This window comes from Geobacillus sp. CAMR5420 (genome assembly GCF_000691465.1).
GTDB lineage: Bacteria > Bacillota > Bacilli > Bacillales > Anoxybacillaceae > Geobacillus > Geobacillus thermoleovorans.
The window spans coordinates 1-52,995 of record NZ_JHUS01000001.1; the positions used below are offsets into that span (position 1 = coordinate 1).

Annotated in this window: 53 protein-coding genes, 10 tRNA genes and 2 rRNA genes; 64 read left to right on the forward strand and 1 reads right to left on the reverse strand. The window is 52.1% G+C overall.

All coding sequences use genetic code 11. The features are described from left to right. The first annotated feature begins 72 nt into the window (after nt 1-72). The 9 genes from rrf (DI44_RS16815) to rsmI all read left to right on the forward strand — a co-directional run bounded on the left by rrf (DI44_RS16815) (nt 73) and on the right by rsmI (nt 6,840). Nucleotides 73-189, forward strand: a 5S ribosomal RNA gene (gene rrf, locus DI44_RS16815). Nucleotides 190-341: 152 nt separating this feature from the next. Then, a complete protein-coding gene (locus DI44_RS16810; RefSeq protein ID WP_011229538.1) occupies nt 342-548 on the forward strand; it encodes a sigma factor G inhibitor Gin in 207 nt (68 codons plus the stop codon). 170 nt (nt 549-718) lie between these two features. Continuing rightward, nucleotides 719-2,152 (forward strand): aminotransferase class I/II-fold pyridoxal phosphate-dependent enzyme, encoded by a 1,434-nt coding sequence (locus DI44_RS16805; protein WP_025039043.1) that lies wholly within the window; start codon nt 719-721, stop codon nt 2,150-2,152. 26 nt (nt 2,153-2,178) lie between these two features. Beyond that, complete coding sequence (tmk, locus tag DI44_RS16800) at nt 2,179-2,811, forward strand: dTMP kinase (protein WP_014194560.1); 633 nt, start codon at nt 2,179-2,181, stop codon at nt 2,809-2,811. 79 nt (nt 2,812-2,890) lie between these two features. Next, complete coding sequence (holB, locus tag DI44_RS16795) at nt 2,891-3,883, forward strand: DNA polymerase III subunit delta' (protein ID WP_021322628.1); 993 nt, start codon at nt 2,891-2,893, stop codon at nt 3,881-3,883. A 14-nt stretch (nt 3,884-3,897) separates the two neighbouring features. Continuing rightward, nucleotides 3,898-4,725 carry a stage 0 sporulation family protein gene (locus tag DI44_RS16790; RefSeq protein ID WP_012820432.1) on the forward strand — a complete coding sequence of 276 codons (828 nt, stop codon included), beginning with the start codon at nt 3,898-3,900 and terminating at the stop codon, nt 4,723-4,725. 15 nt (nt 4,726-4,740) lie between these two features. Continuing rightward, nucleotides 4,741-5,103: a DNA replication initiation control protein YabA gene (gene yabA / locus DI44_RS16785; protein WP_011229543.1), complete on the forward strand. Its 363-nt coding sequence runs from the start codon at nt 4,741-4,743 to the stop codon at nt 5,101-5,103. A 60-nt stretch (nt 5,104-5,163) separates the two neighbouring features. Further along, nucleotides 5,164-5,913 carry a tRNA1(Val) (adenine(37)-N6)-methyltransferase gene (locus tag DI44_RS16780; RefSeq protein ID WP_014194562.1) on the forward strand — a complete coding sequence of 250 codons (750 nt, stop codon included), beginning with the start codon at nt 5,164-5,166 and terminating at the stop codon, nt 5,911-5,913. A gap of 15 nt (nt 5,914-5,928) precedes the next feature. After that, nucleotides 5,929-6,840: a 16S rRNA (cytidine(1402)-2'-O)-methyltransferase gene (rsmI, locus tag DI44_RS16775; protein ID WP_033024461.1), complete on the forward strand. Its 912-nt coding sequence runs from the start codon at nt 5,929-5,931 to the stop codon at nt 6,838-6,840. Nucleotides 6,841-6,856: 16 nt separating this feature from the next. On the opposite strand, the gene DI44_RS16770 is transcribed toward rsmI, so the two are convergent. Beyond that, nucleotides 6,857-7,156, reverse strand: coding sequence for an AbrB/MazE/SpoVT family DNA-binding domain-containing protein (locus DI44_RS16770; protein ID WP_011229546.1), 300 nt, complete (start codon nt 7,154-7,156; stop codon nt 6,857-6,859). A gap of 395 nt (nt 7,157-7,551) precedes the next feature. Here DI44_RS16770 and metG point away from each other — a divergent pair, with 395 nt between their 5' ends. From metG to DI44_RS16495, 55 genes are all read left to right on the forward strand, one after another. Then, nucleotides 7,552-9,504 carry a methionine--tRNA ligase gene (metG, locus tag DI44_RS16765; protein WP_014194565.1) on the forward strand — a complete coding sequence of 651 codons (1,953 nt, stop codon included), beginning with the start codon at nt 7,552-7,554 and terminating at the stop codon, nt 9,502-9,504. A gap of 136 nt (nt 9,505-9,640) precedes the next feature. After that, the gene (locus DI44_RS16760; RefSeq protein ID WP_013143959.1) at nt 9,641-10,411 is read left to right on the forward strand and encodes a TatD family hydrolase; all 771 of its coding nucleotides are present in this window, start codon (nt 9,641-9,643) and stop codon (nt 10,409-10,411) included. 200 nt (nt 10,412-10,611) lie between these two features. After that, the gene (locus DI44_RS16755) at nt 10,612-11,817 is read left to right on the forward strand and encodes a G5 and 3D domain-containing protein (RefSeq protein ID WP_033024462.1); all 1,206 of its coding nucleotides are present in this window, start codon (nt 10,612-10,614) and stop codon (nt 11,815-11,817) included. A 257-nt stretch (nt 11,818-12,074) separates the two neighbouring features. Next, a complete protein-coding gene (rnmV, locus tag DI44_RS16750; RefSeq protein ID WP_014194568.1) occupies nt 12,075-12,638 on the forward strand; it encodes a ribonuclease M5 in 564 nt (187 codons plus the stop codon). Beyond that, nucleotides 12,631-13,512 carry a 16S rRNA (adenine(1518)-N(6)/adenine(1519)-N(6))-dimethyltransferase RsmA gene (gene rsmA / locus DI44_RS16745; protein WP_033024464.1) on the forward strand — a complete coding sequence of 294 codons (882 nt, stop codon included), beginning with the start codon at nt 12,631-12,633 and terminating at the stop codon, nt 13,510-13,512. The genes rnmV and rsmA overlap by 8 nt, the downstream gene beginning before the upstream one ends. Nucleotides 13,513-13,651: 139 nt before the next feature. Next, entirely contained in the window at nt 13,652-14,551 is a 900-nt protein-coding gene (gene yabG, locus DI44_RS16740; RefSeq protein ID WP_014194570.1) for a sporulation peptidase YabG, read from the forward strand. A gap of 182 nt (nt 14,552-14,733) precedes the next feature. Beyond that, complete coding sequence (locus DI44_RS16735; RefSeq protein ID WP_011229553.1) at nt 14,734-14,991, forward strand: Veg family protein; 258 nt, start codon at nt 14,734-14,736, stop codon at nt 14,989-14,991. A 250-nt stretch (nt 14,992-15,241) separates the two neighbouring features. Beyond that, entirely contained in the window at nt 15,242-15,421 is a 180-nt protein-coding gene (locus DI44_RS16730; RefSeq protein ID WP_013143961.1) for a small, acid-soluble spore protein, alpha/beta type, read from the forward strand. A gap of 219 nt (nt 15,422-15,640) precedes the next feature. Beyond that, the gene (gene ispE, locus DI44_RS16725; protein ID WP_023634489.1) at nt 15,641-16,513 is read left to right on the forward strand and encodes a 4-(cytidine 5'-diphospho)-2-C-methyl-D-erythritol kinase; all 873 of its coding nucleotides are present in this window, start codon (nt 15,641-15,643) and stop codon (nt 16,511-16,513) included. Nucleotides 16,514-16,568: 55 nt separating this feature from the next. Further along, nucleotides 16,569-17,390 (forward strand): pur operon repressor, encoded by an 822-nt coding sequence (gene purR, locus DI44_RS16720; protein WP_014194574.1) that lies wholly within the window; start codon nt 16,569-16,571, stop codon nt 17,388-17,390. A 42-nt stretch (nt 17,391-17,432) separates the two neighbouring features. Next, on the forward strand, nt 17,433-17,807 hold the full coding sequence (locus DI44_RS16715; RefSeq protein WP_011229557.1) for a RidA family protein: 375 nt from the start codon (nt 17,433-17,435) through the stop codon (nt 17,805-17,807). Between the two features lie 125 nt (nt 17,808-17,932). Continuing rightward, nucleotides 17,933-18,223, forward strand: coding sequence for a septation regulator SpoVG (gene spoVG / locus DI44_RS16710; RefSeq protein ID WP_003247437.1), 291 nt, complete (start codon nt 17,933-17,935; stop codon nt 18,221-18,223). Nucleotides 18,224-18,355: 132 nt separating this feature from the next. Beyond that, complete coding sequence (gene glmU, locus DI44_RS16705) at nt 18,356-19,732, forward strand: bifunctional UDP-N-acetylglucosamine diphosphorylase/glucosamine-1-phosphate N-acetyltransferase GlmU (protein ID WP_023634490.1); 1,377 nt, start codon at nt 18,356-18,358, stop codon at nt 19,730-19,732. A gap of 12 nt (nt 19,733-19,744) precedes the next feature. Beyond that, entirely contained in the window at nt 19,745-20,692 is a 948-nt protein-coding gene (locus tag DI44_RS16700; RefSeq protein ID WP_012820445.1) for a ribose-phosphate diphosphokinase, read from the forward strand. A gap of 77 nt (nt 20,693-20,769) precedes the next feature. Then, nucleotides 20,770-21,402, forward strand: coding sequence for a 50S ribosomal protein L25/general stress protein Ctc (locus tag DI44_RS16695; protein ID WP_012820446.1), 633 nt, complete (start codon nt 20,770-20,772; stop codon nt 21,400-21,402). A 60-nt stretch (nt 21,403-21,462) separates the two neighbouring features. Then, complete coding sequence (pth, locus tag DI44_RS16690) at nt 21,463-22,023, forward strand: aminoacyl-tRNA hydrolase (RefSeq protein WP_021322636.1); 561 nt, start codon at nt 21,463-21,465, stop codon at nt 22,021-22,023. 111 nt (nt 22,024-22,134) lie between these two features. Continuing rightward, entirely contained in the window at nt 22,135-22,365 is a 231-nt protein-coding gene (locus tag DI44_RS16685; protein ID WP_011229562.1) for an anti-sigma-F factor Fin family protein, read from the forward strand. 89 nt (nt 22,366-22,454) lie between these two features. Next, on the forward strand, nt 22,455-25,988 hold the full coding sequence (mfd, locus tag DI44_RS16680) for a transcription-repair coupling factor (RefSeq protein WP_021322637.1): 3,534 nt from the start codon (nt 22,455-22,457) through the stop codon (nt 25,986-25,988). A gap of 208 nt (nt 25,989-26,196) precedes the next feature. Continuing rightward, on the forward strand, nt 26,197-26,733 hold the full coding sequence (gene spoVT, locus DI44_RS16675) for a stage V sporulation protein T (RefSeq protein WP_011229564.1): 537 nt from the start codon (nt 26,197-26,199) through the stop codon (nt 26,731-26,733). Between the two features lie 273 nt (nt 26,734-27,006). Further along, nucleotides 27,007-28,557 carry an oligosaccharide flippase family protein gene (locus DI44_RS16670; protein ID WP_014194578.1) on the forward strand — a complete coding sequence of 517 codons (1,551 nt, stop codon included), beginning with the start codon at nt 27,007-27,009 and terminating at the stop codon, nt 28,555-28,557. 6 nt (nt 28,558-28,563) lie between these two features. Then, nucleotides 28,564-30,024: a nucleoside triphosphate pyrophosphohydrolase gene (gene mazG / locus DI44_RS16665; protein ID WP_033024465.1), complete on the forward strand. Its 1,461-nt coding sequence runs from the start codon at nt 28,564-28,566 to the stop codon at nt 30,022-30,024. A gap of 13 nt (nt 30,025-30,037) precedes the next feature. Continuing rightward, complete coding sequence (locus tag DI44_RS16660) at nt 30,038-30,319, forward strand: RNA-binding S4 domain-containing protein (protein ID WP_012820451.1); 282 nt, start codon at nt 30,038-30,040, stop codon at nt 30,317-30,319. A 122-nt stretch (nt 30,320-30,441) separates the two neighbouring features. Beyond that, nucleotides 30,442-30,747 (forward strand): sporulation protein YabP, encoded by a 306-nt coding sequence (yabP, locus tag DI44_RS16655; protein WP_012820452.1) that lies wholly within the window; start codon nt 30,442-30,444, stop codon nt 30,745-30,747. Further along, complete coding sequence (gene yabQ, locus DI44_RS16650; RefSeq protein WP_012820453.1) at nt 30,744-31,376, forward strand: spore cortex biosynthesis protein YabQ; 633 nt, start codon at nt 30,744-30,746, stop codon at nt 31,374-31,376. The genes yabP and yabQ overlap by 4 nt, the downstream gene beginning before the upstream one ends. Nucleotides 31,377-31,392: 16 nt before the next feature. Next, complete coding sequence (locus DI44_RS16645; RefSeq protein ID WP_012820454.1) at nt 31,393-31,764, forward strand: septum formation initiator family protein; 372 nt, start codon at nt 31,393-31,395, stop codon at nt 31,762-31,764. 118 nt (nt 31,765-31,882) lie between these two features. Then, the gene (locus tag DI44_RS16640) at nt 31,883-32,281 is read left to right on the forward strand and encodes a S1 domain-containing RNA-binding protein (RefSeq protein WP_011229571.1); all 399 of its coding nucleotides are present in this window, start codon (nt 31,883-31,885) and stop codon (nt 32,279-32,281) included. Between the two features lie 173 nt (nt 32,282-32,454). Beyond that, nucleotides 32,455-32,531 (forward strand) — tRNA-Met (locus tag DI44_RS16635). A 12-nt stretch (nt 32,532-32,543) separates the two neighbouring features. Beyond that, nucleotides 32,544-32,615: transfer RNA gene (locus DI44_RS16630), tRNA-Glu, on the forward strand. A gap of 197 nt (nt 32,616-32,812) precedes the next feature. Further along, entirely contained in the window at nt 32,813-35,293 is a 2,481-nt protein-coding gene (gene spoIIE, locus DI44_RS16625; RefSeq protein ID WP_033024466.1) for a stage II sporulation protein E, read from the forward strand. A gap of 32 nt (nt 35,294-35,325) precedes the next feature. Then, nucleotides 35,326-36,099, forward strand: coding sequence for a VWA domain-containing protein (locus DI44_RS16620; protein ID WP_255782100.1), 774 nt, complete (start codon nt 35,326-35,328; stop codon nt 36,097-36,099). After that, complete coding sequence (locus tag DI44_RS16615) at nt 36,062-37,036, forward strand: serine/threonine protein kinase (protein WP_015373707.1); 975 nt, start codon at nt 36,062-36,064, stop codon at nt 37,034-37,036. The genes DI44_RS16620 and DI44_RS16615 overlap by 38 nt, the downstream gene beginning before the upstream one ends. A 67-nt stretch (nt 37,037-37,103) precedes the next feature. Further along, nucleotides 37,104-38,498: a tRNA lysidine(34) synthetase TilS gene (tilS, locus tag DI44_RS16610; RefSeq protein ID WP_015373708.1), complete on the forward strand. Its 1,395-nt coding sequence runs from the start codon at nt 37,104-37,106 to the stop codon at nt 38,496-38,498. An 11-nt stretch (nt 38,499-38,509) separates the two neighbouring features. Beyond that, complete coding sequence (gene hpt, locus DI44_RS16605; RefSeq protein WP_012820458.1) at nt 38,510-39,055, forward strand: hypoxanthine phosphoribosyltransferase; 546 nt, start codon at nt 38,510-38,512, stop codon at nt 39,053-39,055. 94 nt (nt 39,056-39,149) lie between these two features. After that, nucleotides 39,150-41,048 (forward strand): ATP-dependent zinc metalloprotease FtsH, encoded by a 1,899-nt coding sequence (gene ftsH, locus DI44_RS16600; protein ID WP_011229577.1) that lies wholly within the window; start codon nt 39,150-39,152, stop codon nt 41,046-41,048. A gap of 126 nt (nt 41,049-41,174) precedes the next feature. Continuing rightward, the gene (locus tag DI44_RS16595) at nt 41,175-41,951 is read left to right on the forward strand and encodes a type III pantothenate kinase (protein ID WP_011229578.1); all 777 of its coding nucleotides are present in this window, start codon (nt 41,175-41,177) and stop codon (nt 41,949-41,951) included. 8 nt (nt 41,952-41,959) lie between these two features. Then, nucleotides 41,960-42,850: an Hsp33 family molecular chaperone HslO gene (gene hslO / locus DI44_RS16590; protein ID WP_015373710.1), complete on the forward strand. Its 891-nt coding sequence runs from the start codon at nt 41,960-41,962 to the stop codon at nt 42,848-42,850. 86 nt (nt 42,851-42,936) lie between these two features. Beyond that, a complete protein-coding gene (cysK, locus tag DI44_RS16585) occupies nt 42,937-43,863 on the forward strand; it encodes a cysteine synthase A (protein WP_011229580.1) in 927 nt (308 codons plus the stop codon). 115 nt (nt 43,864-43,978) lie between these two features. Beyond that, nucleotides 43,979-45,400 (forward strand): aminodeoxychorismate synthase component I, encoded by a 1,422-nt coding sequence (pabB, locus tag DI44_RS16580; protein WP_015373711.1) that lies wholly within the window; start codon nt 43,979-43,981, stop codon nt 45,398-45,400. 5 nt (nt 45,401-45,405) lie between these two features. Beyond that, complete coding sequence (pabA, locus tag DI44_RS16575) at nt 45,406-45,981, forward strand: aminodeoxychorismate/anthranilate synthase component II (RefSeq protein ID WP_015373712.1); 576 nt, start codon at nt 45,406-45,408, stop codon at nt 45,979-45,981. Nucleotides 45,982-45,986: 5 nt separating this feature from the next. Beyond that, entirely contained in the window at nt 45,987-46,862 is an 876-nt protein-coding gene (pabC, locus tag DI44_RS16570; RefSeq protein WP_013143970.1) for an aminodeoxychorismate lyase, read from the forward strand. Beyond that, on the forward strand, nt 46,862-47,713 hold the full coding sequence (gene folP, locus DI44_RS16565) for a dihydropteroate synthase (RefSeq protein ID WP_015373714.1): 852 nt from the start codon (nt 46,862-46,864) through the stop codon (nt 47,711-47,713). The genes pabC and folP overlap by 1 nt, the downstream gene beginning before the upstream one ends. Next, nucleotides 47,676-48,065: a dihydroneopterin aldolase gene (gene folB, locus DI44_RS16560; RefSeq protein WP_014194586.1), complete on the forward strand. Its 390-nt coding sequence runs from the start codon at nt 47,676-47,678 to the stop codon at nt 48,063-48,065. Before folP ends, folB begins: the two co-directional genes overlap by 38 nt. Further along, the gene (gene folK, locus DI44_RS16555; RefSeq protein WP_025950929.1) at nt 48,066-48,593 is read left to right on the forward strand and encodes a 2-amino-4-hydroxy-6-hydroxymethyldihydropteridine diphosphokinase; all 528 of its coding nucleotides are present in this window, start codon (nt 48,066-48,068) and stop codon (nt 48,591-48,593) included. After that, complete coding sequence (locus DI44_RS16550; protein ID WP_011229587.1) at nt 48,545-48,766, forward strand: helix-turn-helix transcriptional regulator; 222 nt, start codon at nt 48,545-48,547, stop codon at nt 48,764-48,766. Before folK ends, DI44_RS16550 begins: the two co-directional genes overlap by 49 nt. Nucleotides 48,767-48,782: 16 nt before the next feature. Then, nucleotides 48,783-49,784, forward strand: coding sequence for a tRNA dihydrouridine synthase DusB (gene dusB, locus DI44_RS16545; protein ID WP_011229588.1), 1,002 nt, complete (start codon nt 48,783-48,785; stop codon nt 49,782-49,784). Between the two features lie 329 nt (nt 49,785-50,113). Next, complete coding sequence (lysS, locus tag DI44_RS16540; protein WP_015373717.1) at nt 50,114-51,598, forward strand: lysine--tRNA ligase; 1,485 nt, start codon at nt 50,114-50,116, stop codon at nt 51,596-51,598. A gap of 220 nt (nt 51,599-51,818) precedes the next feature. Beyond that, nucleotides 51,819-51,935, forward strand: a 5S ribosomal RNA gene (gene rrf / locus DI44_RS16535). A gap of 8 nt (nt 51,936-51,943) precedes the next feature. Beyond that, nucleotides 51,944-52,019, forward strand: a tRNA-Val gene (locus DI44_RS16530). A 138-nt stretch (nt 52,020-52,157) separates the two neighbouring features. Further along, nucleotides 52,158-52,233: transfer RNA gene (locus DI44_RS16525), tRNA-Lys, on the forward strand. Between the two features lie 10 nt (nt 52,234-52,243). Further along, nucleotides 52,244-52,328, forward strand: a tRNA-Leu gene (locus DI44_RS16520). Between the two features lie 11 nt (nt 52,329-52,339). Next, nucleotides 52,340-52,414 (forward strand) — tRNA-Gly (locus DI44_RS16515). 16 nt (nt 52,415-52,430) lie between these two features. Continuing rightward, a tRNA-Leu gene (locus DI44_RS16510) sits at nt 52,431-52,516 on the forward strand. A gap of 3 nt (nt 52,517-52,519) precedes the next feature. Beyond that, nucleotides 52,520-52,593, forward strand: a tRNA-Arg gene (locus DI44_RS16505). Nucleotides 52,594-52,597: 4 nt separating this feature from the next. Then, nucleotides 52,598-52,671, forward strand: a tRNA-Pro gene (locus DI44_RS16500). A gap of 12 nt (nt 52,672-52,683) precedes the next feature. Next, a tRNA-Ala gene (locus DI44_RS16495) sits at nt 52,684-52,756 on the forward strand. The last annotated feature ends 239 nt before the right edge of the window (nt 52,757-52,995 follow it).

Here is a 52,995-nt window from a genome sequence, read left to right on the forward strand (position 1 = left end):
TCTAGTTTTGAGGGAATGAAAAAGTCTTGACAACAGGTCAACTTTCCTTATAACAAGACTTGTCCATTGTTGCCTAGTGGCTATGGCGGAGGGGAAACACCCGTTCCCATCCCGAACACGGAAGTTAAGCCCTCCAGCGCCGATGGTAGTTGGGGCCAGCGCCCCTGCAAGAGTAGGTCGCTGCTAGGCAATAAACGAGCAGCCAGTTGCATTGGTGCAATTGGCTGTTTTCGTTTTTTGAGGAAAAAACGATAAGGACCCGCTCAATGTCTCTCTTCCTTTCATCTACTAGTATAGAATGTTAGCAATGTGGGAAACATAGAGGATGGGAGGTGGAGAGCGTGAGGACATCAATAGCAGACCGGAATCAACGCGAACATGTATGCATCGTTTGTGAACAGGAAAAAAAGGAAGGGATTTTCCTTTTTGGCCATTTTCTTTGTTTGGACTGCAACCGGGCGATTGTGCAAACGAATACGGACGACCCGAACTACTCGTTTTATGTGCGGCAGCTGCGCAAAATGTTTACATCGAAAATTCACTCGTAATCAGGGCCTGCATTTGGGCCTGTTTTTATTTGCGATTGACGCGACTCGTGCGTTTTTTCGGGCGTTTGTGATACTATATGTTTGATGTTTCTCCTGCATGTCCCATGCATTTCGGCAGTCTGCCCGGATGATGGCCGTTCTGGGACAGACAGCAAGGAAAGAGGATGATGATGGATCAAACGAAAACTCCTTTATATGACGCTCTCGTGCACCATTGGGCGCGCCGCCCGGTTTCGTTTCACGTGCCGGGACATAAATACGGCGCTTTGTTTTCGAAACGAGGGAGAGATATGTTTGCGCCGCTGTTGGCGTTGGATGCGACGGAAATTTCCGGCTTGGATGACTTGCATCATCCTGAGTCGGTGATTGCCGAGGCGCAGGCGCTGGCGGCGGAGCTGTATGGCGTTAGGGAGACGTTTTTCCTTGTGAACGGTTCGACGGCAGGGAATTTGGCAATGATCGCCGCCGTGTGTGATGGAAAGAGGAAGAAAGTGATTGTACAACGCAATTGCCATAAATCGGTGATGCATGCATTGCAACTCATGGAAGCCACTCCTGTTCTACTTGCTCCCGAGTTTGATCGTGATGTGTGTGTCGCTTCGCACATTCGTCCTAAAGCGGTCAAAGAGGCGTTGGCGCTTCATGATGATGTTGCTGCGGTTGTATTGACGAACCCAAATTATTATGGAATGGCCGCCGATTTGACAGAAATCGTCCGTCTAGTTCATGAACATGGCATTCCGGTGCTGGTTGATGAGGCGCATGGCGCCCATTTCGTTGTCGGCCCCCCTTTTCCGACATCGGCGCTTCGCTATGGCGCCGATGTTGTCGTGCAGTCGGCGCATAAAACGTTGCCGGCGATGACGATGGGAGCGTTTTTGCATGTAAACAGCGAGCGGGTTGATCTTGAGCGGTTGAAATATTTTTTGCAGTTGTTTCAGTCAAGCAGCCCGTCTTACCCGATTATGGCGTCGCTCGATTTGGCGCGGAGTTATGTCGCCCAGCTTTCAAAAAGCGATGCGGCGGCGATCGTGGCAGAAATTGAGAAGTTTAAAGCAGCCTTGGCCGATATTGACGGGGTGGCAGTCGTTTGTTCCCGCCATTTTGGCGTACAGACCGACCCGCTGAAAGTAACGGTGCAGACGCGCTGTTCCTTGACCGGGTATGAACTGCAACGTTGGCTTGAGCGCGAAGGGGTGTTTGTCGAGCTTGCTGATCGAATGAACGTGCTTTTCGTTTGCCCGCTGGCGGTAACCGGGCGGCTTCAGGAAGCAGCGGAGAAAATCAAACGAGCGTGGCGCGATTTGCCAGATGGCGAGGCGCCGGTGTGTGACGCTTCGCCTTTTCTCGGACCGCTTCTATCGGTTTTAGTCCCGTATAATGAACTGCGCCATTTGCGGACAAAAGCTGTGGCGCTCGAGGAAGCTGAAGGACATATAGCGGCGGAAACGGTCATTCCATATCCGCCTGGGGTGCCGCTCGTGTGGGTCGGAGAACGGATCGGCCGCGGCCATATTGAACAGATCCGCCAGCTTCTTTGTCAGCGGGCGCACATACAAGGCGGAAGCCGGCTGAAAGATGGTCAGCTGGTTGTATACGAATAGGAAGGATGGAAAGGATGCCGCGAGTGATGAACGGATGCTTTTTTTCGTTTGAAGGACCGGAAGGAGCTGGCAAAACGACGATGATCAGCAAATTGGAGTCGTTGTTGCGTGAGCGGGGGATTGACGTCGTGGCGACGAGGGAACCGGGCGGGGTGCGCATTGCCGAGGCGATTCGCTCAATCATTTTAAACCGTGATTATACGGAAATGGACGGGCGGACGGAGGCGCTTTTGTATGCGGCGGCGCGCCGGCAGCATTTGCTTGAGAAAATCGTGCCGGCGCTTGAGGCTGGGTGCGTCGTCCTTTGCGACCGGTTTGTTGACAGTTCCCTCGCCTACCAGGGATTTGCCCGCGGGCTTGGCATTGAGGAAGTATGGAAAATTAATGAGTTCGCTATTGATGGGTATATGCCGTCGCTGACGATTTATTTTGATATCGATCCGCAAATTGGGCTTGAACGAATCCGACGAAACCGCAGCCGGGAAGTGAATCGGCTTGACCTTGAAACGTTGTCTTTTCATGAGAAGGTGCGAGAAGGGTATCGGGAACTCGCCAGACGGTTTGCCGACCGCATTGTCGTCATCGACGCGAACCGCCCGCTTGATGATGTATTCGCTGAAACAACGGCCGCGGTGCTTTCCCGTTTGAAAGGAAGATGACAGCGCCATTTCCATGAATCCGACCGTGATGATTCCTAGTGGACATGATAGAATAGAAATAAGAAATCAAGGAAGAGTGATGGCGATGCGATGGGAACAGCTAGCGAAACGCCAGCCGGTGGTGGCGAAAATGCTGCAAAGCGGCTTAGAAAAAGGGCGGATTTCTCATGCGTACTTGTTTGAGGGGCAGCGGGGGACGGGCAAAAAAGCGGCCAGTTTGTTGTTGGCGAAACGTTTGTTTTGTCTGTCCCCAATCGGAGTTTCCCCGTGTCTGGAGTGCCGCAACTGCCGGCGCATCGACTCCGGCAACCACCCTGACGTCCGGGTGATCAGCCCAGACGGAGGATCAATCAAAAAGGAACAAATCGAATGGCTGCAGCAAGAGTTCTCGAAAACAGCGGTCGAGTCGGATAAAAAAATGTACATCGTTGAGCACGCCGATCAAATGACGACAAGCGCTGCCAACAGCCTTCTGAAATTTTTGGAAGAGCCGCATCCGGGGACGGTGGCGGTATTGCTGACTGAGCAATACCACCGCCTGCTAGGGACGATCGTTTCCCGCTGTCAAGTGCTTTCGTTCCGGCCGTTGCCGCCGGCAGAGCTCGCTCAGGGACTTGTCGAGGAGCACGTGCCGTTGCCGTTGGCGCTGTTGGCTGCCCATTTGACAAACAGCTTCGAGGAAGCACTGGCGCTTGCCCAAGATAGTTGGTTTGCCGAGGCGCGAACATTAGTGCTACAATGGTATGAGATGCTGGGCAAGCCGGAGCTGCAGCTTTTGTTTTTCATCCACGACCGCTTGTTTCCGCATTTTTTGGAAAACCATCAGCTTGACCTTGGACTTGATTTGCTTTTATATTTATACCGCGATTTATTGCATATTCAAGCCGGGCAGATGGACGGCGTGTTATACCGCGATCAGCTGGACCGCCTGCAACGATGGGCGCTTGCTTGCCCGCAGCGGCGGATTTTGGCTGGCATGGAAGCGATTTTACAAGCGAAAACGCGTTTAAATACAACAAATATGAGCACAGCGTTGCTTGTTGAGCAGCTCGTTCTTCAATTAAAGCGGTAAAGGAGGGAGAGCCGTTGTATACGGTAGTCGGCGTCCGTTTTAAAAAAGCAGGGAAAATTTATTATTTTGACCCTGGCGATGCCGTTATTCCCGTCGGCGAATTCGTCATTGTCGAGACGGTCCGAGGCATTGAGTACGGAAAAGTCGTCATCGCCAATAAACAAGTCGACGAAAACGACATCGTGCTGCCGCTCAAAAAAGTGATCCGCGTGGCGAATGAGAAAGATAAATGGATTGTAGAAGAAAACAAAAAGGCGGCGCGCGAGGCGTATGACATTTGCTTGCGCAAAGTGGAGGAGCACGGGCTGGAAATGAAGCTCGTCGATGTGGAATATACGTTTGACCGCAATAAAGTGATCTTTTATTTCACTGCCGATGGGCGCGTCGATTTCCGCGAGCTTGTGAAAGACTTAGCGTCGATTTTCCGCACGCGCATCGAGCTGCGGCAAATCGGGGTGCGCGATGAGGCGAAAATGCTTGGCGGCATCGGGCCGTGCGGCCGCATGCTTTGCTGTTCGACGTTTTTAGGCGATTTTGAACCGGTGTCGATCAAAATGGCGAAAGATCAAAACTTGTCGCTCAATCCAACGAAAATTTCCGGGCTGTGCGGCCGGCTGATGTGTTGCCTGAAATATGAAAACGAAGAGTATGAGACGGCGAAAGAACAACTCCCGGATTTAGGGGAATATGTCGAAACACCGCACGGCTTCGGCAAAGTCGTCGGCTTGAACATTTTAGAGCGGGTGTTGCAAATCGAGCTTCCAGAATTCGGACGGGTCGTCGAATATACACTCGATGAGCTGATGAAAAACGGGACGTTGTCCATTCGCGTCGCGGATTAATTTGGGGTGGGGCCAGTGGAAAAAGTAGATAAAAAAGAAGTGTTTCGATCAGTGGCCAATATGGAAGAGCAACTTAGTTATTTTTACCGCGAGCTGGTGCAGCTGAAACAGCGCGTAACGGAGCTGTTAGAAGAGAATCACCAGCTGCAAATCGAAAATGCTCATTTGCGCCGTCGGCTTGAACAATTGTCAGAAGCATGGGAAGAAGGCAAACGAAAAGGGGACAAACATGGCAAAAAACTCATCGACATTGGCGAAGGGTATGACAATTTAGCCCGCCTTTACCAAGAAGGGTTTCATATTTGTCACATCCATTACGGAAGCATTCGCACCGAGGGCGATTGTTTGTTTTGCTTGTCGTTTTTGAACAAAAACTAAAGGCAGCGCCACCCTTTCCGTTTCGGAAAGGTTATTTTTTTCAATGGAGGATCGTGCGTCATGGTGGAATTGTACGAGGATGAACGGCTCGATTATTTGTTTAACGAAGAGCTCCGCATCATTCAAAGTCCATCTGTATTTTCGTTTTCCCTTGATGCCGTGCTCCTTGCTCATTTTGCCTATATGCCGATTCAAAAGGGGCAGATTGTTGATTTGTGCACGGGCAACGGGGTGATTCCCCTCTTGTTGAGCCGGCGAACAAAAGGGACGATCATCGGCATCGAAATTCAAGAACGGCTTTGCGACATGGCGAGGCGAAGCGTGCAATACAACGGGCTTGAAGGACAAATCGAGATCATACACGGCGACATTAAAGAAGCGCCGCAACGGATCGGTTACAGCCGGTACGATGTCGTCACGTGCAACCCCCCGTATTTTCCGGCAGTCGGCAAAGACGAACTGAGCAAAAATGAACATATCGCCATCGCCCGCCATGAAATTTATTGCACCCTAGAGGATGTGATTCGAGTCAGCAGCCAGCTGTTGAAGCAAGGAGGGAAGGCGGCGTTCGTCCACCGGCCCGGGCGGCTGCTTGATCTTGTGACGCTCATGCGCCAATACCGTCTTGAGCCGAAACGGCTCCGCTTTGTGTACCCGAAAGAGGGCAAAGAGGCGAACATGATTTTAATTGAAGGGACAAAAGACGCAAGCCCGGACTTAAAAGTGTTGCCTCCGCTTGTCGTGTATAATGAGAATAACGAATATACTGAGGAGACGAAGCGGATCTTATATGGCATTATTTCATCTTAAAGGGGCGGAACAAGGATGCTTTGGCAGCAAAAAAGTTTTACCGAACAAACGGAGCAAGGGACACTGTACATCGTGCCGACGCCGATCGGCAATTTGGAGGATATGACGTTTCGTGCGGTTAGGACGCTTCAGGAAGCTGACGTCATCGCCGCCGAGGACACAAGGCAGACGAAAAAGCTGCTCGCCCATTTCGGCATTCATACGCCGCTCGTCAGCTACCATGAGCATAATAAATACGCGAGCGGCCGGCAGCTTGTCGAATGGCTGAAGGAAGGAAAAACGGTGGCATTGGTGAGCGACGCCGGGATGCCCGGCATTTCCGATCCGGGTTATGAGCTTATTGTTGCGGCGCTTGCCGAGCGCTGCCGCGTCGTCCCTCTTCCTGGAGCGAACGCGGCATTGACAGCGCTTGTCGCCTCCGGGCTGCCCACGGACCGCTTTTTGTTTGTCGGCTTTTTGGAACGGGCGAAAAAAGAGAAAAAAGAGCAGCTGCTGTCATTAAAAACAGCGGCGGAGACGTTAATTTTTTATGAGGCGCCCCACCGCTTGAAAGAAACGCTCGCTCTTATGTATGATATATTCGGCAATCGGCGCATCGCTCTTGGCCGCGAGTTGACGAAACGGTTTGAGGAGTTCATCCGCGGCGATTTAAGCGATGCGGTCGCCTGGGCGGAAGAACATGACACCCGCGGTGAATTTTGCCTCATTGTCGAAGGGGCGCGAGACGGGAATAAACAAGAGCAAGAGGGAGAGGAATGGTGGCAGCCGCTTTCGCTTGTCGAACATGTCGATTATTATATTCGCGAGCACAACCTTTCCGTCAAGGAGGCGGTGAAACAGGCGGCCAGTGATCGAAATATGTCGAAACGCGACGTTTATCGGCAGTATCATCAACAGCAAGAAGAAGAAAAAAAAGAGTTTCTCTGAAGCCAGAGAAACTTTTTTATTCTTTTTCTTTGTCTGTTGCTGCTTCTAGATGCTGTTGGATCTCCTGCAGCAAAATTTCTGCGCCTTCGCGGCTTAAAATGATTTTGCCGCCGGCCAGTTTGAAGTTGTCGTCCGACACTTCGCCGGTGACGACACACGTCATGTTCGGCTTATACTTTTTCAAAATGATGCGGTCATCGTCAACATAAATTTCCAACGCATCTTTTTCGTTAATATCCAACGTACGTCGCAGCTCAATTGGAATGACGACGCGGCCTAACTCATCGACTTTACGCACGATCCCTGTCGATTTCATCGTCGATTCTCCTCTCCGCAAAAAAGTTTTTTGTCGTTTATTCGTCAATATTCGACAAATTTCCTACAACCTAATCATATCAGTGTTTCCATTAAGCGTCAATCCTTTAATATGTAAAATTTAAAAAAAATGTATATTGTTATTTCAAAAAAAGTTTGTTTAGAAAGAAAGGAGAAAACGAATGAATTTGCCCATCTAAACTCTATCCTTGTATAACAAATTCGCAGCGATGGCTGAAAACGCGGCCGTATTTTTGCCGGTTTGGGTATATTTTTTCAGCCCACGAGAAATAGATGTTTTTGTAGAATGAAAAAATTATGTAAAATAGAAGTAACGCCGCTCTCGTCGCCGGACGGGGGCTTTTGTGCTCAACAGTACGAGGGAGGGCCTAACCGATGGAGAAAAAAACGTTTTATTTGACGACGCCGATTTATTACCCGAGCGACCGCCTGCATATCGGTCATGCTTACACAACGGTGGCGGGGGACGCCATGGCTCGCTATAAACGGATGCGCGGCTACGATGTCATGTATTTGACCGGCACCGATGAGCATGGGCAAAAAATTCAGCGCAAGGCGGAAGAAAAAGGAGTAACGCCGCAGCAATACGTCGATGAGATCGTCGCTGGCATTCAGGAGCTATGGAAGAAGCTCGACATTTCCTACGACGATTTTATTCGCACAACGCAGGAGCGGCATAAAAAAGTCGTCGAACAAATTTTCACCCGTCTTGTCGAACAAGGCGATATTTATTTGGGCGAATATGAAGGCTGGTATTGTACGCCGTGCGAATCGTTTTACACTGAGCGGCAGCTTGTGGACGGCAACTGTCCGGACTGCGGCCGGCCTGTTGAGAAAGTGAAAGAAGAGTCCTATTTCTTCCGGATGAGCAAATATGTCGACCGCTTGTTGCAATATTACGAAGAAAATCCCGATTTTATCCAACCGGAATCGCGGAAAAATGAGATGATCAACAACTTCATTAAGCCGGGGCTTGAGGATTTGGCTGTGTCCCGGACGACGTTCGATTGGGGCATTAAAGTGCCAGGCAATCCGAAGCATGTCATCTATGTCTGGATCGACGCGCTTGCCAACTATATCACAGCGCTCGGCTACGGCACGGACAACGATGAAAAGTTCCGCAAATATTGGCCGGCGGACGTCCATTTGGTCGGCAAAGAAATCGTCCGTTTCCATACGATTTATTGGCCGATTATGTTGATGGCGCTCGGCTTGCCGTTGCCGAAAAAAGTATTCGGCCATGGCTGGTTGCTGATGAAGGATGGAAAAATGTCCAAATCGAAAGGAAATGTCGTCGACCCGGTGACGCTCATCGACCGGTATGGGCTTGATGCGCTCCGCTATTATTTGCTGCGGGAAGTGCCGTTCGGCGCTGATGGCGTGTTTACGCCGGAAGGATTTATTGAGCGCATCAACTATGACTTGGCCAACGACTTAGGCAACTTGTTGCACCGTACTGTGGCGATGATCGAGAAATATTTCGACGGCGTTATTCCGCCATACCGCGGGCCGAAAACACCGTTTGACCAAGAGTTGGCGCAAACGGCGCGCGAAGTGGTGCGTCAATATGAAGAAGCGATGGAGGGAATGGAGTTTTCCGTCGCGCTCGCCGCTGTTTGGCAGTTGATTAGCCGGACGAACAAATACATCGATGAAACGCAGCCATGGGTATTGGCGAAAGACGAACAGAAACGGGATGAGCTTGCCGCCGTCATGACCCACTTGGCTGAATCGCTTCGCCATACGGCGGTGCTGCTCCAGCCGTTTTTGACGCGCACGCCGGAGCGCATGTTCGCTCAGCTCGGCATCACTGATCATTCATTAAAAGAATGGGACAGCTTGTACGATTTCGGCCTCATTCCGGAAGGGACAAAAGTGCAAAAGGGAGAACCGCTCTTCCCGCGCCTCGACATCGAAGCGGAAGTGGAGTACATTAAGGCGCATATGCAAGGGGGCAAACCGGCCGCCGAACCGGTAAAAGAGGAAAAAAAAGCAGCGGAGGCGGCGGAAATTTCGATTGACGAGTTCGCCAAAATCGATTTGCGCGTCGCTGAAGTCATCCATGCCGAACGGATAAAAAACGCCGATAAGCTGTTGAAGCTTCAGCTTGACCTTGGCGGCGAGAAGCGGCAAGTGATCTCCGGCATTGCTGAGTTTTACAAACCAGAAGAACTAGTCGGCAAAAAAGTCATTTGCGTCGCCAATTTAAAACCAGCCAAGCTTCGCGGCGAATGGTCGGAAGGCATGATTCTAGCCGGAGGCAGCGGCGGGGAATTTTCGCTGGCGACGGTTGATCAACACGTGCCGAATGGAACGAAAATCAAATAACGGTTTGCTTGGCAGGGGGGTGTTGCGCTTGACACCTCCTTGTCGCTATTTTGTAATGGAAATGTTAACGAAATGTGACGTATGTAACCAATTTCTATGCTACACTTAACATCAAGGTGGAAAAGAGGGCATTAGTATGCTGTTTGATACGCACGCACATTTGAATGCAGTCCAATACGAAGAAGATTTGGAACAAGTCATTGAACGCGCCCGCGATGAAGGGGTTTCACACATTGTCGTCGTCGGGTTTGACCGTCCGACGATCGATCGGGCGATCGAGCTGGCCGAGCGGTATCCGTTTATTTATGCGGCGGTTGGCTGGCATCCGGTTGATGCGATCGAGATGACGGACGATGATTTGCAGATGATTGAACAGCTCGCCGCTCACCCGAAAGTCGTGGCGCTCGGCGAGATGGGGCTTGACTACCATTGGGATAAATCGCCGAAAGACGTGCAACAAGAGGTGTTCCGGCAGCAAATCCGGCTGGCTAAAAAGGTGAAGTTGCCGATCATTATTCATAACCGTGAGGCGACGGCAGATATTTTAAAAATTTTGCAAGAGGAAAACGCCGCCGAAGTCGGCGGGATTATGCATTGTTTCAGCGGCAGCGTCGAGGTGGCCAAACAGTGCATGGACATGAATTTTCTCATTTCCCTTGGCGGACCGGTCACGTTTAAAAATGCGAAAAAACCGAAGGAAGTGGCGAAGGAGATTCCACTGAGCCATTTATTGATCGAAACCGATTGTCCATATTTAACGCCTCACCCTTTCCGCGGCAAACGAAACGAGCCGAGCTATGTCAAATACGTTGCCGAAGCGATCGCACAGATCAAAAACATTTCTTTTGCCGAAGTAGCGGAAACAACGGCGGAAAATGCCAAAAAATTGTTCGCCATCGACCGCTAAAATTAGGCGTCGAACAGCGGGGAAGCTTGTCGAAGGTGCGGCGAAGACGATAAAATTCTACAAATTCAGCCGATATGAGCCAACCGCGTGTCGACAAGTCTTCCTTCCTTTTTCACTGAATTTTCTGCATAATAGAGTATGCTCGTGCGTACATGTTAAAGGGAGAGGGGAATTCCGTAGAAAAAGGAGGCGTTCATCTGATGTTGCCGAATGGGAGGAAATGGCTGGACTTATGGAGGAAAAACGTGACCGTCACAGCGGGCGGGTTTCTCGCCATCTCCGCGACGACAGGGGTTGCTGGATATGAGATGGCCAAAGACGATGTGACGCTGATCAAAAACGGAAACAAACAAGAAATTCGCACTCATGCGAAAACGGTGAAAGAGCTGCTTGCGGAGCAAAACATTCAACCGCGCAAAGAAGATTATGTTTATCCGTCTCTCTACTCACCGATCACCGACGATCTCCATATCGTTTGGGAAGCGAGCAAAGAAGTGACGCTGACGGTCAATGGAAAAAAGAAAAAGATATGGACGACAGCCGATACAGTCGCGGAGCTGCTCCGTTCGCAGCACGTGGCAGTCGGGCCGTATGACAAAGTGGCGCCGGCGCTTTCGGCGAAAATTCAAAAAGGCATGGACATCGGCGTTGAAAAGGCGTTTCCAGTCCACGTCAATGTCGGCGGTAAACAACAGCAGGTATGGACAACTTCGACTACGGTCGCTGACTTTTTGAAGCAGCAAGGGATTCAGCTAGGTCAACTCGATCGGATAGAGCCCTCCTTGCACGAAATGGTCAAAGAACAGATGACCATTTGTGTGGTCCGAGTAAAAAAAGTCACCGATGTAGTGGAAGAACCCGTCGACTTTGCCGTGGTGACAAAACGGGACGACTCATTGCCGAAAGGAGAGCGGCGCGTCATTCAGCCTGGAGAAAAAGGGATGGTTCAAAAAACGTATGAGGTGACATTGGAAAACGGCAAAGAAACGGCGCGCAAACTAATCGCTGCGAAAACGCTAAAAGAAAGCAAGGCGCGCATTGTCGCCATCGGCACGAAAACTGTGCGCTCAGCTGCCGCGCCCGACCGCCCGTCCTCGCGCGGCTCGGACCATGCCGCGAAGGAATTTTACGTCACCGCCACCGCCTACACTGCCTATTGTGCAGGCTGTTCAGGCATAACAAGCACGGGCATCAACTTGCGCAAAAATCCTTCCGCTAAAGTGATTGCGGTCGACCCGTCCATCATCCCCCTTGGGTCGAAAGTGTATGTGGAAGGATACGGATATGCCATTGCCGCTGACACCGGCTCAGGCATCCGCGGATATAAAATTGATGTGTTTTTCCCGGAACGATCGGATGCGTTTCGTTGGGGCAGAAAGCGCGTGAAAATACGGGTATTGCCATAGAGATGCGATGGGAGAACGAAGCGGAGGGTTTTTTCCCTCTGCTTTTTTTCGCTATAATGGCATTGTGCCGCGACAATGCGCGCCGTTTCTACTAAATTAGACGATGCAAACGGAAAAAAAGTTTCAGCGAAATTCAAAAAATAATAAGGGAATGAAGCGGCTTTCGGCGATGATTCGCCTTACTTTTGATTTTACCGGAAAGGAGGCATTGCAGAAATAGGAAAAAGAGACGATTCCGTTGTTTCTGCAATGGGAGGATGAAGATCAAAGAAGTGATCGTTGTGGAAGGAAAAGATGATACGGCGGCGATCCGGCGCGCCGTCGATGCCGATACAATCGAGACAAACGGAGCAGCAGTGGGCGCGGATGTCATTGAGCGGATCAAGCTGGCGAAAGAGCGCCGCGGCGTGATCATTTTTACCGATCCCGATTTTCCCGGCGAAAAAATTCGCCGCACGATTGCCGAACAGGTGCCGGGGTGCAAGCATGCCTTTTTGCCGCGCGAGGCAGCCAAAGCGAAAAACGGCAAGGGCATCGGGGTTGAGCACGCGTCCCCTGACGAAATCCGTCGGGCGCTCGCCAACGTGTATGAAGAGGCGTCGGATTGGAAGGAAGAAATTACGTTTGCTGAACTGATCGAGGCTGGGTTGATCGGCGGTGCGATGGCGCGCCGGCGGCGGCAGCGTCTCGGCGAGGAGCTGAAAATCGGCTATGCGAACGGTCGGCAGTTTCATAAGCGGCTGCAAGTGTTCCGCATTTCCCGTGATGCTTTTTATGCCGCGTTAGCGCACGTGATGCAGGAGGAGGCAGACGATGTATAAAGATATTGCAACACCGCGGCGGACGAAAGAAATTTTGGAGCGATATGGCTTTTCGTTTAAAAAGAGCCTTGGGCAAAACTTTTTGATCGATGCGAACATTTTGCGGAAAATCGTGGATGTTGCCGACATCTCCCCTGATACAGGAGCGATTGAAATCGGACCGGGCATCGGAGCGTTGACGGAACAATTGGCGCGACGGGCGAAAAAAGTCGTCGCTTTCGAAATCGACGGCCGACTGTTGCCCATTTTGGCCGACACGCTGTCTCCTTATGACAATGTGCGCATCTTTCACCAAGATGTATTAAAGGCCGACTTGCATGCCGTCATCGCCGAGGAACTGGCTGATGTAAGCGACCGGATGGTCGTCGCCAACTTACCTTATTATGTGACGACACCGATCATTATGAAGCTGCTTACCGAGCGGTTGCCGATCCGAGGCATGGTCGTCATGCTGCAAAAAGAAGTCGCCGACCGTCTTGCCGCTAAGCCAGGGACAAAAGATTACGGCTCGCTGACGATCGCTGTGCAGTATTATACCGAAGCGGAAGTCGTCATGACGGTGCCGCGCACCGTCTTTATGCCGCAGCCGAACGTTGATTCTGCTGTCATCCGGCTCGTAAAGCGGCAGCATCCGCCTGTTGTTGTCGACGATGAGGGCGTGTTTTTCCAAGTGGTGCGGGCAAGCTTCGCCCAGCGCCGCAAAACGCTGTTCAACAACTTAACAAACAATTTGCCGGGAGGAAAAGAGAACAAAGAGAAAATTGAACGAGTGCTCGTTGCTTTGGGCATTGACCCGCGCCGCCGCGGAGAGACGCTTGACATCGCTGAGTTTGCTTCATTAAGCAACGCGTTGGCACCGCTTTTCGGCAAATGAAGGAGTCGTAAAGAAAGCGCTCCTCTAGGGGGCAGCGGTCTTTTCGTCAACCAAAGCCGTCCAAACAGGCGTCTATCACCTATTGTCCGCACGTGCATATCGTATGGATGACAACGATTATGCAATGGAGTGAGCGGTGATGGACGTCATTAAAATCGGCGATATTGTCGCCCGCAAGTCTTACCAATGTGATTTATTGTTCCGAGTGATTGATATTAAAGAAAAAAACGGCGAGTGGGAAGCGATTTTGTATGGTGAAGACGTGCGCCTCGTCGCGGACGCTCCGTGCAGCGATTTAGTCGTCATCGATGAGCAGGAGCAACAGGAACGGAAAAAGCGGGAAATCGAGCTGATCGAACAATCGTATCGGCTTTTTCGCCAAGATTATCAGGCGATCAAGCAAAAAGTCGAATATCGGGCGACCGGCGGATACCGGGTGGAGAAAGATTTTTTTCAAATTCCGGGGCGCGTTCTTCATTTGGATGGCGACCCGTTATATTTGCGCAAATGTATGGATTTGTATGAGCGGATCGGCGTGCCGGTGCACGGCATTTACTGCGAGGAAAGCGAAATGCCGGAAAAAGTTGGCTACTGGATCGAGCAGTTTCGCCCTGATATTTTAGTCATCACCGGGCATGATTCGTATTCGAAGTCAAAAGGAAAGGTGCATGAGTTAAAAGCGTACCGCCATTCGCGCCATTTTGTGCAAACGGTGAAAGAGGCGCGCAAAAAAGTGCCCCATTTGGACCAACTGATCATTTTCGCCGGCGCCTGCCAGTCGCACTTTGAGTCGCTCATCCGCGCTGGGGCGAATTTTGCTAGTTCACCAGCGCGGGTGAACATTCATGCTCTGGACCCCGTCTATATCGTTTCGCGCCTCAGCTTCACCCCGTTCACCGAAACGGTCGACGTATGGGATGTGTTGCGCAACACGTTAACTGGGGAAAAGGGGCTTGGTGGGGTGGAAACGAAAGGCGTGCTCCGCACCGGGATGCCGTTTCGCCTCATTGAGAATCGAGAGGAAAACCGCCGCAGTTGATGGGCGGTTTTTTCTATACGTCCGTCGCATTTTTTTACAAAAAAGTTCCACATCACACATAAAAAGAAGGATATTGTAGAAAAATATACATTGACAGAAATAAAAATGCCCTGATATAATTTTTATTTTTTGACTTTAGATATCATCTTTGTTATAATTACAAATAGTGAGGTGGATGATGAATGCCAAAGACTTTATCCGATATTAAAAAAACGCTGGATTCCAATATCGGGAAACGGTTGACGCTGCGGGCCAACGGCGGACGCAGAAAAATGATTGAGCGTTGTGGTATTTTGGCGGAAACATATCCATCCGTATTTGTCATTGAGCTGGATCAAAAAGAGAATTCGTTTGAACGCGTATCGTTCAGCTACGCCGACGTATTGACAGAGACGGTAAAGTTGACGTTTTGGGATGATGAGCAAGCAGGGGGGCAGTAGACAGATTTGTTTGCTGCTTTTTGTTTTTTGTTTTGTCATAAATAGGTGACGTGAACTACTCCCACTTCGTTTTGTTTGAAGCGGGAGTTTTCTTTCGGAACTATGATAAAACCGCCCTCTTTATTTCATACTAAAACTGCCGCAGCCGCCTTTTGCCCGGCCAAATGCAAAGCCGGCTTGTTGATGCGCCGGCGGGTTGCCAAACGTTTCATGCCATAGCGCCAATGAACATGGAAAGGGGTTGCTGACATTGGGTCGACGCCGCGGGATTATGTCGCAACGCTTGAAAGAAGAGCTGGCGAAAGAGTTGGGCTTTTACGATGTCGTGCAACGTGAGGGGTGGGGCGCCATCCGCGCGAAAGACGCAGGAAACATGGTCAGATTGGCGATTGAACGGGCGGAGCGGCAGCTGGCCGGAACAACGGAATAGCGCCGGCAGCGGGGCGTGTTGCGGCGAGGGTGTCCCGAACGGGGCGCCCTTTTTTGCATACATATATTGTTTGGCGTCGTCGCCAGAACATGGTAATATGATAAAATGGGTTGACGAAAGAAAGGCGGATGAGACGGGGCAAAGACGGCGGAGACGGAAAGCAGCCGATGGATGCCGATCCGCTTATTCATGATTGCGCGTGGAAGCAGGTGAGGATGAGTGAGGTTGTCGATAAAAGCGCCGGCGAAAATCAATTTGTCACTCGACGTTCTTTATAAGCGCCCGGATGGTTACCATGAAGTGAAAATGGTGATGACGACGATCGATTTGGCCGATCGCATTGAGCTTGTCGCGTTGCCGGAGGAAGATGCGATCCGCATCGTTTCGCAAAACCGCTTTGTGCCGGATGATTGCCGCAACTTGGCGTATCAGGCGGCTAAGCTTCTTAAAGAGACGTTTTCGATCCGCCAAGGGGTGGCCATTTCGATTACGAAGCATATTCCGGTGGCCGCCGGATTGGCGGGAGGAAGCAGCGATGCGGCGGCGACGCTGCGTGGGTTGAACAAGCTTTGGCAACTTGGATTAACGATGGATGAACTGGCAGAGCTCGGGGCGAAAATCGGATCAGATGTCGCTTTTTGCGTCTACGGCGGAACCGCCTTGGCGACGGGGCGCGGGGAAATCATCACTCCGATCCCTTCACCGCCGCCGTGCTGGGTTGTGCTGGCCAAGCCCCCGATCGGTGTATCGACGGCGGAAGTGTACCGAAACTTGGAACTTGAGCGTGTCAGCCATCCAGACGTCGATGCGATGGTGAGAGCGATCGAGCGGCAAGATTATGCGGCGATCTGCCGGTTGGTCGGCAATGTTCTTGAGGAAGTGACGTTGAAAAAATATCCGGAAGTCGCGCATATTAAAGAACAAATGAAGCGGTTTGGCGCTGATGCGGTGCTGATGAGCGGCAGCGGGCCGACCGTGTTTGGACTGATCGAGCACGATTCGAGAATGCAGCGGGTATACAATGGGTTGCGCGGCTTTTGTGACCAAGTGTTTGCGGTGAGAATGTTAGGAGAACGACATTCTCTTGATTAAACACGTACATTTTTGTTAAAATATATTTATAATATTCGGTTTCAGGAGGTCGGCTATGAAGCTAAGGCGAAGCGGCCGTTTAGTTGATATGACGCATTATCTTCTTGAACGGCCACATCAGCTCATTCCGCTTACATTTTTTGCCGAGCGGTACGAATCGGCCAAATCGTCGATCAGCGAAGATTTGGCCATCATTAAGCAGACGTTCGAGCAGCAAGGAATCGGAACCGTTCGGACGCTGCCCGGCGCTGCCGGTGGCGTGCAATACATTCCAAAAATGGCTGCTGAGGAAGCGGAAGAAGTGGTTGCGTATTTGTGTGAACAACTGTCGCGTCCGGATCGGCTTCTTCCCGGCGGATATTTGTATATGACCGACATTCTTGGCGATCCCCGTATTATGAACAAAATCGGCCGCCTTTATGCGTCGATGTTTGCCGACCGTCCGGTGGATGTCGTCATGACGATCGCCACCAATGGGATTCCGTTCGCGTATGCCATCGCCAACTTTTTGTATGTGCCCGTTGTCATCGTCCGCCATGACAATAAAGTGACAGAAGGACCGATGGTGAGCATCAATTACGTATCCGGCTCGTCCAAACGCATCCAAACGATGGTCCTATCGAAGCGCAGCTTAGCGGAAGGAGCCAATGTGCTCATCGTCGACGATTTTATGAAGGCGGGGGGTACAATCAACGGCATGATCAGTTTGCTGCAGGAGTTTAACGGCAATGTCTCCGGCATTGGCGTGCTCGTCGAGTCGGAGGAGGCGAAAGAACGGTTGGTCGACGAATACATTTCACTCGTCAAACTGTCCGAGGTCGACGTAAAAGAAAAGCGGATCGCTGTCAAAGAAGGCAATTACAAAGCGTTTTTATAGCACTCGCTGCTTGACATAAAAATCAAGAAAGGAGACTGGCTCATGAGAAAGGTAGAGACAACGAAGGCGCCGCAAGCGATCGGCCCATATTCGCAAGGGATCATCGTCAACAACATGTTTTACAGCTCGGGGCAAATCCCGCTCACTCCAGAAGGGGAATTGGTGAAAGGCGACATTCAAGCGCAGACGCATCAAGTGTTCCAAAACTTGAAGGCCGTATTGGAAGCGGCCGGCGCTTCGCTCGATACGGTGGTGAAAACGACCGTATTTCTGAAAAATATGGATGATTTCGCGGCCATGAATGAAGTGTACAGCCAATACTTCCCGAACCATAAGCCGGCGCGCTCGTGCGTGGAAGTAGCCCGGCTGCCGAAAGATGTCCTTGTCGAAATTGAAGTCGTTGCCCTCGTTCCGTAATGATTAGCCCCACTTTTTCCCTACATAAAAATTTATAAAAAATTTTTCGAAAAAAGAAGGAAATGACTCGAGCACGTGGAATTAATTACATCGAGTCTCATATAGGGGAAAAGGTGGTGAGCAAAATGGAAGTGACAGACGTAAGATTACGCCGCGTCAATACCGAAGGACGGATGAAAGCGATCGCCTCCATTACGTTGGACAACGAGTTCGTCGTCCATGACATCCGCGTCATCGACGGAAACAATGGGCTGTTCGTCGCGATGCCGAGCAAGCGCACACCAGATGGGGAGTTCCGTGATATCGCTCATCCGATCAATTCCGCCACGCGCGGGAAAATCCAGGAGGCGATCCTCGCTGAATATCACCGCCTCGGGAAGTTGGAAGAAGAACTTGAAGAAGCTGGCGCTTCGTAAACATATGAAAGGGAGCTTAGGTGAAATTCACCAAGCTCTCTATTTTTTTGGCAACCGCATTGTTTCCTTGAAAAGTGCCACTGATTCATATATATTCAATTATGGATAAAAGGGTAATTGGAGGCCTTTCACATGAAGCGATATGCGGTCATTTTGGCGGCCGGACAAGGGACGAGGATGAAATCAAAGTGGTATAAAGTGCTTCATCCCGTTTGCGGCAAGCCAATGGTTCAGCACGTCATCGACCAAGTGTCGAAGCTTGGGGTGGAAAAAACGATTGCGGTAGTGGGATTTGGGGCGGAACAAGTGAAAGAACAGCTCGGCTCTCAGTGTGAATATGCCCTGCAGGAGGAGCAACTCGGGACGGCGCATGCAGTAATGCAGGCGGCTCCGCATTTGCGCGGCCTTGAAGGAGTGACGATTGTCGTCTGTGGGGATACGCCGCTCATCACCGCTGAGACGATGGAGACGCTCGTCGAGCATCATATGGCCGCCAAGGCGAAGGCGACCGTATTGACGGCCATCGCTGATGATCCGTCCGGATATGGCCGCATTGTCCGCAACCAGGCTGGCCATGTCGAGAAAATTGTCGAACATAAGGATGCGAGCGAGCAAGAGCGGAACATTCGCGAGATTAACACGGGAATCTATTGCTTTGACAACCAGACATTGTTTCAAGCGCTTACAAAAGTGACCAACCACAACGCTCAAGGTGAATATTATTTAACGGATGTGATTGAAATTATCAAAGCCGACGGCGGCGTTGTATCCGCCTATCAGGCGCCGTCGTTTGAGGAAACGATCGGCGTAAACGACCGCATCGCCCTCGCCGAAGCGGAGCGGATCATGCGTGCTCGAATTTGCCGTCAGCATATGAAAAACGGGGTCACGATCATCGATCCGGCTTCCACTTATATTTCCGCCGAGGCGATGATCGGACGCGACACGGTCATTTACCCCGGCACGGTGATTGAAGGCGAGACGGTGATCGGTGAAGACTGCGTCATTGGACCAAATTCGGAAATTAAAAATTGCTATATCGGCCATCGCACATCGATTCGCCATTCGGTCGCCCATGACAGCGAGATTGGTTCGGATGTGACGATCGGCCCGTTCGCCCATATTCGACCGCTGTCAAAAATCGACGATGAGGTGCGGATCGGCAATTTCGTCGAGGTGAAAAAATCGACGTTCGGCAAAGGAAGCAAGGCGCCGCATTTGAGTTATATCGGCGATGCTGAAGTCGGCGCCGATGTCAATCTTGGCTGCGGGTCGATTACGGTCAACTACGACGGCGTGAATAAGCATATGACCAAAATCGAAAATGGGGCGTTTATCGGTTGCAATGTCAATTTGATTGCACCGGTTACGGTAGGACAAGGCGCTTACGTCGCCGCCGGATCGACGATCACGAATGACGTCCCCGGTCGCGCGCTCGCCATTGCCCGCGCCCGGCAAGTCAATAAAGAAAATTATGTCGATCGCCTGCCAGGCAAGAAAAAATCTTAGCGGAGGTCTATCATGTCTGACTGTCAGCATCAATTAAAATTGTTCGCTCTGAACTCGAACATGAAGTTGGCGAAGGAAATTGCAGAAGTCATGGGAATCGAGCTCGGCAAATGTTCCGTTTCCCGTTTCAGCGACGGGGAAATTCAAATCAACATTGAAGAAAGCATCCGCGGCGACGATGTGTTCGTCATTCAATCGACGAGCGTGCCGGTCAATGAGCATTTGATGGAGTTGCTTATCATGATCGACGCGTTAAAGCGCGCCTCGGCCCGCACGATCAATATCGTGATGCCGTATTACGGCTATGCCCGTCAAGACCGGAAAGCGCGTTCGCGCGAACCGATTACAGCGAAGCTGGTCGCCAACTTGCTCGAGACGGCCGGAGCGTCGCGCGTCATCACGCTTGATTTGCATGCCCCCCAAATTCAAGGATTTTTCGATATTCCAATCGATCATTTGATGGGTGTGCCCATTTTGGCGGATTATTTCAAAAGCAAACAATTGGAAGATATTGTCGTCGTCTCTCCGGACCATGGGGGTGTCACAAGGGCGCGCAAGCTCGCCGACCGCTTGAAAGCGCCGATTGCCATTATCGATAAGCGCCGGCCGAAGCCGAACGTGGCGGAAGTGATGAACATTGTCGGGCAAGTGGCGGGGAAAACGGCCATTTTGATTGATGACATTATCGATACGGCCGGCACGATTACACTCGCGGCCAACGCTCTAGCGGAAAGCGGAGCGAAGGAAGTGTACGCGTGCTGCACCCATCCGGTGCTGTCTGGTCCAGCGATCGAGCGCATTCAAAGTTCCAAAATTAAGGAACTGGTCGTCACCAATTCAATTGCCTTGCCAGAAGAGAAAAAAATTGATAAAATTGTAGAGCTGTCGGTGGCTCCGCTTATTGCTGAAGCGATTACGCGCGTGTATGAAATGAAGTCTGTCAGCGTCCTGTTCGACTAACGCAAGAAAACATGTTTAGCCCTTCTTGTTTTAGGATAAAGTAGTCAATAGATTCTAATTCAGGAAGGTGAAGAAACATGGCGATTGTGTTGGAAGCGAAAGAACGCACAGACAAAAAACGTTCGACATTGCGGCGTATTCGTTCGCAAGGCGGCATTCCAGCGATTTTGTACGGCAAAAAAGTCGAAAACAAAATGATTTTCGTCAGCGCCGCTGAACTGGAAAAAGTGCTTCGTGAAGGCGGACGCACAAGCTTGCTGACGCTGAAAGTCGGCGGCGAGGACTACTCGGTGTTGCTGCGCGAGATGCAGCGCGATCCGTTGCGTGGCGAGTTGCTTCACGCCGATTTTCAAGCGGTTGATCTATCGACAGAAGTTGATATTGACGTTGAAGTTCGCTTAGTAGGCGAGGCGCCTGGCGTGAAGGATGGCGGCGTGTTGCAGCAAAACTTGCATGAGCTGTCCATCCGCGTCCTGCCGGCGAACATTCCTCCAGTGATCGAAGTGGACATTTCCGGACTGCAAGTCGGTGATACCGTCACCGTTGGCGACGTGCAAACGGACGGCAAATTTGAAATCAATCATGAACCTTCCGAAGTGATCGCCACGATCTTGCCGCCGCAACAAGAGGAAGAAATCGATAGCGGCGAACAGCAAGAGGCAGGGCAGCCTGACGCTGCGGAAGGAAGAGAAACGACGCCAGAAGAGTGACAGACGTAACCGTTTCGGTTACGTCTTTTGTAGTATCATGCAAAGAGAGGAGCGCGAGGATTGAAGCTGTTTGTCGGGCTCGGCAATCCGGGCAAGGAGTATGAGCAAACAAGGCACAATGTCGGCTTTTTCGTCATCGACGAACTGGCGAAGCGCTGGAATGTATCGTTAAAAACCGCTAAATTTCGCGGCTTGTTCGGAACGGCGTCCGTTTCTGGCGAAAAAGTGGCATTATGCAAACCGTTGACATATATGAATTTATCAGGGGAATGTGTTCGCCCACTTATGGATTACTACGACATTGCCATCGATGATGTCATCGTCATTTACGATGACCTCGATCTCCCGCCGGGAAAAATCCGCCTTCGTCTGAAAGGAAGCTCCGGCGGCCATAATGGCGTCAAATCGCTCATTCACCACCTTGGCACCGAGCAGTTTAAGCGCATTCGCATTGGCATCGGTCGGCCAACGAACGGGCAACCGGTTGCGGATTACGTGCTCAGCCGCTTTACGGAAGAGGAGAAACCGGCGGTGGACAAAGCGGTGCTGCGGGCTGCCGATGCGTGTGAACAGGCGGTGAAGGCGCCATTTATTCAAGTGATGAATGATTTTAACGAGTGAATATTTTCCTCTGAACTGGTGCACAATGTGAGTACGGGAGGCGGCCGAAGCGTCGGCTTCGCCTGCCTTGTGGGCGGAACAGCCCGGTGCCCAGTGAGGAGGTTGGCTTGAATGGCGCTACATTACTATTGCCGCCATTGCGGTGCAAAAGTCGGAACGATTGAGCAAATGCCGATATACAGCGAGAAACTGGGATTCCACCACTTAACGGAAGAGGAACGGCTCGAGATGATTTCGTATGAACCGAACGGTGACATTCATGTGAAAACGATTTGCGAAGACTGTCAAGAGGCGCTGGCGCGAAACCCAGAATGGCATCAATACGAAAAATTCATCCATTAAGGGCGGCTTTGGGCGACCAAAGCGTTTTTGTGTTTGCGCCAGGCCAATGAAACGGAAAGAAACTGGCGTTGAGAGGAGGGAGAATAGGGGTGCTTTCGTTGCATCGCTATTTAGCTGAAAACCAAGATGTCCGTACGATCATCGAGGGGCTCCATGTCCGTTTGAAGGAACAGCTTGTCGCCGGGCTGTCCGGATCGGCCCGGTCTGTTTTTATTTCCACGCTTTACAAGGAGACAGGCCGGCCGCTGTTAGTCGTCTCTCACAATTTGTTTCAGGCGCAAAAAATGTATGACGATCTCGTTTCGTTGCTCGGGCCGGAAGACGTGTTCCTTTATTCAGTAAACGAAGTGATCGCCGCTGAGATGGCGGTCGCCAGCCCGGAGCTGAAGGCACAGCGCCTAGAGATTATGAACCATTGGGCGCAAGGCGGAAAAGGAGTCGTCGTCTGCCCGGTCGCCGGCTTGCGGCGTTTGTTGCCGCCGCCGTCGCTTTGGAAGCAGTATTTGTTCACCTTCTCCGTTGGACAAGAGTTCGATGTAGAACGTTGTAAACAGAAGTTTGTGCAAATGGGGTACAAACGGGTCGGCACCGTTTCCGCCCCCGGAGAGTTCAGCGTCCGCGGCGGCATCATCGACATTTATCCATTGACCGCTGAGCTTCCGTACCGCATCGAGCTGTTTGATACGGAAATCGAATCGATTCGGACGTTCACCCCTGACGACCAACGTTCGCAAGGGCAAATCGAGCGCATCATGATCGGGCCGGCCGATGAAATCATTCTCGATGGTGAGACGCGGCGCCGAGGAATCGAGCGGATTGAAGCGGGGCTTGCGTCGAGTTTGGAGACGATGAAAGATGAGGCCGCCAAACAGCGGATGTATGAACATATTCACGCTGAGCTTGAGCAATTGCGCGAGGGGCAGGAAATCGAGCAACAATATAAATATATGTCCCTTTTTTATGAAAAGGTTGCGAGTTTGCTAGATTACCTGCCAGAAGACGGCGTGCTGCTCATGGATGAAATGAGCCGGCTGCAAGAGGCGGCGGAACGGTTGGACCGCGAAGAGGCGGAATGGTATACGAGTTTGCTTGACAGTGGGAAAATGATTCATGGCGTGCCGCTTTCGCATTCGTTTTCTGAATTATTGCAAAAACATCGATTCCAGCGGGTATACTTATCGTTGTTTTTGCGCCATGTTCCGTATGCCCACCCACAAAACGTCGTCAATATTACGTGCAAACAAATGCAAAACTTCCATGGGCAAATGGCGCTTCTTCAATCCGAAGTCGAGCGGTGGAAAAAGGCAAACTATGCGGTCGTCTTTTTGGCGCCGAATGCAGAGCGGGTGAAAAAGCTACAATCATTGCTTCAAGATTATGAGATTGACGCGCTGCCGCTCGCGCGCGATGCGGCTTTGCTGCATGGCAAATGCCAGCTCCTTGAAGGAGATTTAAATACCGGGTTTGAATTGCCGTTGCAAAAAATTGCCGTCATCACAGAAGAAGAGTTGTTCAAAAAACGGGTCAAACGCCCGGTGCGCCGGCAAAAGCTGTCCAACGCCGAGCGGATCAAAAGCTACGCCGAATTGCAAGTCGGCGACTACGTCGTCCATGTCAACCATGGCATCGGGAAATATTTAGGCATCGAGACGTTAGAAATCAACGGGGTGCATAAAGACTATATTCATATCCAGTACCAAGGCGGCGATACGCTGTATGTTCCGGTCGACCAAATGGATCAAGTGCAAAAATACGTCGGCTCGGAAGGAAAAGAACCAAAAATTTACAAACTAGGCGGTTCGGAATGGAAAAAGGTCAAAAAGAAAGTGGAATCATCCGTCCAGGATATTGCTGAAGATTTAATCAAGCTGTACGCCGAGCGTGAGGCAAGCAAAGGATATGCGTTTTCGCCGGACACCGAGATGCAGCGCGAATTTGAAGCGGCGTTTCCGTATCAAGAGACGGAAGATCAGCTTCGGTCGATTGAGGAAATTAAGCGTGATATGGAGAGCGACAAACCGATGGACCGCCTCCTTTGCGGCGACGTCGGCTACGGGAAGACGGAAGTGGCGTTGCGGGCGGCGTTTAAAGCCATTATGGACGGCAAACAAGTGGCCTTTCTTGTGCCGACCACGATTTTGGCCCAACAGCATTACGAAACGGTGCGCGAACGGTTTCAAGGGTTCCCAATCAACGTCGGACTGTTGAACCGCTTCCGGACGAAAAAGCAACAAGCCGAGATCATCAAAGGGCTAAAAGATGGGACGATCGATATGGTCATTGGAACGCATCGGCTGCTGTCGAAAGACGTGAAGTTTAAAGATTTAGGCTTGCTCATTATCGACGAGGAGCAACGGTTTGGCGTGGCGCATAAAGAAAAAATTAAGCAGCTGAAGGCGAACATCGACGTGCTCACCTTAACGGCGACGCCGATTCCGCGTACGTTGCATATGTCGATGATCGGCGTGCGCGATTTGTCGATCATCGAGACGCCGCCTGAAAACCGATTCCCGGTGCAAACGTATGTCATGGAATATACGCCCGAACTCGTCAAAGAGGCGATTGAACGTGAGCTCGCCCGCGACGGGCAGGTGTTTTTCCTTTACAACCATATTGAAGATATCGACTTGAAAGCGGAAGAAATCGCACAGCTTGTCCCGGAAGCGCGCGTCACTTACGTGCATGGCCGCATGTCGGAAACGGAGCTCGAATCGACGATTTTGGCGTTTTTGGAAGGGCAATACGATGTGCTGGTGACGACGACGATCATTGAAACGGGCATCGATATTCCGAATGTCAACACGCTTATCGTCTATGACGCCGACCGGATGGGATTGTCGCAGCTGTATCAGCTGCGCGGGCGCGTCGGCCGCTCCAACCGCGTCGCTTATGCGTATTTCACCTATCGGAAAGATAAAGTGCTCAATGAAGCGGCAGAAAAGCGGCTGCAAGCCATTAAAGAGTTTACCGAGCTCGGCTCTGGTTTTAAAATTGCCATGCGCGATTTGTCGATCCGCGGCGCGGGCAACATTCTCGGCGCCGAACAGCACGGCTTTATCGACTCGGTCGGATTCGATTTGTATTCGCAAATGTTGAAAGAAGCGATCGAGAAACGGCGCGGCATCAAGCGAGAAGACGAGCGGCCGGATGTCGTCATCGATGTCGAAGTCGACGCCTATATTCCGAGCACATACATTGCAGACGAGTTGCAAAAGATCGAGATGTACAAGCGATTTAAGGCAGTGGAGACGCTCGAAGACGTTGAGGCGCTGCGTGAGGAAATGGTCGACCGCTTCGGCGATTATCCAGATGAAGTTGCGTATTTGTTCCAAATTGCTGAGTTGAAGGTGTTGGCCAAGCAGCTTGGCGTCGAATCGATGAAGCAACATAAGCAGCAAATTGACATCTTGTTTACTGAACAGGCATCGAAAACGGTGGAAATCCAGCGTCTATCTGACATCGGACGCCGGCATGGCCGCTTATTCGGGTTTGGCATGGACGGAGCGAAGCTGAAAATTGTGCTCTATATCAAGGAAATGAAGCCGCACGAGTGGCTGATGATTTTAGAGGAGACGCTGCGGCGGCTGTCTGGGGTGGAAAATGAGAAGTCGGTGACGGCATAATCAAGAAAAAGTTTTATGATGTTTATCGTTTCCTGCATGTGGCGATAATGAAGGATGGGCAATTTTATCTAAAATGGCCAAAATCACTTTCATCACGTATAGAACGTGGATTGTGAAGGATACTAATGACAACAATGGTGAATTCCCCATTGAAAGGGTTCATCGGAGTATCCTTCAAATCCTAGATGAAAGTGAGGGTATACAAGGCATGAAAGCAACCGGTATTGTTCGTCGCATTGATGATTTAGGGAGAGTTGTCATTCCGAAGGAAATTCGCAGAACGTTGCGCATTCGCGAAGGAGATCCGCTCGAAATATTTGTTGACCGCGATGGAGAAGTCATTTTGAAAAAATATTCGCCGATCAGTGAATTAGGCGACTTTGCCAAAGAGTACGCCGAAGCGCTGTTTGACAGCCTCGGCCAGCCTGTGCTCATTTGCGACCGCGATGTATACATCGCTGTCGCCGGCGTTTCGAAAAAAGAGTATATGAACAAAAGCGTCAGCCCGTTGGTGGAAAAAGCCATGGAAGACCGCAATTCCATCCTCCATACGGAGGAAGGGGAAGTCGAGCTCGTTGACGGGATGACGGAAACGTTGAAGTCGTATACGATCGGCCCGATTGTCGCCAACGGCGATCCGATCGGAGCAGTCATCATTTTATCGCGCGAGAAAACGCTTGGTGAAGTGGAGCATAAAGCAGTAGAAACAGCCGCCAGCTTTTTGGCTCGACAAATGGAACAATAGGCGAAACAACAAGGCAGCTTCACAGGCTGCCTTTTTTTCCGCCCGGCAAATGGGGGCGAGATGCCTTGAATCCCGGAATCGCTTCCACATCCTGCTTTTTCGTCCGCTTGGCTTGCGGAACAGCGCATGAAGCCGTGCGAGTTGACCATCACCTTTGTCCAACAGGCGGAAGTTGCGCTATAATATCGAGCGTAGCCATAATGGCGCTTGGCGGCTTCTATCGCCCTCCGGCGTCTAGGTTGAGTGGGTTGTCTATGCGAGGGGAGAAACTGGATGGGAAACGTATGGAAAGGGGCGGCGATCTTAACGGCCGCCGCTTTGGCCGCGAAACTATTAAGCGCTTTGTACCGTGTTCCGTATCAAAATATGGTCGGGGACATTGGTTTTTATATTTACCAACAAGTGTACCCGATTTATGGCATCGTCGTCGCACTCTCGCTGACCGGCTACCCGGTTGCCGTCTCGAAGCTTGTCGCCGAGCGGTTGGCGGGACAGGATGAAGCGGGCGCTGCCGCTAGTGTGCGCGTCGCCTTGTTGGTGTTAAGCGTCCTTGGCGTCATCCTGTTTGCTTCGCTGTATCTAGGGGCGGGGGTGATTGCCTCGGCGATGGGCGATGGACGGCTTACGCCGCTCGTGCGCTTGCTTTCATTTTCGTTTTTGCTGTTTCCGCCCATCGCATTGTTGCGTGGCTATTTCCAAGGGCGGCATGATATGACGCCGACAGCGGCGTCCCAAGTTGGCGAGCAATTCGTCCGGGTGACGGCGATTTTAGGGCTGTCGTATGGAGCGGTGCAGCGCGGCGCCGACGTCTATGCTTGCGGCATGGCAGCGGTCGCAGGGACGCTAGTAGGCATGGCGGCGGCGCTTTTCATTTTGCTTTTCTTCCTGTCCCGGCGTCGGCGGCTAAAAACGTCGGGCCGCACGCCGCCAGCTTGGGATCGACAGGTGGGCCGGCGTTTATTGACGGCGGGGACGGTCATTTGCTTGACGAATATGGCGTTGACGCTGATTCCACTCGTCGATTCATTTTTATTCGTTCCGCTTCTACAGGAAGCGGGGGCAAGGCTCGATGAGGTGCAGCGGCTAAAAGGAGTGTACGACCGCGGTCAGCCGCTCATTCAGCTCGGCACGGTCGTCGGCACGTCGTTTTCATTGGCGCTTGTTCCACTTCTTTCCGGAGCGCGCCGCCAAGGTGCCGTTTTCGCCTATGGAGCGCTGTCCATCCGGCTTGCCGTTGTCATTGGGCTTGGTGCTTCGTTAGGGCTCATTTGCCTCATTCGACCGATCAATGCGATGTTGTTCGAGAATGACTACGGTTCGTCGGTTCTCGCCGTCTTGTCCTCCTCTGTCTTTTTTACTACGATCGCGTTGACCGCCTCTGCATTATTGCAAGGAATGGGGAGGGAATGGACGGCCGCTGCCGGCGTGGCGTTGGCAGTGGCGGGGAAGGCCGCGCTTATGCATTGGCTTGCTCCGCGGTTTGGAGCGCTTGGCGCCGCCGCGGCGACGACGGGTGCTTATGCGCTCATGGCAGGCTTTTTATGCGCCTTTTTGCCGCGTGAATATCGGACGGCGGGCCGGAAATACATGTACCCAACCGTGAAAGCGGCCGCTATGATGGCCGTCGTCTTGCATGGGTATAGGTGGCTGATGGACAGCTCGAGCGAGGGGCGGCTATGGGCGGCTGCCGAGGCGCTTGGCGGCGTTGCCATCGGTGCTGTCGTTTACCTTGCGTGTATTGTGAAAGGACATGTTTTTTCTGAACAGGAGTTGGCAGCTTTCCCATTGGCTAATAAATTCCGTCTACGATTAGGAGGCAGGTGATCGGCGATGAATACGATTTATGTGTTCGGCCTCGGCGCCGGAGATGTAAAACAGCTGCCGATCGGTGTGTACCGAAAGCTAAAGCGGGCGCATCCGCTCTTTTTGCGGACGAAAGAACACCCGGTGGTCAAATGGCTTACGGAGGAAGGGATTGCGTTTACGTCATTTGATGAAGTGTATGAAAAACACGAGCAGTTTGCGGATGTGTACGCTGACATCGTCGATCGATTGACGGAACAGGCGAAGCGCGGCGATGTGTTTTACGCTGTTCCCGGCCATCCGCTTGTTGCCGAGCGGACGGTGCAGCTTCTTTTCGAAGCTGAGCGGCGCGGCGTCTGCCGAATCGTGATCGAAGGTGGTCAAAGCTTTTTGGATGCGCTGTTTACGGCGGTGCGCATCGATCCAATTGAAGGGTTTCAGTTGCTTGATGCGACGACTTTTCGAGGAGAAGAATGGTCGCCCTCACTGCATGCTGTTTTTTGTCAAGTGTACGATTCGTTTGTGGCCTCGAACGTGAAGCTTTCTTTGATGGAGCAGCTTCCCGACGATTACCCGATCTACATTGTCACCGCGGCAGGCACGAAGGACGAGCAAGTAAAGCGCGTGCCGCTTTATGAGTTGGACCGCGAGACGGGGCTTGACAACTTGACAAGCGTCTACGTGCCGCCGGTGAAGGACGAGCCGTTGCTTTACCACCGGTTTGAGACGCTGCGCCGCGTCATCGCCACGCTGAGAGGGCCGAACGGCTGTTCATGGGATCGGAAGCAGACGCATGCGTCGCTGAAGCGCTATTTGCTTGAGGAGGCGTATGAGCTGCTCGAGGCGATTGACGAGGGTGACGATGATCATATGGTCGAGGAGCTCGGCGACGTATTGCTGCAAGTAATGCTCCATGCGCAAATCGGCGCCGACCGAGGGTTGTTTTCGATCGACGACGTCATCCGCACGCTGACGGCGAAAATGATCCGACGCCACCCGCATGTGTTTGGCGATGTCACGGCCGAGACGGCCGAACAAGTCGTTGCCAACTGGGAGAAGATCAAGGAGAAAGAAAAAGGAGGCGGGCTTTCGGAATCGATTCTTGCCGACATTCCGAAAAGTCTGCCGGGGACGATGCGGGCGTACGAGCTGCAGAAACGAGCGGCGAAAGTCGGGTTTGACTGGGATGATGCCGCGCCGATATGGCAAAAAGTCGAAGAAGAAATGGCCGAGTTTCGAGCCGAAACGTCCGGCGGCCGTCGCGATCGGCTTGTCGGCGAGTTTGGCGATCTATTGTTCGCGCTCATCAACCTTGCCCGTTATTACGGGATTCAACCGGAAGAAGCGTTGCAAATGGCCAACGACAAATTTGCCCGCCGTTTCGCTTATATCGAGGAACAAGTGCGAAAAAGCGGCCGGTCGATCACCTCGTTTTCGCTTGCCGAACTCGATCGTTTTTGGGAAGAAGCCAAAGAAAACGAACGGTAAGGGGGATCATGCAATGCGCCTTGATAAATTTTTAAAAGTGTCCCGCCTCATCAAACGCCGCACGTTGGCGAAGGAAATCGCCGATCAAGGGAGAGTGTGGATCAACGGCCATGTCGCCAAAGCGAGCTCCGATGTGAAAGTCGGCGATGAATTGACGATTCAATTTGGGCAAAAGCGGGTAACGGTAAAAGTGACGGATCTAAAAGAAACAACGAAAAAAGAGGAGGCAACCGGGCTGTACGAATTGATCCGCGAAGAACGGACCACCCCGGCGCCGGAACAAGACGACGTCTAATTTGTCCTACAGGCTTGTTCTAAACCATCCCCCGCTGACATACATATGGTACAAACAACGGATGAGAAAAGGCGGTTGGCCTTGCCGGCTTTCTATACTAAATGGAAATGCGGGGGATGAACATGAGTCGACACGATGAATTTGGCGGAAGCACGAACAAAGGTCCGGTCCAGGAACATGATGTGATCATGCGCGGCCGGCGCCTTCTTGACATCACCGGGGTGAAACAAGTCGAGAGCTTTGACAACGAGGAGTTTTTGCTTGAGACGGTCATGGGCTTTTTGGCCATCCGCGGGCAAAACTTGCAGATGAAAAACTTAGATGTCGACAAAGGCGTTGTTTCGATTAAAGGGCGCATTTTCGACCTCGTTTATTTAGATGACCATCAGGAGAAGGCTAAAGGATTCTTTAGCAAGTTGTTCAAATGAATGTCAGCATACAGCTGTACACCATGCTGGCGATGATTGGCATGGGCGGCTGGCTTGGCCTGGCGTGGGATACGTACAGCCGGATGTTGAAACGGCATGAGCGGGCGCACTGGCTCGTCTTTGTGAATGACGTGCTGTTTTGGGCGGTGCAGGCGCTCATCGTGTTTTATGTGCTTCTTTTCGTCAATGAAGGCGAGCTTCGCTTTTATTTGTTTCTCGCGCTTTTATGCGGATATGCCGCTTATCAAAGCTTGCTCCGCTCCTTTTATGTTCGGGTGCTCGAGTGGTTCATTGGGCTTGCGGTAAGACTCGGACAGACGCTCGTTCAGCTGTTCCGCCTCATGGTCATGCGCCCGCTCATCCTCCTTGGGCAAATGGCGCTGGCACTTCTATTGTTCGCTTGGCGGCTTTTGTTGTGGATCGTTCGGTTTGTGCTGCTGGCTGTTTGGAAGATGATCCGCCTTTTGCTTGCTCCGCTGCGTTGGACGGGCATCATGATTTGGCGGCGGGTGCCGCCGCAAAGACGAGCCGGGGTGGAAAAATTTTTTCGACGTTTAAAAGGATTTGCTGGACAAATCAAGAATACAAAAGAGAAAATAAGCATGTGGTTTGCGAAATGGCGCGAGTAAAAGAGGTGTAAACGCGATGAACGTGCCCCGGAGAACGAATGTGACGAAGCTGTCGTCGACGTACATAGCTGAGCATGAGGAGAAAAAGCAGAAGGCGGCGAGAAGACGGCGGGCTGTCGCTGTCCGTTTGGTTGTCTGGTCGTTGTTGTTTGCGATGTTCGCCTCCGCTCTTGTCTACACCTTGCACTCGCAAGCGAAGGCGATCGATGCAAAAACGGCGGAACAGCAAAAGCTGAAAGAGCAGCTTGCGGAGCTTAAACGGAAGGAAAAGCAACTGAAAGAGGAAATGAAAAAGTTGCATGATGATGACTATATCGCCGAGCTGGCGCGGAAAAAATATTACTTATCGAAAGATGGAGAAATTATTTTCGTCTTGCCGGAAAAATAATTTTGCCTGCGAATGCCCGTTTTCTATGGGCATTCGTCATATTGACACGCATTTTTTTCATTCGCTATAATAAAAAAAACACCATCTTTAAAGCGTTTTAAGGAGGAGCACTTTTTTTATGTCGATTGAAGTAGGCAGCAAGTTACAAGGCAAGGTCACGGGCATTACGAAATTTGGGGCGTTTGTGGAGCTGCCGGAGGGGGTCACAGGACTCGTTCACATTAGCGAGGTAGCCGATAACTATGTCAAAGACATCAACGATCATCTGAAAGTCGGCGATATGGTGTATGTCAAAGTCATCAACGTCGGTCAAGATGGAAAAATTGGCCTGTCCATTCGCAAAGCAAAAGACACGCCTTCTTCGCAGCGGCCGCGCCATCGGACAAACGACCGCTCCGCGGCGGACAGCTTAGAACAAAAAATCAGCCGATTCTTAAAAGAGAGTGAAGACCGATTGGCATCGTTGCGCCGTCATACGGAGTCGAAGCGGGGAGGTCGTGGAGCGAGACGAGGGTAACTTGCTGCTGAAAGATTGTTTGAAGGATGACAAATTAGGAAACAAGCATCCGTCGCTATGGATGCTTTTTTGTTTCTGTATGGAATAAGAGGATATATTTCCCCTCTGCATTTTCCGCCTATATGTATTGACAATCGTCATCTCCTCCGTTATGATATAAACTGTTGTCACGCGGCGGTGTAGCTCAGCTGGCTAGAGCGTACGGTTCATACCCGTGAGGTCGGGGGTTCGATCCCCTCCACCGCCACCAACAATCAAACATGGCCCGTTGGTCAAGTGGTTAAGACACCGCCCTTTCACGGCGGTAACACGGGTTCGAATCCCGTACGGGTCATCGCAAACGAGCATGCGCCATCAAGCGACATGCTCGTTTTTCTTTTTTGTCTCTTTCTGTCGGAACAAGCCTGTTGACCGCGTTTTGCCGTGGAAAACGTCGAACGATTTTTTATTTTTCTCTGTGGTTTTGACAAATTTCTGACAATTCAAGCGATATAATAGGGGGTAATAGAAAGGTAAAGGAGAGGATCGGGAATGGAAAGAGTAGAAAGAGGGACGGTGCGCCGCAGCATTTCGGAAGTGCCGATTCATGACACGCAAGCAACGGTGTCGCGCTGGATGCGCCATGTGAAGCTGCGCCTTGGTCATCTGTTCATCCATCAAGGCTTTTTGCTTCTTCTTGTCGGCTTTTTGCTTGGACGAGCGTTGATTTTATCGAAGCTGACCCCGTTCGCTTTGCCATTTTTCGTTTCGGTCTATATGCTGCGCCGCGACAAGGCCGCTTTTGCGTTGATCTCGCTGTTGGCCGGTGCTTTGACGCTGTCGCTTGATGTGGCGCTGTTTGTCGGCATTTCCATTTTTGGCTTTCTCTTTATTTACGGATGGGTGCGGAGGGTGATCAGTGAGTCACTGAAAATCGTTCCATTTGTTGTGTTTGTGCTGTCTCTTTCCGCCAAATGGCTGATCTCCTATTATTGGCTCGGAGAGCGATCGGTCTACGGCGCCGCCATGGCGGTCGTCGAAGCCGGGCTGTCGCTTGTATTGACCTTGATTTTTATGCAAAGCATCCCGTTGTTGACAGTGCAGAAGCATAAACATGCGTTGCGAGCGGAAGAGATCATTTCGTTGATCATTTTGCTCGCCTCGATGTTGACCGGGATGATCGGTTGGGCTGTGTACGGTTTGTCGCTTGAGCATGTGATGTCGCGCTACCTCGTTTTGTTGTTCGCGTTTGTCGCCGGGGCGGCGACCGGCTCCACCGTCGGCGTTGTCACCGGGCTTGTACTGAGCTTGGCAAATGTCGGCAACTTGTCGGAAATGAGTTTGCTTGCTTTCGCCGGGCTGCTTGGCGGGTTGCTGAGGGAAGGGAAAAAACTTGGGGTGGCGTTCGGCCTCCTCGTCGCGACGCTGTTGCTTGGTTTATACGGCGAAGGGAAGAGTGAGCTTGTGCCGACGTTGCTTGAATCCGGCATCGCAATTATGCTGTTTTTTGGTACATCCCGTTCACTGACGGAGAAAATCGCCAAATACATTCCCGGCACGGCAGAATATATCAATGAGCAACAACAATACGTCCGGAAAATCCGCGATATGACGGTGCAACGCGTCTCGCAGTTTTCCAACGTCTTTCAGGCGCTGGCGGAAAGCTTTTCGCCCGAACCGCTTCCGGATGCCAATGAATACAGCGACCGTGAAGTCGACTATTTTTTGAGCGACATCACGGAAAAAACGTGCCAAACGTGCTTTAAGAAGACGCAATGCTGGGCGGACAACTTTCGTACAACCTATGCGTACATGAAGCAAATGATGGGCGAGGCGGACGAAAAAACATTGTCGCAAAACCATCAGTTGCTGCGCGAGTGGGAGCGGTATTGCGTCAAGGCCGGCAAAGTCGTCGACGCGATTGAAAAAGAGATGGTTGCTTATCAAGCAAACCGCAAGCTCAAACGGCAAATCCACGAAAGCCGGAAGCTTGTCGCTGAACAGCTGTTGGGCGTTTCGCAAGTGATGGACGATTTCGCCAAAGAAATGCAGAAAGAACAGGAAAACCATTATTTGCAGGAAGAACAAATTTACCATGCGCTGCAAGAGTTTGGCATCGAAGTGGGCCATGTCGACATTTACAGTTTGGAAAAAGGAAATATCGATATTGAAATGAGCATTCCTTACTGCGAAGGGCGGGGTGAGTGCGAAAAACTGATCGCGCCGATGCTGTCAGATATTTTAGGAGAGACGATCGTCGTCAAGCGCGAAGAGTGCGCCGCCTACCCGAACGGCTACTGCCGCGTCGCCTTCGGCTCGACGAAAGCGTTCGTCGTCGAAACGGGCATCGCGTTTGCCGCCAAAGGAGGGGGGTTCATTTCTGGCGACAGTTATGCAACGATTGAACTTGCTACCGGCAAGTACGCCGTTGCCATCAGCGATGGCATGGGCAATGGGGAGCGGGCGCATGACGAAAGCCGCGAGACGCTGCGCCTGTTGCAAAAGATTTTGCAGACGGGAATGGACGAGTCGATTGCCATCAAATCGATCAATTCGATTTTGGCATTGCGGACGACAGAAGACATGTATGCGACGCTCGATTTGGCCATCATCGACTTGCAAAACGCGGCGACGAAGTTTTTGAAAATCGGATCGACGCCAAGCTTTATTAAGCGCGGTGACAAGGTGATGAAAGTGGAAGCGAGCAACTTGCCGATGGGCATCATTAAAGAAGTGGAATTTGACGTTGTCACCGAGCAGCTGAAATCGGGCGACTTGCTCATTATGATGAGCGATGGTGTGTTTGAAGGGCCGATGAACGTCGAAAACCATGATGTTTGGATGAAGCGGAAAATTCAAGAATTAAAGACGAACGACCCGCAGGAAGTCGCCGATTTGATCATGGAAGAAGTGATTCGCCAATGCGGCGGCGAGATTGAAGACGATATGACCGTCGTTGTCGCCAAAGTTCGGCACAATACGCCGAAATGGGCGACGATTCCGGCATACATGTATATGAAAAAGGCGCAATAGCTAGCGTATAAAAACGTTCCCCTGCGGCGATGATGGTAATACATTCGCCAAGGAGGGGAACGAACGTGCGAAAGGGAACGTTGCGGCAAATTTTGCTCATTACCGATGGCTGCTCCAACCATGGTGAGGACCCAGCCGCCATGGCGGCGCTAGCCCGTGAGCAAGGCATTACGGTGAACGTGATCGGCATCTTGGATCAAGGTGCGATGGATGAAAACGGACGGCGGGAAATTGAAGCGATCGCCGCGGCTGGCGGCGGGATGAGCCAAGTCGTGTACGCGAAACAGCTGTCGCAAACCGTGCAAATGGTGACGCGCCAAGCGATGACTCAGACGTTGCAAGGGCTCGTCAATCGCGAGTTGAAACAAATCTTTGGTTCTGACGTTTCGCTTGAGGACTTGCCGCCGGACAAGCGCGGCCAAGTGATGGAAGTCGTCGATGAACTCGGGGAAACGGTTGCCCTTGATGTGCTCATTTTGATCGATACGAGCGGGAGCATGAAAACAAAACTGCCGACCGTCAAAGAGGCGCTCATCGATTTATCGCTCAGCTTAAATGCGCGCATGGGCGAAAACCGCTTTTCGGTGTTCATCTTCCCGGGAAAACGGGCGCACGCCGAAAAAATGATCGACTGGACGCCAAGGATTGAAGAGTTGTCCACCATCTTTCCGAAATTGGCGTCGGGCGGGCTGACGCCGACCGGACCGGCGCTGCGTGAGGCAATCGCCTATTTTGAGCGTAAACGGTCGTTAAGGAGCTGGATCGGCGATGGCGATGAGCCATACATCGAAGAATCGTCTTTGTAATTTGCCGCCTGGTACGGTCATCACTGGGAAATGGCATGGCCGTTCCTACCGGCTGCTGCGGCGGCTTGGCAGCGGGGCGAACGGCGTCGTCTATTTGGCGGAGAACGGCCGGACTCGCGTCGCCGTCAAGTTGAGCGATGACTATGCGTCATTGGCATCGGAAATGAATATATTGCGCCGTTTTGCTAAGGTCCAGGGAGCCGCCCTCGGGCCTTCTTTGCTGGAAGCCGATGACTGGCAAAGCCCGTTTGCGCGGGAGACGATCCCGTTTTATGTGATGGAGTATATTGAAGGGGAGAATTTCGCTGCTTTCATCCGCCGCCGTGGAAAAGAATGGGCGCCCGTGCTCATGATGCAGCTGTTGTCGGTGCTTGATCGGCTTCATCAAGAAGGATGGGTATTTGGGGATTTAAAGCCGGATAATTTGATCGTTACCGGGTCGCCGCCGTCGGTTCGGTTGCTTGATGTGGGCGGGACGACGCTGCAAGGAAGGGCGGTAAAAGAGTTTACTGAGCTGTATGACCGCGGCTATTGGGGGCTTGGATCGCGCAAAGCGGAGCCATCTTACGACTTGTTTGCGGCGGCGATGGTGATGATTTCTTCTTGCTGCCCGGGGCCGATTGAGAAAAAGGGTGACGGTCGGGCGCAGCTGTTGTCCATCATCGAAACGGACCGCTTTTTAACCCGATACAAGGAGGTGCTGCAAAAGGCGCTTGACGGCCGATATCGAAAGGCGGCCGATATGCGTCGCGACTTATTGGCCGCCTCTTCCCGCCATACATCGGCGGAAAACGAAAGAAAGGCAGTGCCAAGCCGTCGGTCGGGGCGGCAGGTGAAACGGCGCCGCCAAGCGAGAGGGATTGTCGAAACGGTGGTCATCGCCGCCGCATTGCTGGGCGCCTATGCCTTTTATATATATTGGCAGCTGGCGATGTAATTGTTTTGAGAAAACAGGGCGGACGTGTTACGATGAAGCTGAACGAAACGCAAAGAGGTTGGCTCGGATGATCGACAAAGTGCGCGCCTTTATCCACAGGCATCAACTGCTTTCAGAAGGAGCGGCCGTCATCGTTGGCGTCTCCGGAGGCCCGGATTCGCTTGCGTTGCTGCACGTTTTTTTGTCGCTGCGCGACGAATGGAAGCTTCAGGTCATAGCGGCCCATGTTGACCATATGTTTCGTGGGCGGGAGTCAGAAGAAGAGATGGAGTTTGTGAAACGTTTTTGCGTGGAGCGCCGTATTTTATGTGAGACTGCGCAAATCGACGTCCCGGCCTTTCAGCGCAGCGCAGGTCTCGGCGCCCAAGAGGCGGCGCGGATCTGCCGCTACCGCTTTTTTGCCGAACTAATGGAAAAGCATCAAGCGGGGTACGTCGCCGTAGGCCATCATGGCGACGATCAAGTCGAGACGATTTTAATGCGGCTTGTGCGCGGCAGCACAAGCAAAGGATACGCTGGTATCCCCGTCAAACGGCCGTTTCACGGCGGCTATCTCATCCGTCCGTTTTTGGCTGTCAGCCGGGCGGAGATTGAAGCGTATTGCCGGCAGATGGAGCTGTCTCCACGCCGCGATCCGAGCAATGAAAAAGACGATTATACGCGCAACCGGTTCCGCCATCATATTGTCCCGTTGCTGCGGCAGGAAAATCCGCGCCTGCACGAGCGGTTTCAGCAATACAGCGAAATGATGGCGGAAGATGAGCAATTTTTGGAGGAATTAGCCGCGGACGCGCTGAATAAAGTAATGGAAAAACAACATCGCGATGCGGCGCTTTCCATCGGACCATTTTTGGCGCTGCCGCGACCGCTGCAGCGCCGGGTGCTGCAGCTGTTGCTTCTCCGTCTTTATGACGGCGTTCCGCCGACATTGACTTCCGTACATATCGGCCATATACTGATGCTTTGTGAGCGCGGCCGCCCTTCCGGAATGATCGATTTGCCAAAAGGGCTCAAAGTGATTCGCTCGTACGACCGCTGTTTGTTTACGTTTGACGCAGAAAGCGGCGAGAAAGGCTATTGGTTTGAACTGCCGGTTCCGGCGCTATTGCCCCTCCCAAACGGCTATGCAATCATCAGTGAATTTGGGGAACACTATCCAAGAAAGCAGGCCGGGAATGATTGGTTCGTCGTGGATCCTGCTTCCGTCTCCTTGCCGCTTCGCGTGCGGACGCGTCGGCGCGGCGACCGGATGGTGCTCAAGGGGACGGGAGGCACAAAAAAATTGAAAGAAATTTTCATTGAAGCAAAAATTCCGCGGATGGAAAGGGATCGCTGGCCGATTGTCGAAGATGCCGACGGTCGCATCCTTTGGGTGCCTGGCTTGAAAAAATCGGCTTTCGAAGCGCAAAACCTTGGGCAAGCTCGCTATATTTTGCTGCAATATCAGGCGATGAACAGCTAGGAGGAAAAAAGATGGGGATGAAAGACGATATTCAAAAAGTGTTGATCACGGAAGAGGAAATTCAGGCAAAAGTCAAAGAACTCGGCGGTTTGTTAACGAAAGAATATGAAGGCCGTTTTCCGCTCGCTGTCGGCGTTCTCAAAGGGGCGATGCCGTTTATGGCCGACTTGCTCAAACATATTGATACATATTTAGAAATGGATTTTATGGACGTATCAAGCTATGGCAATGCGACCGTTTCATCCGGCGAAGTGAAAATCGTCAAAGACTTGAACACATCCGTCGAAGGACGGGATATTTTGATCATTGAGGATATTATTGACAGCGGGCTGACGCTCAGCTATTTGGTCGACTTGTTTCGCTACCGGAAGGCGAATTCGATCAAAATCGTCACGCTTCTTGACAAGCCGTCTGGACGGAAGGCGGACATTCAAGCCGATTACACCGGATTTACCGTCCCCGATGAATTCGTCGTCGGCTATGGGCTCGATTACGCGGAAAAATACCGCAACCTCCCGTTTATCGGCGTCTTAAAGCCGGAAGTGTACCAAAAGTAGAACGGTTGCTGGGCGACGGCCGAATTGTTTGTATTGAAACAAATTTCTATGATAGTATTGAGTATAGTGTGTTTCATATGGGAGGAGGCAAGAAATGAACCGGATTTTCCGCAATACCATCTTTTATTTGCTGATTTTCCTCGTCGTGATCGGCGTCGTCAGCTTTTTTAACGGCACGAACCAGCGAACGGAGCCGATGACGTACGATGCGTTCATCACTCATCTGGAAAACGGGGATGTCAAGTCGTTTTCCATTAAGCCGGAGCGCGGCGTATATGAAATCAAAGGCCAGTTGAAAACATATAGCGAAGGGCAGTACTTTTCCACCTACGTCATGAACAGTGACAAAGTGCTTGACCGCATCGATGCGGCGGCGGCGCGGACGCGGGTGGAAGTCGTGCCAGCGGACGAAACGAGCGGATGGGTGACGTTTTTCACTTCCATCATCCCATTTGTGATTATTTTTATTTTGTTCTTCTTCCTTTTGAACCAGGCACAGGGCGGCGGCAGCCGGGTGATGAATTTCGGCAAAAGCCGGGCGCGGCTGTATACGGATGACAAGCGGAAAGTCCGCTTCCGCGATGTGGCTGGGGCAGATGAGGAAAAGGAAGAGTTGGTGGAAATCGTCGAGTTTTTAAAAGATCCGCGCAAGTTTGCGGAACTTGGCGCCCGCATTCCGAAAGGGGTATTGCTCGTTGGGCCGCCCGGAACCGGGAAAACGCTGTTGGCGCGCGCGGTTGCCGGAGAAGCGGGCGTGCCGTTTTTCTCGATCAGCGGGTCGGATTTCGTGGAAATGTTCGTCGGGGTCGGGGCATCGCGGGTGCGCGACTTGTTTGAAACGGCGAAAAAAAATGCCCCGTGCATCATCTTCATTGATGAGATCGACGCCGTCGGCCGCCAGCGCGGCGCCGGCCTTGGCGGCGGCCATGACGAGCGTGAGCAGACGCTCAACCAACTGCTTGTCGAAATGGACGGCTTTAACGGCAACGAAGGGATCATTATTATCGCGGCCACCAACCGGCCGGACATTTTAGACCCGGCGCTGTTGCGCCCGGGGCGCTTCGACCGGCAGATTACCGTCGACCGCCCGGACGTCAAAGGGCGCGAAGCGGTGCTGCGCGTGCATGCCCGCAACAAGCCGCTCGATGAATCGGTTGACTTGAAGACGATCGCGATGCGGACGCCTGGATTTTCCGGCGCCGACTTGGAAAACTTGCTGAATGAGGCGGCGCTCGTTGCAGCGCGCCGCAACAAAAAGAAAATTGATATGAGCGACATCGACGAGGCGACGGACCGGGTGATTGCCGGACCGGCGAAAAAAAGCCGCGTCATTTCGGAAAAAGAACGGCGCATCGTCGCGTTTCACGAAGCTGGGCATACGGTCATCGGCATGGTGCTCGCCGATGCGGAAATGGTGCATAAAGTGACGATTGTGCCGCGCGGCCAAGCCGGAGGCTATGCGGTCATGCTGCCGAAAGAAGACCGCTACTTTATGACGAAAGCCGAACTGATGGATAAAATCACCGGACTGCTCGGCGGGCGCGTTGCCGAGGAAATCGTGTTCAATGAAGTGAGCACGGGGGCTCACAACGATTTTCAGCGGGCGACAAACATCGCGCGCCGGATGGTGACGGAGTTCGGCATGAGCGAAAAGCTTGGTCCGCTTCAATTCGGCCAACCGAGCGGGCAAGTGTTTTTAGGACGTGACTTACACAACGAGCAAAACTACAGCGACAAAATCGCCTATGAAATTGACTTAGAGATTCAGCGCATCATTAAAGAGTGCTATGAAAAAGCGAAACAAATTTTGACCCAACATCGGGACAAATTGGATTTGATCGCCAACACGCTGTTGGAAGTCGAGACGCTCGATGCGGAGCAAATTAAACATTTGTTCGAACATGGCACGCTGCCCAAAGACCGGAACGGGCGCGAGGAGTCCGGCAAAAGCGACGGCGATGTGAAAATCAACATCCAAAAGAAAGAGGAGTAATCGATGTCTCTGTTCGGAGGCATCTTTTTTTTGCCGGCGGCCCAGGGAAAGAAGGACAGTTTTTTTCCCGTAAGTATGATATGATAAAGAATGGGAATTTATCGAGGAAAAGCGAGGAATGAAGCGATGATTTTTGTATTGGACGTCGGCAATACAAACACGGTGTTAGGGGTGTATGACGGGGACGAACTGAAACATCATTGGCGCATTGAAACAAGCCGCTCGAAAACGGAAGACGAATACGGCATGATGATCAAAGCGCTCTTGAACCATGTCGGCTTGCAGTTTTCCGACATTCGAGGCATCATCATTTCCTCGGTCGTGCCGCCGATTATGTTTGCTCTTGAACGCATGTGTCTAAAATATTTCCATATCAAACCGCTCATCGTCGGTCCGGGTATTAAAACCGGGCTCGACATCAAATATGACAATCCGCGTGAGGTGGGCGCCGACCGGATTGTCAACGCGGTCGCCGGCATCCATTTGTACGGCAGTCCGCTGATTATCGTCGATTTTGGCACGGCGACGACGTATTGTTATATTAATGAACATAAACAATATATGGGAGGGGCCATTGCCCCGGGAATTATGATCTCGACAGAGGCTCTGTTTGCGCGGGCGGCGAAATTGCCGCGCATTGAAATCGCCCGCCCGGATGATATCATCGGCAAAAATACGGTCAGCGCCATGCAAGCCGGTATTTTATACGGTTATGTCGGACAAGTGGAAGGCATCGTGTCGCGAATGAAGGCGAAAAGCAAAATCCCGCCGAAGGTGATTGCCACCGGCGGCCTAGCTCCACTCATTGCCAGCGAATCGGACATCATCGATGTCGTTGATCCGTTTTTGACGCTGACTGGCTTAAAATTGTTGTACGAGAAAAACACCGAGAAAAAAGGATGAAAGGCTTGATGAAGATGGGAGACTACTTAGTCAAAGCACTCGCTTACAATGGACAAGTGAGAGCGTATGCCGCAAGAACGACGGAAACTGTCGCCGAGGCGCAACGCCGCCACCAAACATGGCCGACCGCCTCAGCGGCTCTCGGCCGGGCGTTGACCGCCGGTGTTATGATGGGAGCGATGCTGAAAGGCGAGGAAACGTTGACGATTAAAATTGACGGCGGCGGCCCGATCGGCGTCATTTTAGTCGACAGCAACGCCAGAGGGGAAGTGCGTGGCTATGTAACGAATCCGCATGTGCATTTTGAACTGAACGAGCACGGGAAACTTGATGTGGCACGGGCGGTTGGCAAAAATGGGATGTTGACGGTTGTGAAGGATCTTGGGCTGCGCGACTTTTTCACCGGACAAGTGCCGCTTATCTCCGGGGAGCTTGGCGATGATTTTACGTATTATTTTGCTTCGTCCGAACAAATTCCGTCATCGGTTGGCGTCGGGGTGCTCGTCAATCCCGACCATACCATCCGAGCCGCCGGAGGATTTATGATCCAGTTGATGCCCGGGACGGAGGAGAACACGATCACTCGCATTGAAGAGCGGCTGAAACAAATTCCGCCCGTGTCGCGCATGATCGAAAGAGGGCTCAGCCCGGAACAGCTGCTCGAACAACTGTTGGGAGATGGAGGCGTCCGTGTGCTCGAGACGATGCCGGTGTCATTCGTCTGCCGCTGTTCGCGCGAGCGGATCGCTGATGCCCTTATCAGCCTAGGGCCCGAGGAAATCCAAGACATCATCGACAAAGAAGGGCAGGCGGAAGCTTCGTGCCATTTTTGCAATGAAACGTACCATTTCGACAAAGCGGAGCTGGAACAGTTGAAACAACTCGCAAAAAAAGAATGAAAACAGTAAAATGATTGACAATTACGCCAATAGTTGATACATTGGAGACAAAGTCGATAAAATTAATGGGGATTAGAGGTGGAACAATGGCACGCACAGTCAACTCGATAACCGAATTGATCGGCGATACGCCGGCCGTGAAACTGAACCGCATCGTTGATGAAGACAGCGCGGATGTGTATTTGAAACTGGAATTTATGAACCCGGGCAGCAGCGTCAAAGACCGGATTGCGTTGGCGATGATTGAAGCGGCGGAAAAAGCGGGCAAGCTGAAGCCGGGCGACACGATCGTTGAGCCGACAAGCGGCAACACTGGGATCGGATTGGCGATGGTCGCGGCGGCGAAAGGATATAAGGCTGTATTGGTCATGCCGGATACGATGAGCTTGGAGCGCCGCAACCTGCTGCGGGCGTATGGAGCCGAGCTTGTGCTCACACCGGGTGCACAAGGGATGCGCGGAGCAATCGCAAAGGCGGAAGAGCTCGTCCGCGAGCACGGCTACTTTATGCCGCAGCAATTTAAAAACGAGGCGAACCCGGAAATCCATCGCTTGACGACCGGGAAAGAGATCGTGGAGCAAATGGGCGACCAGCTTGATGCGTTTGTTGCCGGCGTTGGCACGGGCGGAACGATCACCGGAGCAGGCAAAGTGTTGCGCGAAGCTTACCCAAACATTAAAATTTACGCCGTTGAACCGGCCGATTCCCCAGTCTTGTCGGGAGGAAAACCGGGCCCGCACAAAATCCAAGGGATCGGCGCTGGCTTTGTTCCAGATATTTTGGATACGAGCATTTACGATGGGGTTATTACGGTAACGACGGAAGAAGCGTTTGCGGCGGCCCGCCGCGCGGCTCGCGAGGAAGGCATTCTCGGCGGCATTTCGTCCGGCGCTGCGATTCATGCGGCATTGAAAGTGGCGAAAGAGCTCGGCAAAGGGAAAAAAGTGCTCGCCATCATCCCGAGCAACGGCGAACGTTATTTGAGCACGCCTCTTTACCAATTTGAAGACTAAGCAGACTTTTTCGGCAGGGGCAACCCTGTCGAATTTTTTTTACGAGGATGGTGACCCAGACGGACAATCATTGTACAATAAAAGTAACTATGGACATCGTAAGGAGCTGACGAGGATGGAACAGCGGCGCAGGCGACTGAAACGAACTATCGATTATCGCGGACGGGATTGGTTCCGCCAGTACGAACAGCTGGCCTATAGCCGGCCTCATCATGTGTTGCTTGAGAGCGGCCAAGGGGGAAGGTACAGCATGATCGGCCTTGACCCGATCGGAGTGATCCGCGCTGACGAGCGGCGGCTCATCATCAAGCAGCGCGGGGTTGAAACGGTGCTGGATGGCTCGCCGCTCGAAGGGCTCCGGCAATGGCTTCGGTGTTTCGCCGTGCCGGATGAGGGGGAGTCGTTGCCTTGCCAAGGCGGGCTGATCGGTTTCATTAGCTATGATGCGGTTCGCTATCTGGAACGGCTCCCGGTGCTCGCGCAAGATGATTTGCGGCTGCCGCTCATGTATTTTTTCCTCTTTGACGACGTAGCGATTTATGATCACCAAACTGAACAGCTTCATTTGCTTGCCTACGCGAATGAAGGGGAGGAAAGCGAAGCAAACCGGCGGCTTGCGCGGCAAGCACGGATGTGGCTCGAGGATCGGAATGAAGCGCTGGTCTGGCCGCTTGCTGCCTCGACAGCTGCGCCGTCTGTTTCCATGACAAAAGAGAGGTTTATGGATGCGGTTCGCCGCGTGCAACGCTATATTGCGGCGGGCGATGTGTTTCAAGTCAACTTATCGGTGCGTCAGTCGCAGCCGCTGGTGACGCATCCATTTGCCGTCTACAAGCAGTTGCGGATGCTGAACCCGTCCCCTTACATGGCGTATTTGCATACCCCGGAATTTCAAGTCGTCAGCGGCTCGCCGGAGTTGCTCGTCCGCAAGCGGGGATGGCGTCTTGAGACGCGGCCGATTGCCGGCACACGTTCGCGCGGTCGGACGGCGGCAGAGGATGAACAAATTGCTCGCAAGTTGCTTGCGAGTGAAAAGGAGCGGGCCGAGCACGCCATGCTCGTTGATCTTGAACGGAATGACCTTGGGCGCGTCTGTGCATACGGGACGGTTCGAGTTGACGAATGGATGACCGTCGAAAAGTATTCTCATGTGATGCATATCGTTTCTCACGTATCCGGCACCATGACGACGGAGCACGATGCGTTTTCCGTCATTCGCGCCATGTTTCCCGGCGGGACGATCACCGGCGCTCCGAAAGTGCGAACAATGGAGATTATTGAAGAGTTGGAACCGGTCCGCCGCGGCTTGTACACGGGCTCGATCGGTTGGATCGATTTTCAAGGAAACATGGAGCTAAACATCGCCATTCGAACGATGGTCGTCAAAGACGGATTGGCGCATGTACAGGCAGGAGCGGGCATCGTCATCGATTCCAACCCAGAGCATGAGTACAAGGAATGTTTAAAGAAAGCGGCTGCCCTTTGGAAAGCGAAAGAGCTGAGCGAAGCAGAGGCATTATTTCCGAGCATGAGGTGAGAATGATGATCGTCATGATTGATAACTACGATTCATTTACGTACAATTTGGTGCAATATTTGGGCGTGTTGGGAGAAGAGCTGATTGTCAAACGGAATGATGAAATTACGGTGGCTGAAATCGAACGACTCCGCCCTGATTTTATTATGATTTCCCCCGGTCCATGCACACCGAATGAGGCAGGGGTCAGCCTGGAAGTCATCGATCGCTTTGCCGGCCAAATTCCGATTTTCGGCGTCTGCCTCGGACATCAAGCCATCGCCCAGGCGTTCGGCGGCCGCGTTGTCCGCGCTCCAAGGCTGATGCACGGGAAAACATCGTCCGTCTACCATGATGGGGAGACGATTTTCCGCGGCGTGCCGAACCCGTTTACGGCAACGCGCTACCATTCCCTTATCGTCGAGAAAGAGACGCTTCCGGACTGTTTCGTCGTGTCGGCTTGGACGGAAGAGGGTGAAGTGATGGCGATTCGCCATAAAACGCTGCCGGTGGAAGGCGTGCAGTTTCACCCGGAATCGATTATGACAAGCCATGGGATGCAGCTGTTGAAAAACTTTATCAACACGTATAAAAAGGCGTGACAGTCATGTACGTGTATATCAACGGCGCGGTCGTTCCGCGCGAAGAAGCGCAGTTATCAGCGTTTGATCACGGCTTTTTATATGGGCTCGGCTTATTTGAAACATTCCGCACGTATAGCGGCCACCCTTTTTTGCTTGACGATCATTTGGCCCGATTGAACAAAGGGCTGTCTGAGCTTCACATCGAAAGGCAGTTCGGCCGCGCCGAAGTGGTGGCGATCATCGAGCAGTTGCTCGAGGCCAATGGCTTGCGCGACGCTTATGTGCGCTTCAATGTATCGGCCGGGGTCGGCGATCTCGGCTTGCCGATCGAACGTTACCGAAACCCGACCGTCATCGTCTATATGAAGCCGCTTCCGCCGCCCGTCCCTCCGGAAGGAAAAGAAGGGGTGGTGCTCGCGGCAAGGCGAAACAGCCCGGAAGGCAATGAGCGACTAAAGTCGCACCATTATTTAAACAATATGATTGGGAAATGGGAGCTCGGACATCGACCTCATGCGGAAGGAATTTTTTTGAATTCAGATGGTGCGGTAGCGGAGGGGATCGTTTCCAATATTTTTTGGGTGAAAGACGGCATCGTCTACACGCCAGCGCCGGCTGTCGGCATATTAAACGGCATCACAAGACAATTCATCATTGCTTTGCTCAAGCAGTTGCGCATCCCAGTTGAAGAAGGGGTATATCCGCTGTCCCATTTGTTGCAGGCTGATGAAGCATTTATCACCAACTCTGTGCAGGAAATTGTACCCCTTTGCCGCATTGGCCATTGCGTTTACCAAGGAAAAAATGGTCCGGTGGTCCGGGCCTTGCAGCACCATTACCGACGCTTGACCCATCGGCTATGGACGAGGAACGAATTGGCAGAAAGGATGAACGACTGATGACAACATCGATGCGCCCTCTTCGGCTTCAATGCCGCGGGCATGAGCTTGACTTAAACAAAAAAACGTTGATCATGGGCATTGTCAACGTCACGCCCGATTCGTTTTCCGACGGCGGCCGGTTTTACGACGTGGAAAACGCGGTCAAGCACGCGAAGCGGCTCGTGGCGGAAGGAGCAGACATCATTGACATCGGCGGTGAATCAACTCGTCCGGGGGCGGATCCAGTGCCGCTTGATGAAGAATTGCGCCGCGTCATTCCGGCGGTAAAAGCGATTGCTAAGGCGGTGAGTGTGCCGATCTCAATTGACACGTACAAAGCGGAAGTGGCGCGGCAAGCCATGGAGGCTGGGGCGCACATCATCAACGACGTTTGGGGAGCCAAGGCGGACCCTGATATGGCCGGTGTTGCCGCCACGTACGGCGCGCCGATCATTTTAATGCACAACCGCCGCGATATGGCCTATCGCGATTTGATTTCCGACATGATCGCCGATTTGAAAGAAAGCATTCGCATTGTCAAAGAGGCGGGTGTGAAAGATGAGAACATTATTTTAGATCCGGGGATCGGCTTCGCCAAGACGGTCGAGCATAACTTGGAGGTGATGCGGCGCCTTGATGAATTTGCCGCTCTCGGCTATCCGCTTTTGCTTGGCACGTCGCGCAAACGATTTATCGGCCATGTGCTCGGCGTGCCTGTCGAGGAGCGGGTCGAAGGAACAGGAGCGACCGTTTGTCTCGGCATCATGAAAGGGGTGCACATCGTCCGAGTCCATGATGTATTGCCGATTGCCCGCATGGCCAAAATGATGGATGCTATGCTTGGGAAGGGAGAGAGCGGTCATCGATAAAATTTATGTGCAAGGCATGGAGTTTTACGGCTACCACGGGGTGTTTCGCGAAGAAAACATCCTTGGCCAGCGATTTTTGGTCGATGTGACGTTGGAGCTCGACTTGCAGCCCGCCGGGCGGAGCGATTGTCTTGAGTATACCGTCAACTACGCCGATGTGTACGAGCGCTGCCGGGCGATCGTTGAGGAGCGGACGTTCGCCTTGATCGAGGCGGTCGCTGAAGCGATCGCCGCCGACTTGCTCGCTGCCTTTCCTGTTGTCGAGCGCTGCATTGTCAAAGTGACGAAGCCGAATCCGCCGATTCGCGGCCATTATCAACATGTCGCAGTCGAAATTGATAGGGGTCGTTAAATGGAAAACATCGCATATCTCGCTTTAGGCTCCAACCTCGGAGATCGTGTTTTCTATTTGCGTTCTGCCATTGAAGCGCTCCATCATCATCAGGAAATTTTGATCACATCGAGCTCATCGATTTATGAAACCGATCCGGTCGGCTATGTCAACCAAGGCAAGTTTTTAAACATGGTGATCGAGGTGGCGACGACGTTGTCGCCGTTTGCCTTGCTTGACGTGACCCAGCAAATCGAACGACGTCTTGGAAGAAAAAGGGAAATTCGCTGGGGACCACGGACGTTAGACCTTGACATTTTGCTGTATAATCATGAAAATATTGAAACAGAGCAGCTGACGATCCCGCATCCGCGCATGGCGGAGCGGGCGTTCGTGCTCATCCCGTTGTTTGAAGTCAACTCCCACGTGGCAATACCGAACCTTTCCGAGCCGTTAATCGACATCATTGGCCGACTACCTGACAAAAAAGGAGTTCATGTATGGAAGCGGAAAGATGGGGAAGACGTATTCGCGCTTTTCGAAAGTTGAAAGGATATACGCAAGAAAGACTGGCGAAAGAACTAGGCATTTCCGTATCGATCCTTGGTGAAATTGAACGGGGGAACCGGATGCCGTCCGATTCGCTCGTTGGACAAATCGCCGAACGGCTGAATATATCGGTGGAAGAACTGGCGCCGCCGAAACTCGAATCGAACAAGTAGAAAGGAGGCATCTGCGATGTTTCGCATTGGCGATGTCGAAATTAAAAACCGCGTCGTGCTCGCTCCGATGGCAGGCGTATGCAACTCCGCGTTCCGCCTGACCGTCAAAGAATTCGGCGCCGGGCTTGTATGCGCCGAGATGGTAAGCGACAAAGGAATCGTATACAACAACGAAAAGACGTTAAACATGTTATATATTGATGAACGGGAAAAGCCGATCAGCTTGCAAATTTTCGGCGGCGAGAAAGAAACGCTCGTCAAAGCGGCGAAATTTGTCGATAAAAATACGAATGCAGATATCATCGACATCAACATGGGTTGCCCAGTGCCGAAAATTACGAATTGCGACGCTGGAGCGAAATGGCTGCTTGACCCGAATAAAATTTATGATGTCGTTGCCGCGATCGTCGATGCCGTTGAAAAACCGGTCACGGTGAAAATGCGGATCGGTTGGGATGAAAAGCACATTTACGCCGTCGAAAACGCTCAAGCCGTTGAGCGCGCCGGCGGGAAGGCCGTCGCCGTCCACGGACGGACAAGGGTGCAAATGTATGAAGGAAAAGCGGACTGGAACATCATCAAGCAAGTGAAAGAAGCCGTCAACATCCCGGTTATCGGCAACGGAGATGTCAAAACGCCTCAAGATGCAAAGCGGATGCTTGAAGAAACAGGGGTCGACGGCGTCATGATCGGACGGGCGGCGCTTGGAAACCCTTGGATGATCTATCGCACTGTCCGTTATTTAGAAACTGGAGAGCTCATCCCGGAACCGACGCCGAGGGAAAAAATCGATGTCTGCCTGCTGCATTTAGACCGATTAATTGCCTTAAAAGGCGAATATATCGCCGTCAAAGAAATGCGTAAACACGCTGCTTGGTATTTAAAAGGCATTCGCGGCGCAGCGAAAATCCGGAACGCCATCAATGAATGTGAAACGCGGGACGAACTGGCCGCACTGTTGCTTCGCGTGGCGGAGGAAGCGGAAGTCCAAGCAGCGGCGAACGCCGAAGCCGTTTAACGGATTTCCGAAAGAAGTCTCCCACCTCAAGGAACGCGAAGGGTGTAACCCAGTGAGTAGGTGGGAGATGAATGTCGGTTGGCGTTAGCCAACGAATAGGATAGAATATGGCTAGAACGGACACCTTCGGAACGAAGGGAAGCGTAAAGGGTTCTTGTGTGTGGCTTACCGTTCGGCGAACACGCACAAGTCGCTTGAAGCCTCCACCTCTAAGCGAAGCGTAGGTGTGGGTAGTTCACACAACGGAGATGACGTTCATGCAGCGGAGGACTGCCAGCGAGCGCTGGCAGTATTTTTCGTAAAAAATCGCTAAATGGAGTGAATGAGGTATGAGCCATGAAGAATTGAACGACCAACTGCGCGTCCGCAGGGAAAAGCTGAAAAAAATTGAGGAATTGGGTGTCGACCCGTTTGGCAAACGGTTCGAGCGCACTCATAAAGCGCAAGAACTGTTCGAACTGTACGGCGATTTGTCGAAAGAGGAACTTGAAGAAAAGCAAATTGAAGTCGCCGTCGCCGGCCGCATCATGACAAAGCGCGGCAAAGGAAAAGCCGGGTTCGCCCATATCCAGGATGTCACCGGGCAGATTCAAATTTACGTCCGTCAAGACGATGTTGGCGAACAGCAGTACGAACTGTTTAAAATCTCTGACCTTGGCGATATCGTCGGCGTGCGCGGCACAATGTTTAAAACAAAAGTTGGTGAACTTTCCATCAAAGTGTCGTCGTACGAATTTTTGACGAAAGCGCTGCGTCCGCTGCCGGAAAAATACCATGGTTTGAAAGACATAGAGCAACGCTATCGCCAGCGTTATCTCGATTTAATTATGAATCCGGAGAGCAAAAAGACGTTCATCACCCGCAGTTTCATCATCCAATCGATGCGGCGGTATCTCGACAGCCGTGGCTATTTGGAAGTTGAAACGCCGATGATGCACGCCGTTGCTGGCGGCGCTGCGGCGCGCCCGTTCATTACGCATCATAACGCATTGGATATGACCCTTTATATGCGAATCGCCATCGAGCTCCATTTAAAACGGCTCATCGTCGGTGGTTTGGAAAAAGTGTATGAAATCGGCCGCGTTTTCCGGAACGAAGGCATTTCCACCCGCCATAATCCGGAGTTTACGATGCTCGAATTGTACGAGGCGTACGCCGATTTCCGTGACATCATGGAACTAACGGAAAACTTGATCGCCCACATTGCCACTGAAGTGCTTGGAACGACGAAAATTCAATACGGCGAGCATGTCGTCGACTTAACGCCCGAGTGGCGGCGCCTCCATATGGTCGATGCGATCAAGGAATATGTCGGCGTCGACTTCTGGCGGCAGATGAGCGACGAAGAGGCGCGGGAGCTGGCGAAAGAACATGGAGTGGAAGTTGCTCCACATATGACGTTTGGCCATATTGTCAACGAATTTTTTGAACAAAAAGTCGAGTCTCACCTCATTCAGCCGACGTTCATTTATGGCCATCCGGTTGAAATTTCACCGTTGGCCAAGAAAAATCCGGACGACCCGCGTTTTACCGACCGATTTGAGCTGTTTATCGTCGGGCGTGAACATGCCAACGCCTTTACCGAATTGAATGATCCGATCGATCAGCGCCAACGCTTTGAGGCGCAGCTGAAAGAGCGTGAACAAGGAAACGATGAAGCACATGAAATGGACGAAGACTTCCTTGAAGCGCTCGAGTACGGCATGCCGCCAACAGGCGGGCTTGGCATCGGGGTCGACCGTCTGGTCATGCTGCTGACGAACTCGCCGTCGATCCGCGACGTGTTGCTTTTCCCGCAAATGCGTCATAAATAAATTTGATCGCTCCCTGCAAAGACAAGCAGCAGGGGGCTTTTCATTTATGTAAAAATAGTCGTCGTTGTTTTGTTGAAAAACAAACACAGGAAGTCGAGTTGACAAACCACTCCCAACGTGTTATATTATGATAGCACGTTGAAATGACAGCACTAATCAAAAACAAGGACCTATTGACAAATAAATAAATTTAATTATAATATGACTTGTCTGTTGATTGTCTAGTGATGATAGCGGAGGGGAAACACCCGTTCCCATCCCGAACACGGAAGTTAAGCCCTCCAGCGCCGATGGTAGTTGGGGCCAGCGCCCCTGCAAGAGTAGGTCGTCGCTAGGCAATCCCGTGGAGGATTAGCTCAGCTGGGAGAGCACTTGCCTTACAAGCAAGGGGTCGGCGGTTCGATCCCGTCATCCTCCACCATCACCTATTATGAGCCATTAGTTCAGTGACGAGTATTACATCTTTGAATCTACTTCGAGTTGTCCCGACGCATCCAACATCTTCGAATATGCTAGCAGAGGAAGGGACATCGTTCATTGTGAGTGTATACTTGACTATGAGCCATTAGCTCAGTAGGTAGAGCATCTGACTTTTAATCAGAGGGTCGGAGGTTCGAGTCCTCCATGGCTCACCACAATTGATTTGCGGGTGTGGCGGAATTGGCAGACGCGCTAGATTCAGGGTCTAGTGCCCTTTACGGGCGTGGGGGTTCGAGTCCCTTCACCCGCATGTTGATTCGAGCGGAAGTAGTTCAGCGGTAGAACACCACCTTGCCAAGGTGGGGGTCGCGGGTTCGAGTCCCGTCTTCCGCTCCATTTATTTGCCCATTTAGCCGGGGTGGCGGAATTGGCAGACGCACAGGACTTAAAATCCTGGGGTAGGTCACTACCGTGCCGGTTCGAGTCCGGCCCTCGGCACTTGCGCTCGTAGCTCAATTGGATAGAGCATCTGACTACGGATCAGAAGGTTAGGGGTTCGAATCCTCTCGAGCGCGTTGGCGGGAAGTAGCTCAGTTTGGCAGAGCACATGGTTTGGGACCATGGGGTCGCAGGTTCAAATCCTGTCTTCCCGATAGCGGATATATGGGGCCTTAGCTCAGCTGGGAGAGCGCCTGCTTTGCACGCAGGAGGTCATCGGTTCGATCCCGATAGGCTCCACTGTTGCTTTATGTCTGTGCCTGCCGCTTGCAAGGGAATTTGAAGACGTGAGGTTCCTCGGTAGGATTACAGAGAAGCAAACGAAAGTAGCAACCTTGTGTCCTGCAAGTGAATGGAGAGAAACGGGATTCTTCGACGAAAACCAGCAGAGAAGTTGTTTCAATGCAGCAACTTTGCGCCTGTGTCTTCTAGTGAATTCGGGGGAATTGGGTTCCTCGACGCAAGACTGCAACGAAGCA

What these genes read in the sequence shown, in the direction of transcription:
- DI44_RS16805 (WP_025039043.1), top strand. Translation starts at nt 719, where the DNA reads ATGGATCAAACGAAAACTCCTTTATATGACGCTCTCGTGCACCATTGG.
- tmk (WP_014194560.1), top strand. Translation starts at nt 2,179, where the DNA reads ATGAACGGATGCTTTTTTTCGTTTGAAGGACCGGAAGGAGCTGGCAAA.
- holB (WP_021322628.1), top strand. Translation starts at nt 2,891, where the DNA reads ATGGCGATGCGATGGGAACAGCTAGCGAAACGCCAGCCGGTGGTGGCG.
- DI44_RS16780 (WP_014194562.1), top strand. Translation starts at nt 5,164, where the DNA reads ATGGTGGAATTGTACGAGGATGAACGGCTCGATTATTTGTTTAACGAA.
- rsmI (WP_033024461.1), top strand. Translation starts at nt 5,929, where the DNA reads ATGCTTTGGCAGCAAAAAAGTTTTACCGAACAAACGGAGCAAGGGACA.
- DI44_RS16770 (WP_011229546.1), bottom strand. Translation starts at nt 7,156, where the DNA reads ATGAAATCGACAGGGATCGTGCGTAAAGTCGATGAGTTAGGCCGCGTC.
- metG (WP_014194565.1), top strand. Translation starts at nt 7,552, where the DNA reads ATGGAGAAAAAAACGTTTTATTTGACGACGCCGATTTATTACCCGAGC.
- DI44_RS16760 (WP_013143959.1), top strand. Translation starts at nt 9,641, where the DNA reads ATGCTGTTTGATACGCACGCACATTTGAATGCAGTCCAATACGAAGAA.
- DI44_RS16755 (WP_033024462.1), top strand. Translation starts at nt 10,612, where the DNA reads ATGTTGCCGAATGGGAGGAAATGGCTGGACTTATGGAGGAAAAACGTG.
- rnmV (WP_014194568.1), top strand. Translation starts at nt 12,075, where the DNA reads ATGAAGATCAAAGAAGTGATCGTTGTGGAAGGAAAAGATGATACGGCG.
- rsmA (WP_033024464.1), top strand. Translation starts at nt 12,631, where the DNA reads ATGTATAAAGATATTGCAACACCGCGGCGGACGAAAGAAATTTTGGAG.
- yabG (WP_014194570.1), top strand. Translation starts at nt 13,652, where the DNA reads ATGGACGTCATTAAAATCGGCGATATTGTCGCCCGCAAGTCTTACCAA.
- DI44_RS16735 (WP_011229553.1), top strand. Translation starts at nt 14,734, where the DNA reads ATGCCAAAGACTTTATCCGATATTAAAAAAACGCTGGATTCCAATATC.
- purR (WP_014194574.1), top strand. Translation starts at nt 16,569, where the DNA reads ATGAAGCTAAGGCGAAGCGGCCGTTTAGTTGATATGACGCATTATCTT.
- DI44_RS16715 (WP_011229557.1), top strand. Translation starts at nt 17,433, where the DNA reads ATGAGAAAGGTAGAGACAACGAAGGCGCCGCAAGCGATCGGCCCATAT.
- spoVG (WP_003247437.1), top strand. Translation starts at nt 17,933, where the DNA reads ATGGAAGTGACAGACGTAAGATTACGCCGCGTCAATACCGAAGGACGG.
- glmU (WP_023634490.1), top strand. Translation starts at nt 18,356, where the DNA reads ATGAAGCGATATGCGGTCATTTTGGCGGCCGGACAAGGGACGAGGATG.
- DI44_RS16700 (WP_012820445.1), top strand. Translation starts at nt 19,745, where the DNA reads ATGTCTGACTGTCAGCATCAATTAAAATTGTTCGCTCTGAACTCGAAC.
- DI44_RS16695 (WP_012820446.1), top strand. Translation starts at nt 20,770, where the DNA reads ATGGCGATTGTGTTGGAAGCGAAAGAACGCACAGACAAAAAACGTTCG.
- DI44_RS16685 (WP_011229562.1), top strand. Translation starts at nt 22,135, where the DNA reads ATGGCGCTACATTACTATTGCCGCCATTGCGGTGCAAAAGTCGGAACG.
- spoVT (WP_011229564.1), top strand. Translation starts at nt 26,197, where the DNA reads ATGAAAGCAACCGGTATTGTTCGTCGCATTGATGATTTAGGGAGAGTT.
- DI44_RS16670 (WP_014194578.1), top strand. Translation starts at nt 27,007, where the DNA reads ATGGGAAACGTATGGAAAGGGGCGGCGATCTTAACGGCCGCCGCTTTG.
- mazG (WP_033024465.1), top strand. Translation starts at nt 28,564, where the DNA reads ATGAATACGATTTATGTGTTCGGCCTCGGCGCCGGAGATGTAAAACAG.
- DI44_RS16660 (WP_012820451.1), top strand. Translation starts at nt 30,038, where the DNA reads ATGCGCCTTGATAAATTTTTAAAAGTGTCCCGCCTCATCAAACGCCGC.
- yabP (WP_012820452.1), top strand. Translation starts at nt 30,442, where the DNA reads ATGAGTCGACACGATGAATTTGGCGGAAGCACGAACAAAGGTCCGGTC.
- yabQ (WP_012820453.1), top strand. Translation starts at nt 30,744, where the DNA reads ATGAATGTCAGCATACAGCTGTACACCATGCTGGCGATGATTGGCATG.
- DI44_RS16645 (WP_012820454.1), top strand. Translation starts at nt 31,393, where the DNA reads ATGAACGTGCCCCGGAGAACGAATGTGACGAAGCTGTCGTCGACGTAC.
- DI44_RS16640 (WP_011229571.1), top strand. Translation starts at nt 31,883, where the DNA reads ATGTCGATTGAAGTAGGCAGCAAGTTACAAGGCAAGGTCACGGGCATT.
- spoIIE (WP_033024466.1), top strand. Translation starts at nt 32,813, where the DNA reads ATGGAAAGAGTAGAAAGAGGGACGGTGCGCCGCAGCATTTCGGAAGTG.
- DI44_RS16620 (WP_255782100.1), top strand. Translation starts at nt 35,326, where the DNA reads ATGGTAATACATTCGCCAAGGAGGGGAACGAACGTGCGAAAGGGAACG.
- DI44_RS16615 (WP_015373707.1), top strand. Translation starts at nt 36,062, where the DNA reads ATGGCGATGAGCCATACATCGAAGAATCGTCTTTGTAATTTGCCGCCT.
- tilS (WP_015373708.1), top strand. Translation starts at nt 37,104, where the DNA reads ATGATCGACAAAGTGCGCGCCTTTATCCACAGGCATCAACTGCTTTCA.
- hpt (WP_012820458.1), top strand. Translation starts at nt 38,510, where the DNA reads ATGGGGATGAAAGACGATATTCAAAAAGTGTTGATCACGGAAGAGGAA.
- ftsH (WP_011229577.1), top strand. Translation starts at nt 39,150, where the DNA reads ATGAACCGGATTTTCCGCAATACCATCTTTTATTTGCTGATTTTCCTC.
- DI44_RS16595 (WP_011229578.1), top strand. Translation starts at nt 41,175, where the DNA reads ATGATTTTTGTATTGGACGTCGGCAATACAAACACGGTGTTAGGGGTG.
- hslO (WP_015373710.1), top strand. Translation starts at nt 41,960, where the DNA reads ATGAAGATGGGAGACTACTTAGTCAAAGCACTCGCTTACAATGGACAA.
- cysK (WP_011229580.1), top strand. Translation starts at nt 42,937, where the DNA reads ATGGCACGCACAGTCAACTCGATAACCGAATTGATCGGCGATACGCCG.
- pabB (WP_015373711.1), top strand. Translation starts at nt 43,979, where the DNA reads ATGGAACAGCGGCGCAGGCGACTGAAACGAACTATCGATTATCGCGGA.
- pabA (WP_015373712.1), top strand. Translation starts at nt 45,406, where the DNA reads ATGATCGTCATGATTGATAACTACGATTCATTTACGTACAATTTGGTG.
- pabC (WP_013143970.1), top strand. Translation starts at nt 45,987, where the DNA reads ATGTACGTGTATATCAACGGCGCGGTCGTTCCGCGCGAAGAAGCGCAG.
- folP (WP_015373714.1), top strand. Translation starts at nt 46,862, where the DNA reads ATGACAACATCGATGCGCCCTCTTCGGCTTCAATGCCGCGGGCATGAG.
- folB (WP_014194586.1), top strand. Translation starts at nt 47,676, where the DNA reads ATGCTATGCTTGGGAAGGGAGAGAGCGGTCATCGATAAAATTTATGTG.
- folK (WP_025950929.1), top strand. Translation starts at nt 48,066, where the DNA reads ATGGAAAACATCGCATATCTCGCTTTAGGCTCCAACCTCGGAGATCGT.
- DI44_RS16550 (WP_011229587.1), top strand. Translation starts at nt 48,545, where the DNA reads ATGGAAGCGGAAAGATGGGGAAGACGTATTCGCGCTTTTCGAAAGTTG.
- dusB (WP_011229588.1), top strand. Translation starts at nt 48,783, where the DNA reads ATGTTTCGCATTGGCGATGTCGAAATTAAAAACCGCGTCGTGCTCGCT.
- lysS (WP_015373717.1), top strand. Translation starts at nt 50,114, where the DNA reads ATGAGCCATGAAGAATTGAACGACCAACTGCGCGTCCGCAGGGAAAAG.